We start from the raw sequence: 53012 nt of genomic DNA on the forward strand, positions 1-53012 counted from the left end.
AGGGAAGCTTGCGTTACCGCCGGGTCCCCGAGTACGTCGCTGTCAGAATCAGCCTTCACTGCCGGAGCAGGGTTTAACCCGCTCCGGCATTTGGCGTCTCACCCGGCAGTCAGCGCTCCGGCCGATCCCGGTAGCGGGGTCAGATAGGGACAGCTTTCGTGACAATCTCCGAAATCGAAACCGTTGCACCGGCGCAGGGTTCCGATCCGGCCGCCCATGCGCTGGCTATGGTCGGGCACCACTACCGCGTCGACGACTACTACGAGGTCGGCCGCGAGAAGGTGCGCGAGTACGCGCGCGCCGTGCAGGACTACCACCCGGCGCACTGGGACGAGGATGTCGCGGCCGAATTCGGCTACGACGGGCTGCTGGCCCCGGTGACCTTCATCTCCCTGGTCGGAATTCTGGCCCAGCGCAAGCTGTTCGAGCAGGTCGTCACGGGTTACGACCTGAGTCAGATCATGCAGACCGACCAGATCCTGGAATTCCACCGCCCGATCCGGGTCGGCGATCAGCTGATCTGCGATGTGTACCTGCACTCATTCCGGCAGGCCTTCGGCGGCGACATCATCGTCACCAAGAACATCGTCACCTCGCGCGACGAGCTGGTCCTGACCACCTACACCACCCTGGTCGGGCGCAGCGGCGGAGATATCGACCCGAACATCGACAAGGCCGTGCGCAACGTCCTGATGCACGGCATCGGCGAGGAGGCGCCCGGAACCCATCCGCGCACCACGCCGCCAGGCTCCGAGCCGCCCATGCCGGTCGCCACCGTCCCCAGGATCGCGCCGAGCAGGCGCGCGCTGCGCTTCGAGGACGTCGTGCTGGGCGCCGAGCTGCCGGCCCGTCTCGTGCGCCTCACGCGCGGCGATCTGGTGAACTACGCCGGTGTGTCCGGCGACGCGAACCCGATCCACTGGAGCGACGAGATGGTCAAGCTCGCCGATCTGGACAACGTCGTCGCGCACGGCATGCTCACCATGGGCCTGGGCGGCGGCTTCGTGACCTCGTGGCTGGGCGATCCGGGCGCGATCAAGGAGTACAACGTCCGGTTCACCAGCCCGGTCTACGTGTCCCCGGACAAGCCGGCCGAGGTCGAGTACACCGGCAAGGTCAAGTCGGTCGACCCCGAGACCCGCACCGCCGTCGTCGCGATCACCGCGCGGTTCGAGGGCAAGAAGATCTTCGGGCGGGCCACCGCAACCGTTCAGCTGGCGTAGGTGCTGCCCAGGGGCCGGATTGGCGGTGCGCGGGGGCGTACCGTACACTCGGGACTCTGGGGTCACCAGCCGCTGCGCGCTGCTCTGAAAGGGGCTGGTTCCGGGCGACTTTCGCCGGAGCTGGCAAACCGCAGGGGCGGCGCGCGTGTTGTGTGGTCACCCGGGTACAACTGAATAGCACGGTGCTGGAAAGTACAGATCCAGCCGAAGGGGCGTAGCTCAATTGGCAGAGCAGCGGTCTCCAAAACCGCAGGTTGCAGGTTCAAGTCCTGTCGCCCCTGCACCCGTAGCGACCGCTTGCAGGTCGCTCGAAAGTGCAAGCATGCCAGCGACGAAGCGTAGAGAGGATCGACGTGTCCGATGACGATGACACCGCCGCGGTGAGTCGTCCGAGCGGCAAGCGGTCGTCTCGGCGGGCTCGTACCGCATCGTCGGATCACGAGAACGGCTCGGTCGCCACGATCGAGCGGGATCGTTCCCGTGATGCCGTGGCATCGCGGAAGTCCGGCAAGAAGAACGCCGCGAAGGGTAAGGGCAATCCGCTCAAGCGCCTGGTGAAGTTCCTGAAAGAGGTCATCCAGGAGCTGCGCAAGGTCATTTGGCCCAACCGCAAGCAGATGGTCACCTATACGACTGTGGTCTTGGTGTTCGTGATCTTCACGGTCGCGTTCATCGCAGGGTTGGATCTGGCGTTCATCAAGGGTGTCAGCTGGCTGTTCGGCTAGCTGACGCCTCGGCGCCGGGCGGTAACCGCCGACCACGCAGAGGAAGTTAGTGACGACACAGGAAGCGAGTGCCCCAGTGAGCACCCCGGAGAACGGCACAACCGAGGAATTCCCGGTCGAGGACGTGGCGGAGGAGTTCGCCGCGGCCGACGTCGAGGAGTCCGAGGATGCGGCGCCGATCGCGGAGCCCGCGCCGCAGGAGGCACCCGCCGCGTCCGACGACGAGGAGATCGATCCGGTCGCCGCGATGAAGTCGGCGCTGCGCCGCGCGCCAGGCGACTGGTACGTCATCCACTCGTACGCCGGTTACGAGAACAAGGTGAAGGCCAACCTCGAGACCCGCGTGCAGAACCTCGGACTCGAGGACTACATCTTCCAGGTCGAGGTCCCGACCGAGCAGGTCACCGAGATCAAGAACGGCCAGCGCAAGAACGTGCAGCGCAAGGTGCTGCCGGGCTACATCCTGGTCCGCATGGATCTGAACGACGAGTCGTGGGGCGCGGTGCGCAACACCCCGGGTGTCACCGGATTCGTCGGCGCCACCTCGCGACCCTCGCCGCTGTCCATCGACGACGTGGTGAAGTTCCTGGTCCCCGCCGACCAGCAGCAGAAGAAGCCCGCAGCAGCCGTCGCCGGCGCCGCCGCGGAGACCGCCACCGAAACTCTGATCAAGCCGACCATCGAGGTCGACTTCGAGGTCGGCGAGTCGGTGACCGTGATGGACGGCCCGTTCGCCACGCTGCCGGCCAGCATCTCCGAGGTCAACGCCGAGCAGCAGAAGCTCAAGGTGCTGGTCTCGATCTTCGGCCGTGAGACCCCGGTCGAGCTCGCGTTCACTCAGGTCGCGAAGATTTAGGGCGGTCGGGGGCGATTTACGGCCCCCGACGTCGCTCGACTACACTTGCTGGGTTGCGCCTCGGCCGACCGTATTTCTCGTGCGGTCGATAATGCCGGGGCGCGGTCCGGAAAAGGCTTACGGGAATCCGTAAGAAACCTAACCAAGGAAGAAAGATGCCCCCCAAGAAGAAGAAGGTCGCTGGGCTCATCAAGCTCCAGATCCAGGCCGGTGCCGCCAACCCGGCTCCGCCGGTTGGTCCCGCGCTGGGTCAGCACGGCGTCAACATCATGGAGTTCTGCAAGGCGTATAACGCCGCGACCGAGTCGCAGCGCGGCAACGTCATCCCGGTCGAGATCACGGTCTACGAGGATCGCTCGTTCGACTTCAAGCTGAAGACCCCGCCCGCCGCCCGGCTGCTGCTCAAGGCCGCCGGTGTGCAGAAGGGTTCGGCCGAGCCGCACAAGACCAAGGTCGCCAAGGTCACCATGGATCAGATCCGGGAGATCGCCAAGACCAAGCAGGAAGATCTGAACGCCAAGGACATCGATCAGGCGGCGAAGATCATCGCGGGCACCGCTCGCTCGATGGGTATCACCGTCGCCGACTAAGAGCCTCCCGGCTCGGTGGGAGGGACGGCCAGTCCCGCTACCACTTCTGACTCCAGAACAGGACAGACAATCATGGCAAAACGAAGCAAGGCTTATCTCGAGGCGGCCGCCAAGGTCGACCAGTCGCAGCTGTACTCTCCGCTGGCCGCCGCGCGGCTGGCCAAGGAGACCGCCACCACGAAGACCGACGCCACCGTCGAGGTCGCCGTGCGCCTGGGTGTCGACCCGCGCAAGGCCGACCAGATGGTCCGCGGCACCGTCAACCTGCCCCACGGCACCGGTAAGACCGCCCGCGTCATCGTGTTCGCGGTCGGCGACAAGGCCGCCGAGGCCGAGGCCGCCGGTGCGGACGCCGTGGGCGCCGAGGATCTGATCGAGCGCATCCAGGGCGGCTGGCTGGACTTCGACGCCGCGATCGCCACCCCGGACCAGATGGCCAAGGTCGGCCGCATCGCCCGCGTGCTGGGCCCGCGTGGCCTGATGCCGAACCCGAAGACGGGCACGGTCACCCCCGATGTGACCAAGGCCGTCAACGAGATCAAGGGCGGCAAGATCAACTTCCGCGTCGACAAGCAGGCCAACCTGCACTTCGTGATCGGCAAGGCGTCCTTCGACGACGCCAAGCTGGTGGAGAACTACGGCGCCGCGCTCGAGGAGATCCTGCGCGTGAAGCCCTCCACCGCGAAGGGCCGCTACGTCAAGAAGGTCACGGTTTCGACGAACACCGGCCCGGGCATCCCGGTGGACCCGAACCGCACCCGCAACCTCACCGAAGAGGACGCGTAGCAGTAGGACCTCGCAGGGCCGGTACGAATTTCGTACCGGCCCTTCGTGTTTCACGCCGATCGCGGGGGTGGCCCGCCGGGGCGAGGAGTGCGATGCACCCCGTTTTGGCAGATGAGGGCACCTTCGGCTATCCTGGACGACGGTCGTTGGCTAGTTCAGCGATCACCCCCAATCGTTCTACCGAAGACCGTTGGTCGCTGTTCGCAGCTCGTGAGAGTTGCAGGCAGTCGAAGGTTCGGCGAATTTCGCTGGCGGCCCACGCAGGGAGAGCCGAGGTCGGGAAGCCGCGAGCCGCGAGGCTTGCGATGTTTCTTGTGCGCCCCGGAACGCTCTGCGTCCGGGGCGCTTCGCATTTCGCCCCCGCTCGGAAATCGGTAGCTGGGTCCCGGTCCGCCGGGACGACGACACCACTACAGAACCGACATCCAGAGAGGAGGCGAAGTATGGCAAAAACCTGGAAGATCGAGGCGGTCGAGGAGATCGCCGAGCAGTTCAAGGGCTCTACCGCCACCGTGGTCACGGAGTACCGTGGCCTGTCGGTCGGTAAGATCACCGAGCTGCGGCGGGCGCTGGGCGAGAACGCCACGTACTCCGTCGCCAAGAACACCCTGGTCAAGCGCGCGGCCGCCGAGGCGGGCGTCGAAGGCCTGGATGAGTTGTTCGTCGGGCCGACCGCCATCACCTTCATCCACGGTGAGCCGGTCGACGCCGCGAAGGCCCTGAAGACCTTCGCCAAGGACAACAAGGCGCTGATCATCAAGGGCGGCTACATGGACGGCGCCGCGCTGTCCGTGTCCGAGGTCGAGAAGATCGCCGACCTGGAGTCCCGCGAGGTGCTGCTGTCCAAGCTGGCCGGCGCCATGAAGGGCAACCTGTCCAAGGCCGCGAGCCTGTTCGCCGCGCCCGCCGGGCAGGTCGTGCGCCTGTTCGCCGCGCTCGAGGACAAGCAGCGTGCCGGTGCCCCGGCCGAGGCCGCCCCGGCCGATGCTCCGGCCGACGCCGAATAGCCAAACCCCCCCAACACTTTTCCCGCCTCGGCGGGGATGACCCCACTGAAAGGAAGCCATCATGGCCAACGTTGACGAGCTGCTCGAGACCATCGGCGGCATGACCCTGCTCGAGCTGTCGGACTTCGTCAAGAAGTTCGAGGAGAAGTTCGAGGTCACCGCCGCTGCGCCGGTCGCCGTGGCCGCCGTTGCCGGTGCCGCTGCCCCCGCCGAGGCCGCCGAGGAGCAGGACGAGTTCGACGTCGTCCTCGAGGGCGCCGGTGACAAGAAGATCCAGGTCATCAAGGTCGTGCGCGAGATCGTCTCCGGCCTGGGCCTGAAGGAGGCCAAGGACCTCGTCGAGAGCGCCCCGAAGCCGATCCTGGAGAAGGTCGCCAAGGATGCCGCCGAGGCCGCCAAGGCGAAGCTGGAAGAGGCCGGCGCCAAGGTCTCCGTCAAGTAAGACGGTTCGACACACGCGACACGGCCTGTCGCAAAAGCGGGCGGTTCCCCCTGGGGGAGCCGCCCGCTGTCGTGCTTTTAGAGGAATGCGGTGGCGCCGCGGCATGGGATTTCCCACGTCGGGGGCGAGATTAGAACGTGTTTCTGCTGGTCAACCCGCAGGTGCGACTTAAGAGGATCGCGATACTCCTTACTCGGCGGTAGCTAGGGATGGGATTGCACGTTTCCATGCGATACAGTGACCGCACCCAGTGCGACGCGTCACATCGCGCTGCGTTGTATCAGCCGCGAGCTGTATCGGATGCAGCCAGTTGGTGACACGGCGTTTGGGACGCTCGTTGCAAAGAAATGTGGAGGTTGGCGTGGGCGTCGAAGTCCGGACTGAGGGAGTCACGAAATCCTTCGGCTCTCAGCGAATTTGGCAGGATGTCACCCTGACTCTGCCCACAGGGGAAGTCAGTGCTCTGCTGGGCCCCTCCGGTACCGGTAAATCGGTCTTCCTGAAGTCGCTGATCGGACTGCTCCGTCCCGAGCGCGGGTCCATCTTCATCGACGGTACCGACATCACGACATGCTCCAACAAGGAGTTGTACGAGATTCGCAAGCTGTTCGGCGTGCTGTTCCAGGACGGCGCGCTGTTCGGGTCGATGAATCTGTTCGACAACACCGCGTTCCCGCTGCGCGAGCACACCAAGAAGAGCGAATCCGAGATCAAGAAGATCGTCATGGAGAAGCTCGAGCTGACCGGTCTGCTCGGCGCGGAAAACAAACTCCCCGGCGAGATCTCCGGTGGTATGCGCAAGCGCGCCGGCCTGGCCCGTGCGCTGGTGCTGGACCCGCAGATCATCCTCGTCGACGAGCCCGACTCGGGTCTGGATCCCGTTCGCACGACGTATCTGTCGCAGCTGTTGATCGACATCAACGCCCAGATCGACGCGACGATCCTGATCGTGACGCACAACATCAACCTTGCGCGCAGCGTGCCCGACAACATCGGCATGCTGTTCCGTCGCCAGCTGGTGATGTTCGGCCCGCGCGAGGTGCTGCTGACCTCCGAGGAGCCCGTGGTCAAGCAGTTCCTCAACGGCCGCATGGTCGGTCCGATCGGCATGTCCGAGGAGAAGGACGAGGCCCAGATGGCCCGCGAGCAGGCCCTGGCCGAGGCGGGTCACTACGACAACGGCACCGAGGAGATCGAGGGCATCATCCCGCAGATGAAGGCCACCCCCGGTATGCCGGTTCGCCAGGCGGTGGGGCGGCGGCGCCAGCGGGTCATGGAGATCCTGCACACGCTGCCGCACGCGGCCCAGGTCGCGATCCAGGAATCCATGGAGGAGAACGGCGATACACAAGTGCTGCCTGCCTATTCGGGGAACCCTCCGCAATACCCGGACAACGCGTACGACACCACCGTGCGCCACAACACAACTAACGGGTAACATACGCGCGTGAATCAAACCCTGACGCGGCTGCGCACCCCGGTCGAGTCGGGTTTTGCCCAGGCTGGACACATCTTTGCGCTTCTGATGAGTGTCGCGCGTAAGACCTTTGTCCGTCCGTTCCAGTGGCGCGAGTTCATCGAGCAGTCGTGGTTCATCGCGAGTGTGTCGATCCTGCCCTCCGCCCTGGTGGCAATCCCGTTCGGCGCCGTTGTGGCGTTGCAGACCGGTTCGTTGATCAAGCAGCTCGGCGCCGAGTCGTTCACCGGCGCAACGAGCGTCCTGGCGACCGTCCAGCAGGCCGCACCCGTCGTCACCGCGCTCATCATCGCCGGGGCCGCGGGTTCGGCCGTGGCGGCAGATCTGGGCTCCCGCACCATTCGCGAGGAAATCGACGCAATGGAGGTGCTGGGCATCGATCCCGTTCAGCGCCTGGTGGTTCCGCGAGTGCTCGGCATGATGCTCGTGGCCCTGTTGCTCAACGGGCTGGTGTCCGTTGTCGGAATCTGCGGTGGCTATTTCTTCAACGTGATGCTGCAGGGCGGCACGCCCGGCGCTTATCTGGCATCCTTCTCGGCGCTGGCCCAGCTGCCCGACCTGTGGATCGGTGAGATCAAGGCGTTGCTGTTCGGTCTGCTCGCGGGCGTTATCGCGGCATACAAAGGCTTGAATCCCAAGGGGGGACCGAAAGGAGTAGGTGAAGCGGTGAACCAATCCGTGGTTATCAGCTTCCTGGTGCTCTTCTTCGTCAATCTCGTACTGACGTTGGTGTACCTGCAGATCGTTCCCTCTAAGGGCTCTTGACCATGGTTGTTGCGCACCGATCCTCCAAGAACCTGCGCCGGATCGGCAGAGTAGTGCGGGGGCCTGTCGACGTCGTCGACCGCGCCGGCGATCAGATGTTGTTCTATTCCAAGGCGATCGCGTGGATTCCGCGCACCCTCGTGCACTACCGCAAGGAGGTCATGCGGCTGCTGGCCGAGGTGACCTTCGGCTCGGGCGCACTGGCGGTCATCGGCGGCACCATCGGCGTGGTCGTGATGATGTCGGCCTCGGTTGGCGTCGTGGTGGGCCTGCAGGGCTTCAAGGCCCTGGACTCCCTGGGATCCTCGGTCCTGACCGGATTCCTGACCGGATACATCAACACCCGGGAGCTGGCGCCGCTGGTCGCGGCGCTTGCGTTATCGGCGACCGTCGGATGTGGTTTCACCGCGCAGCTGGGTGCGATGCGAATCTCCGAGGAGATCGACGCACTCGAAGTGATGGCGGTGCCGGGCGTGCCCTTCCTGGTGACCACCCGCGTCATCGCGGGATTCGTGGCGGTGATCCCGCTCTACATCGTCGGCCTGCTCGGCACATTCCTCGCCTCGCGCCAGATCAGCGTGTGGTTCGAGGGGCAATCCACGGGCTCGTACGACCATTACTTCAGCCTGTTCCTGCCACCGCAGGATGTGCTGTATTCATTCCTCAAAGTGCTCGTCTTCGCATTCGTCATCATCCTGATTCACTGCTATTACGGGTTCAACGCCACCGGCGGACCCGCCGGCGTCGGTGTGGCGGTGGGCCGCGCGGTGCGCGCGTCCATCGTGCTGATCAACGTTCTCGATTTCTTTCTCAGCCTTGCTATCTGGGGAACGACTACTACCGTGCGAGTGGCGGGATGAGCGAGCGTAGCGAGCGAACAATGAACACGGCTGCCATTGCACTTATGCCGGAGCCGAGCGCCAGCGAGGCGGAGGCATGAGTGCAGCTGGGATTCAGTTCTGGCGGTCCACCGAAAAGCTGCGTGTGCGCACGCTCGGTGTGCTGTTCTTCGTGGTGATGGCGTTGTTCCTCGGCGGCACGGTCGCCATGTACAACAAGGCCTTCACCCCGGTGGTCAGGGTCGATCTGATTACCGATTCCGTCGGAAATGCGTTGACGCGCAACGCCGATGTGAAGGTGCGCGGCGTGACGGTCGGCGAGGTGCGCTCCAGCGCGTCGTCCGGCGACCAGGTCACCCTGCACCTGGCCATCGACCCGGGCAAGGCGACGGAGATTCCGTCCAACGTCACCGCGCGGCTGCTGCCCAAGACGCTGTTCGGCGAGCGCTACGTCGATCTGGTGTGGCCGCAGCAGCCCAGCGGGCACCTGGAGGCGGGGGCGACCCTGCACCAGGATTCCAGCGGTAACGCCATCGAGGTCAGCCAGCTGCTGGACAGCGTGATGCCGCTGCTGCAGGCCATTCCGCCGCAGTATCTGGCCTCCACGCTGGGTGCGCTGTCCCAGGCGCTCGGCGGGCAGGGCGAGGAGCTGGGCCACACGGTCGATCGCCTGGACACGATCTTCCACGGGCTCAACGGCGTGATGCCGACCCTGCAGGGCGACATCCACAACTTCGCCAAGGTGGCCGACACCTACTCCGACGCGCTGCCGCAGCTGGTCGACGCCTTCAACGACCTGCGCACGCTCAATGCCACGATCGTGCAGAAGCATTCGCAGATCGACACGCTGTACAAGACGCTGACCCCGACCTCGTCGCGCACGGCCGATTTCCTGGTGGCCAACCACGACAACATCATCGACGTCGCCGCGGACTCGCGCGGGGCGCTGGAGGACCTGGCGTACTATTCGCCGTCCTACGCCTGCGCCATCAAGAACTTCGCGACGATGAAGCCGCGCATCGACGCCATCTTCGGCAAGGGCACCGATACGCCCGGCTCGCGCGTGACCGTGCAGCTGGTCAACACCCGCGGCCGGTATCTGCCGAACCAGGACGAGCCGCGGTGGTTCGATACCCGTCCGCCGGTGTGCTTCCCGGAGTACCCGCTCGGTGTCGACACCGGTCAGTACCCGACCGGACCGGGCAACGACGGTTCCTACCAGGTGCCGTCCCGCAATCCGGGCCAGCAGAACATCGGCAAGCTGCCCCCGGCCCAGTTCTCGGTCTACGGTGCCGCCCACCCGGCCTCGCTGGCGGGCTCGCCGTCCGAGGAGCACGCGCTGGGCGCGATCTACGGTGCGGCGAACGGGGTTTCGCCGGATGCGGTGCCCTCCTGGGTGTCCCGGATCGGTGCCCCGGCGCTGCGCGGAAGTGAGGTGAGTGTGAAGTGACTGGTACATTGCGCGGTCTGGGCGGTCCGCTGACCAAACTCGCCATCTTCGTCGTGGTGACCCTGGTGGCAACGGTTTTCCTGGGCATGACCATCGCCAACTACGCCGGCGGCGGCACCACCTTTCACGCCCGCTTCAGCGACGTGACGTCGCTGAACACGGGTGATGAGGTGCGCATCGCCGGCGTCCGCGTCGGCAAGGTCACCAACGTCAAGGTCGTGGACCGCGATCAGGCGCTGGTGGATTTCCAGCTGGCCGACCGCGATTCGCTGCCCGCCTCGGTGACGGCCACCATCCGCTACCGGAACCTGGTCGGCCAGCGGTACATCGCGCTGGAGCAGGGCACCGGCGCGCAGGGTCGAAAGCTCAACAAGGGCGCCACCATTGATCTGGCTCACACCCATCCGGCCCTGAACCTCACGACGCTGTTCGACGGGTTCCGTCCGCTGTTCCAGACGCTGACCGCCGATGACGTGAACAAGCTGTCCTACGAGATCATCCAGGTGTTCCAGGGTGAGAAGGGCACGATTGCCGATCTGGTCGGCACCACCGCCAGCCTGACCAACAAGATCGCAGACAAGGACGCGGTGATCGGCGAGATCGTGAAGAACCTCAATGCGGTTCTGGAGGCGGTCAATCAGAAGGACGGCGCCCTCAACGATCTGATCGTCAACACCGAGGCGCTGGTGCGCGGCCTGAACGCCGAGCGCGGCACGATCGGTTCCGCGGTCAGCTCGCTGGGCAATCTGGCCTCGGCCACCGCCGACCTGCTGGTGCCGACGGTGCCGACGCTGCAGGGTTCGATCGCGGGGCTGAACCAGCTCACCGGCACCCTGAACGATCGCTCGCCCGAGGTGAACGAGGGGCTGAAGAATCTGCCCATCAAGATGGAGAAGCTGGGGCGCGCCGCGAGCTACGGCTCCTGGTTCCAGTTCTATCTGTGCGGCATCGACATCGTCGCGGGCCCGGGCATGAAGGACGCGGGGAACCTGAATATTCCTCCGGCCATCGCGAATATGCCGACGGTGAATCAGCCGATCTACACCAATCCCGCGCCGCGGTGCCACGGGAAGGGCGGTGGCCAGTAATGGACGAACGAACCATGCTGGGCAAGCGCAGCCCCGCGTTCATGGGCGCGCTGGGCCTGTTCCTGGTGCTGCTGGTGGCGGTGTCGGTGTTCTACATCGACCGGCTGCCGATCATCGGCGCCGGCACGAAGTACGTCGCCGAATTCTCCGAGGCCGCCGGGGTGAAGAAGGGCGACGAGGTACGCATCGCCGGGGTCAAGGTCGGTGCCGTCACCGACGTCGGCCTCGACGGCGACCGCGTGCTGATCAGCTTCCGAACCCAGGACGCCTGGGTCGGGAACGAGACCACCGCCTCGATTCAGATCAAGACGCTGCTGGGGCAGAAGTACCTGGCGCTGGACCCGAAGGGGACCAAGCCGGCGGATCCCTCGCAGCGGATTCCGTTGTCGCGCACGGTGTCTCCGTACGATGTGACCGAGGCGTTCCAGCAGGCGGCGCAGAGCATCGAGCAGACCAACACCACGCAGCTCGCGCAGAGCATGCAGGTGCTGTCCGACGCGTTCTCCCAGACGCCGCCGGAGATCCGCAGCTCGATCGACGGCGTCGCGCGGCTGTCCGAGACGCTGGCCAAGCGCGACGACCAGCTCAAGCAGCTGTTCGCCGCGGCCAACAAGACCACCCAGGTGCTCGCCGACCGCAATACCGAATTCGAGCGGCTGCTGGCCAACGGCGGCCAGCTGCTCGCGGAGCTCAATATTCGCCAGGCGGCCATCGCGCAGTTGCTCAGCGGTGCTAAAACCGTTGCGGCCGAACTGATCACGCTGGTGCACGACAACGAGCAGCAGATCGGCCCGGCACTGACCAACCTGCAGAAGTCCATCGACATGCTCAACGACAACCAGCAGAACATCTCCAAGACGCTGACGCTGGCCGCGCCCTTCTACGGCCTGTACGCCAACGTGCTGGGCAACGGCCGCTGGTTCGACGCGGTCATCGTCAACCTGGTCCCGCCTGCTCTGCCGGACATCCCCGGCAACCGGCCCCCGATCCGGACGCTGGGAGGTCGCTGATGGGCGCGATACTTCAAGGAAATTCCCCGGGCTGTAACCATCTGCCGATCCGGACTCTGGGAGGTCGCTGATGGCATCGGAAAAGGGTGATATGCCCACCGAACAGTTCCCGGTGCAGCGCTCCGGGGCCGACGCTGCCGACGCGAAGGCGTCGAAGGAATCCGCGGCGGCGGACGCGAATGAGGCTTCCACGCAGCAGATTCCGGTGCAGAAGCCAGACACGGCCGCTGCGGCGAAGGCAACCGAGCCGGCCGCGGCGGACGGTGATTCGGCCGCCGAGGCGCCGACTCAGCAGTTCGCGGCCCAATCGCCGAAGTCCGGCAAGCCCGAAGCCGCCGCGCCGCAGGGTGATCCGTCCACCGAACAGATTCCTGCGCTGGCAACCACCGGCGCGGCGGCGGGCGGCTGGCCCATCTCCAGCGTCACCGACGACGGTCCCGGCGCCGCCGCGGCGGCAGCGCATCGCGACCCCCTGACCGCGCTGCGCGGATCCGGCCGGGGCGTCAAGGTTCTCATCGCCCTCGGCACGGTCGCCGCGATCGTGCTGGCGGGGGTGCTGTGGTGGGTGTTCAACAGCTTCAACACCACACGGATCACCGCCTACTTCGACAAGTCGATCGGCATCTACCAGGGTTCGGACGTGCGGATCCTGGGCGTGCCGGTGGGCAAGGTCGACTCGATCACCCCGATGGGCGATCAGGTCAAGGTTGTCATGAGTGTCGATCGCAAGTACGACATTCCGGCGGACGCCTCGGCCGCGCAGATCACCCCGTCGGTGGTGTCGGACCGGTACATCCAGCTCACGCCGGTGTACAAGGGCGGGCCGAAGATGGGCCGCGACGCCACCATTCCGAAGGAGCGCACCGCGACCCCGGTCGAGGTGGACCGGCTCTACAAATCCATCGCGCAGCTCTCGGAAGCGCTGGGCCCCAACGGCGCCAACAAGGACGGCGCGGTCAACCAGCTGGTCAAGGTCTCCGCGGCGAACCTGGCCGGTAACGGGGATGCGCTGGCCAACAGCCTGACTCAGCTCTCGCGCGCGGCCAGCTACCTGTCCGATGCGCGCGGCGACATCTTCGGCACCATCAAAAACCTGCAGGTCTTCGTGCACACGCTGGCCGTGAACGATGCGCAGGTGCGCCAATTCAATTCCCAGCTCGCCGATCTGGCCGGATTCCTGGCCGGGGAGCGCTCGGATCTGGGCCAGGCGCTGAACCTGCTGTCGCTGGCGCTGGGCGATGTGGCCCGGTTCATCGACAACAACCGGGATCTGGTGGCGAGCAACGCCCAGGCGCTGACCAAGCTGACCCAGACCCTGGCCGATCAGCGCAACGACGTGGCCAACATCCTGCCGGTGCTGCCGCTGGCGCTGAGCAACCTCATCAACGTGCACAACGGTGAGTCCGGAACCCTGGATATGCGAGCCAATTTCACCGATCTGCAGAATCCGTTCGGCACCATCTGCAAATTGATCGACCTGGGCAAGCTGCGCCCCGGCGACCCGAAGTTCGAGGCGATCGGACGGCAGATGGCCCCGATCCTGAACCAGTGCAAGACACTCACCGAGCAGCTCAAGGCGGGCGTCGAAACCCCGTCGCTGGTGCTGCCCTTCGGCATCCTCTCGGGTGAGAACGAGCAGCGCGCGCCGGTGCCCGGCACCGTGCCGGGCACGCCGTCCAACCAGCAGCCCCCCTCTCAGAAGCCGGGCGGTACGCGATGAGCGCCAACGCATTCAGGAGTAAGGACAGGCGCCAGGCCGCGCGCATCTACGCGGGCACCGCGGTGCTCGGCGTCGCGGCGGTCCTGGTGACCTCCTGCGCCTCGGACGGGATCTACAGCATCCCGCTGCCCGGTGGCGCGAGCGTGGGCAGCAACCCCATGCACCTGGACATCCGTTTCGACGATGTGCTGGATCTGGTGCCGCAGTCCGCGGTCAAGGTCAACGGCGTGTCCGTCGGCCGGGTCGACAAGATCGACGTGGCGCCCGACGGCTGGACCGCGAGTGTGCATGTCGTGGTGAACAATTCGGTGCATCTGCCGCAGAACGCGCACGCCGCGGTCAAACAGACGAACCTGCTGGGCGAGAAGTTCATCGAATTGGACGCGCCCACCAGCGGCGCCTCGGCGGAGCCGCTGACGGACGGCACGGTCATCCCCGTGCAGAACACCCAGCACGCGACCGAGGTGGAGCAGGTGCTCGGCGCGCTGTCGCTGCTGCTCAACGGCGGCGGCGTGGCCCAGCTGCAGCCGATCGTGACCGAGCTGAACAAGACCCTCGCCGGTCGCGAGGGCAAGGTCCGCGACTTGCTGGATCAGGCCAACAAGCTCATCACCGGCCTCAACGACCAGGTCGCCGACATTCAGCACGCGCTGGACGGTCTGGGCACGCTGTCGGTCCGGGTCGGCCAGCAGAACGAACAGATCGCCAAGATCCTGGACGAACTGCCCGCGGGCATCCACATTCTGGACCAGCAGCGTCCCGAGCTGATCGGGCTGCTGCAGCAGCTGAACCGGGTCGGCGACGCCGGGGTGTCCGTGCTGGATCGCTCCAAGGACAACCTGATTCGCGATCTGACCTCGCTGCGCCCGACCCTGCAGGAACTGGGCCGGTCGGCGCCGGATCTGGTGACGGCCTTCCCGCTGATCCCGACCTACCCGTTCCCGGACGAGGCGATCAAGTCCGAATTCGGCGGCTCGGTGAACACCTGGCTGTCGGTGGATCTGCAGATCGGCACCACGCTGAAGAATCTCGGTGTGGGAGAACCGAACCCGGTGTACATCCCGCCGAAATACGGTCCGCCGGTCCCGGTGAATCCGACCAACCCGTACTACCGCGGCAACGGCCCGCGGCCGTTCCTGGGAGTGCTGCCGCTGCCCCCGACCGTGGTGTCCCCGGCCGACAACAAGCCGGGCGATCCGATCGGCTCGATTCTCGATCGGTTGGGAGTGAAGCCGAGATGAGTAAACTGGTTCGTTATCAGCTGATCGCCTTCGTCGTGATCGCCGTGCTCGGCGTCGTGTTCGTCGGCGGCAAGTACGTTCACCTGGACCACATGCTGGGCTTCGGCCAGTACCAGGTCAAGGTGAAGATGGCCCAGACCGGCAACATCTCCAAGGGCTCCGAGGTCACCTATCGCGGCGTCCCGGTGGGAACCGTTGGCGCACAGGACATCACGCCTGATGGCGTCGTGGTCTACCTGCAGATGGACTCCTCGAGGCCGAAGGTGCCCAGTGACGCCAAGGCCGTGGTCGCCGATCGCTCGGCGATCGGTGAGCAGTTCGTGGATCTGGTGCCCACCCGCGCCGGCGGCCCGTACCTGCAGCAGGGCTCGGTCATCGACGGCGCGGAAACGCCGATGCCGGTGCAGGATCTGCTGGCGAGCGTGAACCACTTCGCCTCCACCACGGACCTGAAGGATCTGAGCACCACCGTCACCGAGCTCGGCAAGGCCTTCGACGGGCAGGGCGACAACCTGCGCGTGCTGGTCGACTCGCTGAACAAGTTCTCCACCACCGGCGTTGAGGATCTGCAGCCGACGATTCAGCTGATCCAGGACGCGCAGACGGTGCTGCAGACCCAGGTCGATCAGGGCGGGGACATCCGCCAGTTCAGCGACGGCCTGGACAAGGTGGCCGCGCAGCTGCGCGCGAATGATCCCGATATCCGTCGCCTGATCGGCACCGGCACCGACGCCGGTAACGCGGTCGGGAAGCTGCTCGAGCAGAGCGGCGATCCGCTGACGAAGGATCTGACGAATCTGCGCACGCTGCTGGTGGCGATCTCGCCGAAGTACTTCGCGCTCAAGCCGCTGCTGGGGATGCTGCCGCTGCTGTCGGTCGGCGCCTCGGCCACCGCGCCGGGCGACGGCACCACCCACTTCGGCCTGGTGCTCGAGACCAACAACCCGCCCGCCTGCACCCTCGGCTACGAGGGCACCGAGCGGGAGTTGAAGCAGATGAAGGCGCAGAACCCGAACTTCGACGACACCCGCGACGACTTCCCGTTCAATACCACCGCGCATTGCGCTGCGCCGCAAGGAAATCCGACCGATGTCCGCGGCGGCGCGAGGGCCAACCTGGCCGATCCCAGTGTCCCTCAACCGTGGGACCACACCCCCAAGACCGATCCGGACAGGCTGAACCTGAACCCCGTTGCCACCCAGCTGGCCACTCTCATCGGAGTGACCCCCAAGCACTGATGGTCAGGAACGCGGATGAGCCGGGAAAACCAACGACGTTAGGGTGTACCAACGTGCAGTTGCCGACTGTCCACCGACCGCGGTGGGCGTGGCCTGCACGTCCAGTCGTGGGCCCCGGGGTCGACCTCGCATTCGATCCTCGACGAGGTGACCTGGAAGGCTCACGTGTCCGGAAAACCGACGACGCTAGGGTGTCGCTGTGAGTTCTGATCTGCCCAACCCGCCCGAGGAAGCTGCGGAGACATCACCCGTCGACGCCCATATGGAGGTTGCTGCCACGCCCGAGGCGGACGCTGCGGCGACTGTGAAGGCGGACGCTGGCACCGCTGCAGCGGAGGCCGACGCGACCGTGAAGGCGGACGCTGCCACCCTCGCTGCGGACGCTGACGCGACCGTGAAGGCGGGCGCCGGCACTGCTGCTGTGGACGCTGACGCGACCGTGAAGGCGGGCGCCGCTGTGGCGACTCCGGAGACGGACGCTGGTGCTACTCGCGAATCGAAGGTTGCCGCACCCCCGAAGCCGGAGGCTGCTGCAACCTCGGCGGAGCCTGCTCCCGAGGCGGGACCCTCGACCCTGCGCGCCGTAATTACCTATGCCGCGGCCGCCTGGCTGATCGTCGCCGTGATCGCGGGCGCCTGGTTCGGTGTCGGGTGGGTGCGCGCGGCGTTCTTCACCGATGCCCCCCGCGCGCAGGCCCGCGACAGCGCGCTGGACGCGGCGCGGCAGGCGACGCTGAATCTCACCTCGATGAACCCGAACGACGTCGACGGCTCGATGAAGCTCATGCAGTCGTCGATGACCGGGCAGATGCTCGACGAGTTCAACCAGAACCACGACAAGATCAAGCAGACCGCGGAGCAGTCCGGGACCAAGCTCGAGGCCAAGGTGCTCGGGGCCTCGCTGACCTCGCTGGACAGCGAGCGGAGCAAGGCGTCGGCGATCGTGGTGGTGCAGCAGACCCAGACCGCGCCGAACACGCCGGTGCAGTCGTTCCGGGCGACCTGGACCCTGGACATGTCCAAGGTCGGTGACACCTGGAAGGCCGATCAGGCCAATTCCCTGGGCCAGCTGATTCCGCTCGACAACACCGGCGCGGCGCCCTCGCCCGCGCAGCCCCAGCAGCCCGGACAGCCCCAGTCCGCCCCGACCACCGCCACGCCTACGCCCGCGCCCGCTGGCCCGGGTTCGTAGGAGGACCCCGTCATGACCTCACCTCGCCGCCCCGTCAACAAAGCCTCCTCGCGCCTGCGCCCGGGCGATACCACCACCCGCCGCCGCACCGCCCGCGTCACCGCGGGTCAGAGCGGCACCCGCCCGTCCGACTCGGCGTCCGGCGCTCGCACCGACGAGCCGACCGAGAAGATCACCAGCGATTCGACCGCCCGCCGCCTGCCCCCGCTGCGCCGGTCCGCTGGCCGCTCGGGTCCCTCCTCGTGGGGACTGGCCATCGGCCTGCTGGTCGCGGCGGTCGCGGTGACCGCCGTTGCGGTGGTCGCCGCACTGCGCCCGGGCGTCGAGGACGGCAACAAGGCATTCGTGGACACGAAGGCCACCCAGGAGGTGACCGCGGCCGCCGACAACGCCTTGAAGACGATCTACTCATACGACATCAAGACCATCGGCGGCTACAAGGACGCGGTCCACAAGGTGGTCACCGGCAAGATGCTGGGCGATTTCGACAAGTTTGCCGACACCACCGTCTCGGCCGTGCAGCAGACGCAGTCGACCGCGACGGCGACCCCGGATCCGGTCGGCGTGACCTTGCTCACCAGTGATCGAGCCGAACTGCTGGTCGACCTGACCGTCGCCGCGACCAAGAACGGCGTGCCGCAGGAGAGTGCCTCGGGCCCGATCGTGCTGCGGATGCAGAAGATCAACGGTCACTGGATGGCCAGCGAAATCGCCGATCGCTGATCGTTACCTGCGGCTTCGTGCCTGCTCAGAGCCCTGCTTCTGCGAACCGATCGGTGATCACGTAGCGGCGCAGGCGATCTCGGACGATCCGGGGCGGCCCCGCCACTTGACGAGGCCCGCCCGACACGTCACGCTATTCACAACAGCGGCAGCTGTCACAGGGTCCAGGCCCCGGGATGCAGGCACCGCCGTCGGCCCCTATGCAGCCAGCAAATCCGGGTACGGCGCGGCAGACCCCCGGAACTGGGCCTTGGTGGTACGTTGACACCCTATCTGGTTGGGTGTACGTTTGGACTTTGCGCTGGCTGCCTCCTGTCCATACCTTGATCGCACACGACGAAAGTTCACCGTCCAGGTGTTACTTCCGCTGTCTGCTGTGTTGAGGCTCGTATGGGTTGTGACCAGCGAGAATCTCAACAACGTAGCAGACAAGCGACGGTCGCGGACCTACCACGCGGCGCGCGTGAGGTGCTGGAAGGACGCATCTTGGCAGTCTCCACCCAGACCAAGGCCGGTATTCCCGGAGCCCCGAAGCGGGTGTCTTTTGCGAAGATCCGGGAGCCTCTCGAGGTTCCGGGACTACTTGATCTACAAACCGATTCTTTCGCGTGGCTGATCGGTTCTCCCGTGTGGCGGGAGAAGGCGGTCGCCCGCGGTGACGTCAATCCCTTCGGCGGGCTCGAGGAGGTGCTCGAGGAGCTCTCGCCGATCGAGGACTTCTCCGGATCCATGTCCCTGTCCTTTTCCGATCCGCGCTTCGAAGAGGTCAAGGCCTCCATCGAGGAGTGCAAGGACAAGGACATGACCTACGCGGCGCCGCTGTTCGTCACCGCGGAGTTCATCAACAACAACACCGGTGAGATCAAGTCTCAGACGGTCTTCATGGGCGATTTCCCGATGATGACCGACAAGGGCACGTTCATCATCAACGGCACCGAGCGTGTGGTCGTCTCGCAGCTGGTCCGTTCGCCCGGTGTGTATTTCGACGAATCCATCGACAAGACCACCGAGAAGACGCTGCACAGCGTGCGCGTCATCCCGAGCCGTGGCGCGTGGCTGGAGTTCGACGTCGACAAGCGCGACACCGTCGGCGTTCGTATCGACCGCAAGCGTCGTCAGCCGGTCACCGTGCTGCTCAAGGCGCTGGGCCTGACAACCGAGGAGATCGCCGAGCGTTTCGGTTTCTCCGAGATCATGATGTCCACCCTGGAGAAGGACAACACCGCCGGCCAGGACGAGGCGCTGCTCGACATCTACCGCAAGCTGCGTCCGGGCGAGCCGCCGACCAAGGAGTCGGCGCAGACCCTGCTGGAAAACCTGTTCTTCAAGGACAAGCGCTACGACCTGGCGCGCGTCGGTCGCTACAAGATCAACAAGAAGCTTGGCCTGAACCTCGATGTTCCGGTCACCGGCTCGACGCTGACCCGGGAAGACATCGTCGCGACCATCGAGTACCTGGTGCGCCTGCACCAGGGCGATCGGACCATGACCGCCCCCGCGGGCGCCGAGGTCCCGGTGAACGTGGACGATATCGACCACTTCGGCAACCGTCGTCTGCGCACCGTCGGCGAGCTGATCCAGAACCAGATCCGCGTGGGCCTCTCGCGCATGGAACGTGTTGTGCGCGAGCGCATGACGACCCAGGACGTCGAGGCGATCACCCCGCAGACCCTGATCAACATCCGCCCCGTGGTGGCGGCGATCAAGGAGTTCTTCGGCACCTCGCAGCTCTCGCAGTTCATGGACCAGAACAACCCGCTCTCGGGCCTGACCCACAAGCGCCGCCTGTCGGCGCTGGGCCCGGGTGGTCTGTCCCGTGAGCGCGCCGGCCTGGAGGTGCGCGACGTGCACCCCTCGCACTACGGCCGCATGTGCCCGATCGAGACCCCGGAAGGCCCGAACATCGGCCTGATCGGTTCGCTGTCGGTGTACGCGCGGGTCAACCCGTTCGGTTTCATCGAGACCCCGTACCGCAAGGTCACCGACGGCCGCGTCACCGATGAGGTCAAGTACCTCACCGCCGACGAGGAGGACCGCGAGGTCCGCGCCCAGGCGAACTCGCCGGTCGACCTGCAGGGCAACTTCCTCGAGGACAAGGTGCTCGCGCGCCGCGGCAACGAGGAGATGGAGTACGTCGCCCCGACCGAGGTCACCTACATGGATGTCTCGCCGCGCCAGATGGTGTCGGTCGCGACGGCCATGATTCCGTTCCTCGAGCACGACGACGCCAACCGTGCCCTCATGGGCGCGAACATGCAGCGTCAGGCCGTGCCGCTGATCCGTTCCGAGTCGCCGCTGGTCGGCACCGGCATGGAGCTGCGCGCCGCAGTCGACGCCGGCGACGTCGTGGTGAACGAGAAGCCCGGTGTGGTGGAAGAGGTTTCGGCCGACTACGTCACCGTCATGCACGACGACGGCACCCGCCGCAGCTACCGGATGCGCAAGTTCAACCGGTCCAACCAGGGCACCTGCTCGAACCAGCGTCCGATCGTGGACGAGGGCCAGCGCGTGGAGCACGGCCAGGTCCTGGCCGACGGCCCCTGCACCGAGAACGGTGAGATGGCCCTCGGCAAGAACCTGCTCGTGGCGATCATGCCGTGGGAGGGTCACAACTACGAGGACGCGATCATCCTGTCGCAGCGCCTCGTGGAGGAAGATGTCCTGACCTCGATCCACATCGAGGAGCACGAGATCGATGCTCGCGACACCAAGCTGGGCGCGGAGGAGATCACCCGGGACATCCCGAACGTCTCCGACGAGGTCCTGGCCGATCTCGACGAGCGCGGCATCGTGCGCATCGGTGCGGAGGTCCGCGACGGCGACATCCTGGTCGGCAAGGTCACCCCGAAGGGTGAGACCGAGCTGACCCCCGAGGAGCGGTTGCTGCGTGCGATCTTCGGTGAGAAGGCGCGCGAGGTGCGCGATACCTCGCTGAAGGTGCCGCACGGTGAGTCCGGCAAGGTCATCGGCATCCGCGTGTTCTCGCGCGACGACGACGACGATCTGCCCCCGGGTGTGAACGAGCTGGTGCGCGTGTACGTCGCGCAGAAGCGCAAGATCCAGGACGGCGACAAGCTGGCCGGCCGCCACGGCAACAAGGGCGTCATCGGCAAGATCCTCCCCAAGGAGGACATGCCGTTCCTGCCCGACGGCACCCCGGTCGACATCATCCTGAACACGCACGGCGTGCCGCGTCGTATGAACATCGGTCAGGTGCTCGAGACCCATCTGGGCTGGATCGCCAAGGCCGGCTGGCACGTCGAGGGTTCCGAATCGGGGCAGGGTTCCATGCCCGAGTGGGCGCAGGCGCTGCCGGAGGAGATGTGGGGCCAGGAGTCCGACACCAACATCGCCACCCCGGTGTTCGACGGCGCCCGCGAGGAGGAGCTGACCGGTCTGCTCGGCTCGACCCTGCCGAACCGCGACGGCGAGACCATGGTCAACGCCGACGGTAAGGCGGTCCTGCTGGACGGACGTTCCGGTGAGCCGTTCCCGTACCCGGTGGCGGTGGGCTACATGTACATCCTGAAGCTGCACCACCTGGTGGACGACAAGATCCACGCGCGTTCGACCGGCCCGTACTCGATGATCACCCAGCAGCCGCTGGGTGGTAAGGCGCAGTTCGGTGGTCAGCGCTTCGGTGAGATGGAGTGCTGGGCCATGCAGGCCTACGGCGCGGCCTACACGCTGCAGGAACTGCTGACCATCAAGTCCGACGACGTGGTCGGCCGCGTGAAGGTGTACGAGGCCATCGTCAAGGGTGAGAACATCCCCGAGCCCGGCATTCCGGAATCGTTCAAGGTGTTGCTCAAGGAACTTCAGTCCCTGTGCCTCAACGTGGAGGTGCTGTCCTCGGACGGCGCCGCCATCGAGATGCGCGACGGCGACGACGAGGACCTCGAGCGCGCCGCGGCGAACCTCGGAATCAACCTGTCCCGCAACGAGGCTGCGACGGTCGACGACCTGGCGCAGTAGAGCGACTGGTCCCGCAGCCTCGAAAGAGGCTGCGGGGCACCGGAATTAGCGAACTTTTGCTCAAACTCAACCCGAACAGGGGAAAGGAAGTTACGTGCTAGACGTCAACTTCTTCGATGAACTCCGGATCGGTCTGGCCACCGCCGAGGACATTCGCAACTGGTCCTTCGGTGAGGTCAAGAAGCCGGAGACCATCAACTATCGCACGCTCAAGCCGGAGAAGGACGGCTTGTTCTGCGAGAAGATCTTCGGTCCCACCCGGGACTGGGAGTGCTACTGCGGCAAGTACAAGCGCGTGCGCTTCAAGGGCATCATCTGTGAGCGCTGTGGCGTCGAGGTGACCCGCGCCAAGGTGCGCCGCGAGCGGATGGGCCATATCGAGCTGGCCGCGCCGGTCACCCACATCTGGTACTTCAAGGGCGTCCCGTCGCGCCTGGGCTACCTGCTGGACTTGGCGCCGAAGGATCTCGAGAAGATCATCTACTTCGCCGCCTACGTCATCACCGCCGTCGACAACGATCTGCGCCACAACGAGCTGACCACGCTCGAGGCGGAGATGGAGGTCGAGAAGAAGGCCGTCGCCGATCAGCGCGACGCCGATCTCGAGGCCCGCGCTCAGAAGCTCGAGGGCGATCTGGCCGAGCTCGAGGCCGAGGGCGCCAAGAGCGACGTGCGCCGCAAGGTCAAGGACGGCGGCGAGCGCGAGATGCGTCAGCTGCGCGACCGCGCCCAGCGCGAGCTGGACCGGCTCGACGAGATCTGGACCACGTTCACCAAGCTGGCCCCCAAGCAGCTGATCGTGGACGAGGTGCTGTACCGCGAGCTGCAGGACCGCTACGGCGAGTACTTCGTCGGCGCCATGGGCGCCGAGGCGATCCAGAAGCTCATGCAGGACTTCGACATTCCCGCCGAGGCCGAGAACCTGCGCGAGACCATTCGCACCGGTAAGGGCCAGAAGAAGCTGCGCGCGCTCAAGCGACTGAAGGTCGTCGCGGCGTTCCAGACGAACGGCAACTCGCCCATGGGCATGGTGCTGGACGCGGTGCCGGTGATCCCGCCGGAGCTGCGCCCGATGGTGCAGCTGGATGGTGGCCGCTTCGCGACCTCCGACCTGAACGACCTGTACCGCCGCGTCATCAACCGCAACAACCGGTTGAAGCGACTCATCGATCTGGGCGCGCCCGAGATCATCGTGAACAACGAGAAGCGCATGCTTCAGGAGTCGGTGGACGCGCTGTTCGACAACGGTCGTCGCGGCCGTCCGGTCACCGGTCCGGGTAACCGCCCACTGAAGTCCCTGAGCGATCTGCTCAAGGGCAAGCAGGGTCGTTTCCGCCAGAACCTGCTCGGTAAGCGCGTCGACTACTCGGGCCGTTCGGTCATCGTCGTCGGCCCGCAGCTCAAGCTGCACCAGTGCGGTCTGCCCAAGCTGATGGCGCTCGAGCTGTTCAAGCCGTTCGTGATGAAGCGCCTGGTGGATCTCAACCACGCGCAGAACATCAAGTCCGCCAAGCGGATGGTCGAGCGCCAGCGCCCCCAGGTGTGGGACGTGCTGGAAGAGGTCATCGGCGAGCACCCCGTGCTGCTGAACCGCGCGCCCACCCTGCACCGCCTGGGCATCCAGGCCTTCGAGCCGCTGCTGGTCGAGGGCAAGGCGATCCAGCTGCACCCGCTGGTGTGTGAGGCCTTCAACGCCGACTTCGACGGTGACCAGATGGCCGTGCACCTGCCGCTGTCCGCGGAGGCGCAGGCCGAGGCCCGGATCCTGATGCTGTCCTCGAACAACATCCTGTCCCCGGCCTCGGGTCGCCCGCTGGCCATGCCCCGCCTGGACATGGTGACCGGCCTGTACTACCTGACCCGCCTGGAAGAGGGCGCGAAGGGCGAGTACCGCGCGGCCACCAAGGACGAGGCCGAGTTCGGCGTCTACTCCTCGCCCGCCGAGGCGCAGATGGCCGTCGACCGCGGCGAGCTGACCGTGCGTTCGCTGATCAAGGTCCGCCTGACCGAGCAGCGTCCGCCGAAGGACGTCGAGGCCGAGCTGTTCCCGGACGGGTGGCAGCGGGGCGACGCGTGGATCATCAAGACCACGCTGGGCCGCGTGCTGTTCAACGATCTGCTCCCGGCGAACTACGCGTTCATCGACGAGCCGATGCCGAAGAAGCGCCAGGCCGCGATCATCAACGATCTGGCCGAGCGCTACCCGATGATCGTGGTCGCGCAGACCGTCGACAAGCTCAAGGACGCCGGCTTCTACTGGGCCACGCGTTCGGGTGTCACCGTCTCCATGTCGGACGTGCTCGTTCCGCCGGAGAAGGCCGACATCATGGAGCGGTACGAGGGCCTGGCCGACGGCATCGAGAAGAAGTATCAGCGCGGCGCGCTCGATCACCAGGAGCGCAACAACGCCCTGGTCAAGATCTGGCAGGAGGCCACCGAAGAGGTCGGCCAGGCGCTGCGGCGGCACTACCCGTCCGACAACCCGATCATCACGATCGTCGACTCGGGCGCCACGGGTAACTTCACCCAGACTCGTACCCTCGCGGGCATGAAGGGTCTGGTGACCAACCCGAAGGGTGAGTTCATCCCGCGGCCGATCAAGTCCTCGTTCCGCGAGGGCCTGACGGTTCTGGAGTACTTCATCAACACCCACGGTGCGCGAAAGGGTCTGGCCGACACCGCGCTTCGCACCGCCGACTCGGGTTACCTGACCCGTCGTCTGGTGGACGTGTCGCAGGACGTCATCGTGCGCGAGACCGACTGCGGCACCGAGCGCGGCATCGTGGTGCCGATCGCGGAGAAGCAGGCCGACGGCTCGCTCATCCGGGACGCCCACGTGGAGACCAGCACCTACGCTCGCACGCTGGCCTCGGACGCGGTCGACGCCAAGGGCAACGTCATCGTCGAGAAGGGTCACGATCTCGGCGACCCGGCCCTCGAGGCGCTGCTCGACGCCGGCATCACCGAGGTGAAGGTTCGCTCCGTGCTGACCTGCACCACCGGTACCGGTGTCTGCGCGACCTGCTACGGCCGCTCGATGGCGACCGGCAAGCTGGTCGACATCGGCGAGGCCGTCGGTATCGTCGCCGCGCAGTCCATCGGTGAGCCCGGTACCCAGCTGACCATGCGTACCTTCCACCAGGGTGGTGTCGCGGGTGACGACATCACCGGCGGTCTGCCCCGCGTGCAGGAGCTCTTCGAGGCTCGTGTGCCCAAGGGCAAGGCGCCGATCGCGGAGGTCTCGGGCCGGATTCGGCTCGAGGACGACGACCGGTTCTACAAGATCACGATCATCCCGGACGACGGCTCGGACGAGATTGTCTACGACAAGCTCTCCAAGCGTCAGCGGCTGCGGGTGTTCAAGCACGAGGACGGTTCCGAGCGTCTGCTCACCGACGGCGACCATGTCGAGGTCGGCCAGCAGTTGCTGGAGGGTTCGGCCGATCCGCACGAGGTGCTGCGCGTGATGGGTCCGCGTCAGGTGCAGGTCCACCTGGTCCACGAGGTCCAGGAGGTGTACCGGTCGCAGGGTGTGTCCATCCACGACAAGCACATCGAGGTCATCGTGCGGCAGATGCTGCGGCGCGTCACCATCATCGATTCGGGTGCGACGGAGTTCCTGCCCGGTTCGCTGGTGGAGCGCTCGGAGTTCGAGGGCTCGAACCGCCGCGTGGTGTCCGAGGGCGCCGAGCCGGCCTCGGGTCGCCCGGTGCTGATGGGTATCACGAAGGCGTCGCTGGCGACGGATTCGTGGCTGTCGGCGGCCTCCTTCCAGGAGACCACCCGCGTGCTCACCGATGCCGCGATCAACTGCCGCTCCGACAAGCTGATCGGCTTGAAGGAGAACGTGATCATCGGCAAGCTGATCCCGGCCGGTACCGGTATCAACCGCTACCGCAACATCCAGGTCCAGCCGACCGAGGAGGCCCGCGCGGCCGCCTACGCGGTGCCGTCCTACGACGACACCTACTACACCCCGGACGGCTTCGGCCAGACCACGGGTGCGGCTGTCCCGCTGGACGATTACGGTTTCAGCGACTACCGGTAATTCGGTAGGAGACAACACATTCGGCCCCCGCTCCGGTTTCGGAGCGGGGGCCGAATGAGTTGCTGGTGCCCGATCATTCATTTGGGGCTCTTCATTTGAGCGGCGTCAATTGATGGTGGCCGAGTATTCTGCTGGTATGACCGTCGCGCAGCACCACGACTTCCCGGACGAGCCGATTCGGACCCGTCTGGTGTCGCTGCCCATGCCACCGGCGGACGGTTTCACCGCCAAAGACCTGCCCCGTCTGATAGAAGTGGTCGATGGGCGCTTCGAGCTGCTGGACGGTGAAGTTGTGATGATGGCCCCGGCTGACCCATGGCATGACGAGGTCAGGGACGCCCTCAAGAGCGCACTGCGGCGAGTTTCGCCGCCCGATTTGGTGCCTCTCTCGGAAAAGAGTGTAGACCTGGGGCATTCCGCGCCTGAGCCGGATGTCCTCGTAGTATCTCGATCGGTCTTCGGCCCGCATACATCGGTTTATGCCCCCGAGCATGTTCACCTCGCGGTCGAAATCGTCTCGCCCAGTACGAAGACCAAGGACCGTAAGCTGCGCCCCCTGCAGTACGCCGAGGCGGGTATCAAATGCTTCTGGCGTGTGGAGAACGAGGACGACGAGATGGCTGTGTACACCTTCGAGCTGCTGCCCGAGGGGGGTTCGTACGCGCCTAGCGGCGTCTTCCGGAAGGAACTTCACGTCCGGCGGCCATTTGAGATCGATATCGAGCTGTCGAAAATTACCTGGTGACTGCCGGGTTGTGACGCCGAGTTCGCCACCCATGGACAACATCGCCCGCGCGCTGTATGAAAAATAGAACGTGTTTCAGTGCGAGCGGGAGTGACTATGGACAGCGCCGTGGGCGATCTGGTGTGGGCAGGGTTCCAGAAGTTGGGGTTTCTGCAGTACACGGGCATGGAGAGCGTCGAGTACCGGGAGGGGCGCAATGTCGTGCAGATGGCGCCCAAGCCCGAGCATCTGAACCACAACGGTGACCTGCACGCGGCGATCCTGTTCGGGCTCGCCGAGACCGCGGCGATGGGCGCCTCGATCTCCGGGATCGTGGATCTGATGGGCGAGACGTTCATCGTCGCTCGCGACGGGCGCATCGAATACCTGGCGCGCGCCAAGGGTGAGGCGGGGCCTATCCGCGCCACTTCAGAGCTGACCGCGGAACTGCTCGAGCAGGTGCGCGCGGATATTCAGGCGCGCAAGCCCGTTGAGCTCGCGGTGCCGGTGGATATCACCGACAACACCGGAAAGGCCGTTGCCGCAGCGAGTTTCACCGCGGTGATCCGGCCCCGCCGGGTGTAATCCGGCGCGGCGGCGCATGATCAGGCTCGGCATGATCCGGCCCGTCGCGCAATCCGTCGTCCGACGCGCGTAATTCGGGTCAGTAACCCTGGTAGCCGTGGCCCTCCGCCACAGCCACAACGCCGGGGACATTATCCAGCGAGCCATATCTCGCGATCGCATAGCGCACCCCGGCGACGATATTGTCGACGGGATTCCACACATCGCCGTGGCCGGGCGCCATGTACGCGTTGAATGTGCTGTCGATGGTTTGCATCAATCCCTTCGACGGATGGCCCGCGGCGGCATTGCTGTCGGTCAGGTTGATCGCCTGGGGATTGCCGCCCGATTCGTGCGCAATGATGGTGGCGATGGCGTTGTCGTCGAGCTGACTGGGTGAGTAACCCATCTGCAGGAGTATCTGCCGGGCCTGGTCCATCCACCCACGGACATCGCCGCTGGGCATCGGCCCGGTCGGTAGCGCGGCCTGGTTCTGCGCCGCGTAATTCGCATCCTGGGCGCCTCCGCCTCCGCCGCCCCCTCCACCTCCGGCGCTGGTCGGCGTTGCGCTGGCGCGGACGGGGCTGCTGGCGGGCGGTGGTGGCTCCGCACCCATATCCGATGCGGCGCTGGTGATTCCGGGCGTGTACGTGGTGTTGTAGACATCCCGGTACTGGTTGAGCATGCCGAGCAGATCGCCCCCGGAGGTCCCGCTCGCAAGATAGCCCAGTGCGGTGTTCGTGGGCATGGCGTTGTGCGTGGAGAGCAGCCAGTTCGCGCAACCCTGCAAATTCGTGCCCAGCGAACGCATCTCGTCGGCGAAATTCGCGGAGTTGTCGCGAATGGACGCCACGGCGCTCACCGCGGCCTCCTTGCCGGTGCCCGTCCAGCCGTCGTCGGACAGCAATACCAGATCGTCGTGCAGGGTCGACATGTCGTTGCGAACCTGAGCGGCCATCCAGGAATATTGGGTGCCCGCGGTCCGCGCGACCACATCCGAACCCTGCAGCGAGCGGCCGAATTCGGTGAAATCATCGAACATCATGCTCGCGGCGGGCCGGATGGAACTGTAGAGATCGCCGCCGGAATTGCTCGGCGGTGGCAGGCCCAGGGCCTTGTCGATGATTTGCAGGGCGGATGCCGCGGGCGTAATGGCCTGCGGCGGAGGGCTCGGCGGCGCCACCGGTGCGACGTTGGACATCGATCCGATGCGATCCAGATCCGAACGCGACATGTGCTCGTGATCCAGATAGGTCCGCAGCGCCGTGGTGAAGGCGTCGCCCATTTTCTCCATGGTTTTCTGCATGGATGCCATGGCGGCGATGATGTCTTGGCCACGGGCGCTGAACATTTCGGTGAGTGCGGTACCGCCGGGCTCGTTGGAGAACGGGCGGAGATTGTCCAGGCTGTTGTCGCGAATGTATTTCTGATACCACTCGAGCCGGGCGATCGCGGTCTTGCAGTCCACAATGCATTTGGTGAAGAGTTGGGTGTCGATATTTATCGGATTGAGCCCCAGGCTGCCGTTATGGGCGTCGGCGTCCACGGTGTCCCATGGAGTCGACTTCGCCTGCTTGGCCGCGTCGGTACCGCTCATCGCTGCTCCCGGATCGCCATGTGCCATCCTCCCAAAACCGCGGGATAGTCCGCCTTTTGAAAGATACCCGGGCCCGCGAGGCCCGGCCACCCTTCTGCCCATTCAGATGAACGCAGGGTGGCCGGATGGAGTTCACCGCTCGCTGTCGAGCATCGCCATCTGCGCGGTGGCGTACCGATCGCCGGCGACGCGATCGGCCGGCACGGCGGCCTCGATGCTTGCCAGTTCGTCGGCGGTCAGCGTGATATCCAGCGCGCCAAGGGATTCCGAGAAGCGCTCGGTGGTCCGCGCGCCGATGACGGGCACGATGTCCGCGCCCTGCGCCAGCACCCAGGCGATGGCCAGCTGCGCCACGCTCACCCCGCGCCTGTCGCCGATCTGCGCCAGCGCGTCGACCAGCCGCAGGTTGGCCTCGAGGTTCTCGCCCTGGAAACGCGGGCTGAACGCCCGGAAGTCGTCGGGCGCGAATGTCCTTCGGCCGCGCAGTGAATCGCTGAGCAGGCCGCGCGAGAGCACGGCATACGCGGTGATCGCGGTGCCCAATTCGCGTGCGGTGGGCAGGATCCGGTCCTCGATGCCGCGGGAGATCAGCGAGTACTCGATCTGCAGGTCCGCGATCGGGTGCACGGCGGCCGCGCGGCGCAGGGTGTCCGCGCCGACCTCGGACAGACCGATGTGCCGCACGTATCCGGCCTGCACCATCTCCGCGATCGCCCCGACGGTGTCCTCGATGGGCACGTTCGGGTCCTGCCGCGCGGGCCGGTAGATGTCGATGTGATCGACGCCGAGACGTTGCAGGGAGTACGCGAGGAAGTTGCGCACCGCCTCGGGACGGCTGTCGACGCCGCCCCACTGGTTGCCCGGTCCGCGCAGGGCCCCGAACTTCACGCTGAGCAGATAGTCCTCGCGCTTGCGGTCGGCCAGGGCGCGCCCGATCAGCATCTCGTTGTGGCCCATGCCGTAGAAGTCGCCGGTGTCGATGAGGTTGACACCCGCGTCGAGCGCGGAGTGGATGGTGGCGATCGATTCCTTCTCGTCGGCCGCGCCGTAGGAGCCCGACATGCTCATACCGCCGAGTCCGATGCGTCCGACCTGGGGGCCGGTGGATCCGAGCTGAACTTTCTCGATGCTTGTCATACCGAGAATCCTGCTCCCGGTCCCGGGCGCTCGGCAGAGATGGTTTATCGGGGGATTGCGGATCCCTGGCTGCGCCGACCGCCGGCGAGGAAGATCGAGGGATGGACCGCGACCAACTAGCCGATTTCCTGCGCCGCCGCCGCGAGCAGCTGCAACCCGCGGATGTGGGCCTGCTGCCCGGGTTACGGCGGCGCACCCCCGGCCTGCGCCGCGACGAGGTATCCCTGCTGGCGGGAATATCCACGGATTACTACACGCGGCTCGAGCAGTCGCGGGGCCCGCGGCCCTCGGTGCAGGTGCTCGCGGCGCTGGCCCGCGCGCTGCGGCTGTCCGACGACGAGCGCGATCATCTCTACCACCTGTGCGGGCACGGCGCGCCACAGCGCGGCGGTGGTGGCTCGCATGTGGGTCCCGGCCTGCTGTATCTGCTGTCCAAGCTCGAGGACGTCCCCGCCTGCGTGGTGTCCGATCTCGGAGAGATCCTGGCGCAGAACCGGATGCACATCTTTCTCAACGGTGAGCAAACCGGCTACACCGGCATGCGGCGATACCTGTTGTGGCGGTGGCTGGTCGAGTCGGACCAGCCGAGGAAATTTCCGCCGGAGGAATGGGATGGCCTGCTGCGCAGGCACGTTGCGGATCTACGTGCCACCGCCGCGCGCCGCGCCGGGGATCCGGACGTGACCGAGCTGATCACGCAATTACGAGCCGCCAGTAGCGAATTCGAGCGACTGTGGTCCGAACACGAAGTGGCGGTGCGGATCGCGGATTCCAAGCGGGTGCTCCACGACCAGGTCGGCATCGTCGACCTGGTCTGTGAAACCCTCGTCACGCCCAACGCCACCCAGAATCTGCTGGTCTACTATCCGCGGCCGGGCAGCGACGCGCAGGAGAAGCTGGATCTGCTGCGGGTCATCGGGGTTCAGTCGATGACGAGCGAATCCGCTTCCGGTCAGCGCTGAATCCCCTTGCCCACCACGTGGTCGTCGTACTGCGGGTGCTTGTCCAGCCAGCCCTTGATGAACGGGCAGCGCGGCACGACGGTGCGCTCGCGGGCGATCGTGTCCTCGACGGCCCCCTGCGCCAGGGTGTTTCCCAGTCCCATGCCCGCGTACTCGGTGTCGACCTCGGTATGGATGAAGACCGTATCCTCCTCGCGCTCGCGGTATTCCGCGAATCCGGCGAGCTTGTCGTCGTACCAGATCTCGTAGCGCAACTGCGCGTCGTTCCGGATGACGGAGGCGTGTTTCGCCTGCTCACCGCTGTTGGTCGTGCGCTCGCCCATTCAACTCTCCTTCCGCGCGCGCACCGGGTGCCTGCTCATGATCGACACGCGATTGAATGCACCGATGGTCGTCGCGGCCCAGATGACGACGGAAACCTGGTCGTCCGACATTTGTTGCCGCGCAATAGCATACCCACGCTCGAGCGTTTGTTCATCCGGTAGCTCGGTGGTGAGCTCGGCCAGCCCCAGTGCGGCCCGTTCCATCGGCGTGAACAGATCGGTGCGCCGCCAGGCCGGCAGCACGTCGAGTTGCTGCTGGGTGACACCGGCGGTGACCGCGGCCCGGGTGTGCAGGTTCAGGCAGAACGGGCACCCGTTGAGCTGCGAGACCCGCACGTTGACGAGCTCGATCAGGGAGCGATCCAGACCCGCCGCCTCGGCGGCATGGCTTATCGCGGGAGTGAGGGCGCTCAGGGCGTGGAATGCCTCGGGGGTCTGCTTATCGATCCAGACACGGGCATCTGCGGGAGAATCCATGGCCGTCGCATCGTAACCGCGCGCCGGGGCCGGCGTCGGGTGCGGGAGACATTCAACACTGGCCGCGCAGCCTGCGGTTCACGTTGTCCAGGCCGTCGGCGATCGCGGTGAGTTGCTCGGGGGTGAGCACGTCGATGAACAGGTCCCGCACGGCGGCGACGTGGCCCGGAGCTGCGCGCTCGAGCATGTCGCGCCCGGCCTCGGTCAGCACGGCGAAGACCGCGCGCATATCGGTGGAGCAGGAGCGGCGGCGGACGAGTCCGGCGTGCTCGAGCCGGTCGATCTGGTAGGTGAGCTTGCTCTTGGAATTGAGCAGGGCCGCGGCGAGCTCGCTCATCCGCAGTTCGCCCTCGGGTTCGGCGGCGAGCCGGACCAGGATCTCGTACTGCAGGTGGGACAGGCCCGCATCGCGTTCGAGCTGCTGGTCCAGGCGGCGGTTGAGCAGGCCGGCGGCGGTGAGGAAGGCCAGCCACGCGCGCGTCTCTTGCTCGTTCAGCCAGCGTGGACCACCCATCGTCCCAGGTTACCGCCGTCGCGCACCCGGGAATATCGATACGGGCATCACTGTTCAAATTTGAACGGAAGTAGTTCCCCGGACCCCGGAGCAACCATGACATCCACTCTCGGCACCGCCGCCGCATCCGTGCGCAGCCGCGTGCGCATCCCGCTGACCTTCGGCGACGGGTACTCGACCACCGCCGAGGCGGTCACCTTCGACGGACTTGCCGACGGCCGCGAGCATCTGGCCCTGGTGCTGGGCGAACCCGGCGCGGTGCCGCTGGTGCGGCTGCATTCGGAATGCCTGACCGGCGATGTGTTCGGCTCGGCCCGCTGCGATTGCGGGCCGCAGCTGCGCGAGGCCGTGGAGCGGATCGCGGAGACCGGCGGGGTGCTGCTGTATCTGCGGCAGGAGGGGCGCGATATCGGGCTGTACAACAAGCTCGACGCGTATGCACTGCAGGACCTGGGCATGGACACCTATCAGGCGAACACCGCGCTGGGCCTGCCCGAGGACGGGCGTGACTACACCGCCGCCGCGCAGATGCTCGCCGCGCTGGGCCTGCCCGAGATCGACCTGCTGACCAACAATCCCGACAAGCCGCGCCAGCTGCGCGCGCTGGGTGTGCGGGTGCGCTCCACGGTGCCGACCGGAGTGCACGCCACCCCGAACAACCTGCGTTACCTGCGTGCCAAGGCCGAGCACACGGGGCATACGATTCGTTTGATCGGCTAGGAGGCGCGTATGTCCACCGCTGAGAATCCCGCCGCCGCCCGCATGCCGGTGCTGTATCTGAGTCACGGGGCGCCGCCCCTGGCCGATGATCCGTTGTGGCCCGGCCAACTTGCCACGTGGTCGGCCGAATTGCCCAGGCCGAAGGCAATTCTCGTGGTGTCCGCGCACTGGGAGGACGCACCGGTGACGCTCGGCGCCACCACGACCGTGCCACTGGTCTACGACTTCTGGGGCTTCCCGGACCACTATTACACCGTGCGATATCCCGCCCCGGGCGCTCCTGAGCTGGCGGCGAAAATACGTGCCCTGCTGGGTGATTCGGTGCACGAGGCGCCGGAGCGCGGGCTGGATCACGGCGCCTACGTGCCGCTGGTCGAGATGTTCCCGGACGCCGACATCCCGGTGCTGCAGCTGTCGATGCCGACCCTGGATCCGGTGGGCCTGTTCGAGCTGGGCCGTCGCCTCGCGCCGCTGCGCGAGGAGGGCGTATTGCTCATCGGGAGCGGGTTTTTCACGCACAACCTGCGCGAGATGACGCCCGGCGCCGCCGCGGACGAGGCGCCGTCGTGGTCCAGGGAATTCGACGACTGGGGCCGGGAAACCTTGGCCGCCGGGGATATCGACGCCCTGCTGAACTTCCGGCACGCCGCACCCGCCGCGCAGCGCGCCCACCCCCGCATCGAACACTTCGCGCCCTTGTTCGTGACCCTGGGTGCCGGTGAGTCCGACCTGAATTCGCGCCGCACCCCCATCGAGGGTTTCTGGTACGGCCTGGCGAAGCGCTCCATCCAACTCGGCTGAGCGCGGGCTCGATTCGCGTTGTACCGCCTGCTGTAACAAAGTCTCAATTCTCGGCGAATCCTGGTTGTGGTCGTCGCGCACCGCGTCGACCTGGACAGATCATCACGAACGGGACATTCCTCTCTGTTGGGGGTGGGGATCGGTTCTGCTTTGGCATGCCGACTTGGGCGAAGAAGAAAGGGAGCTTTATGAGCAAGCAGCAGACGGCGATTCGACGCGGAATTCCGGGCGGGCGGCTGTCCCGGATCGGGGCCGCGATCGCCGGGACGATCCTGGCCACCGGTGCGATCGCGATTGCCGGTACCGGCGTTGCGAATGCGACCGCGGTGCCGGTGGATCCGTCCGGATACCTGGTCGGCAACACGGTGTATTTCACGGCCCCCAACCTGGGGAATTGCGCCATGCAGTCGAATGGCTGGGTCGGTTGCGACCTTGCCCAGACCGAGAATTGGGCCGGTTTCCAGGTCTCCAATATCGGGATTGATCTGGGGTTCCTGCCCGCGCATCCGGCCATCGGCCCGATCGGCACGCACGGCCAGGCCGGTAGTCGCCATCTCGTACCGCCGGCCCCCGCGCCGGGGCAGGCCTACGGTCCGGATGCGAGCATCAGCTACGGCGGGGCGACGTGCACGGTCAGCGGGTTCCGTGCGGAGGTTTCGTGCAACTCGCAGGGGCACAGCTTCAGCTTCGGGTTTACCGAGGGCTACAACTGAGGCTTCGACGGCACAGGTAAAAGGCTGGTGTGCTTGTGCCGCCGCAATCGGTGAGTTGAGCGGGATCAGTTGTCGCCGAGGACTTTCAGGGCGCGGTCGACGTCCTCGGCGGTGTTGTAGATGTGGAAGGCGAAGCGGAGGAGTCCGTTTCGGGAGGTCGCGACGACTCCCGCGGGCGCGAGGCGGTTCGCTCGGTCGTCCTCGTCGAGGATGGTCACTATGGGGGAATCGCCGGGGAATGCGGGAATTCCCAGATCGGCCAGGCCGGCGCGGAAGCGCTGGGTCAGGGCCAGGTCATGGGCGCCGACGGCCTCGACGGTCAGCTCGTCGATCAGGTCGAGGCCGATCAGGGTCGCGACGACGCCCAGGCCGTCGGGGGTGCTGTCGTGGCGGCGGGCGGTGTCGGCAAGGCGTTGGGGGGCATACATTTCCGCCCAGCGATCGGCGGCGGCGTACCAGCCGGGGGCGGTGGGGCGGGCGGCGTGCGCGGCCTCGGGGTTGATCGCCAGCAGGCTGGTGCTGCGCGCGCCGAGCAACCATTTGTAGGTGGCGCCCACCCAGAAATCCGCGTCGGCGAAACGCAGCGGCAGCCATCCGGCCGCCTGGGAGACGTCGAGCAGGAGCAGGGCGTCGTGGGCCTTCGTGGCTGCGCGCAGCTCGGCAGCGTCGACGGTCCGGCCGTCGACGGACTGGGCGAGAGCGACCGCGACCAGGGCTGTTTCGGGCCGCACCTCCTGTGCCAGGCGCTCCAGCGGGACGACGCGGACGGCGAGATCGCCGCGATAGCGGAACGGATTGGTCACCGAGGCGAAATCGCCCTCGGCCAAGAGCACTTCCGCGCCCGCCGGTAGTCCCGCGGCGACCGGGCCGATCAGGTTGCCCACCGTATTGCTCACCGCGACATCATCTTTCGACGCTCCCGGGAGAAGCCGGGCGTAGGCCGCGCGGAGTTGATCCATGGCGTCGTGATTGTCCGGCGCTCGCCGCCCCGACCTCCAGTCGTGGAGGATCTGCTCGAACGCCGCCACCGTGCGGGCCGGTGGCAAGCCGTACGCCGCGGTGTTGAGGTAGGTGGTATCGGGATCGAATTCGCCAGGCGCCAGGGAGTTCATGCATCCACGATCGCGCCGGGCATTGTTTTCGGTCTATAGCCAGCGGCCGGATCGTGGACCGCGCGAGCGGGCTGCGTGTGGACGAAATGAGGACTACCACGGCGCAGCACCGGTGGTCGAAGTGCCCGCAGAGTGAACGTTGGGTAAGCGGTCGGCCGTTGGGGCGGTGCGATCACGACCGCCCTGAAGACCACCCCGCCGTCCCCGGAGCAGGCCGATAAGCAGGCCCAAACCGCTGCCGCCACACTGCAGTCCGCCGGTCCCGCCCGGTTCTACTGGGGACGGGCGATGATCTCGGCCGGCCTGTTCGCCGTGCTCGCGGGCATGGGGTTCTGGTCGGACACCGCCCACGACGCAACCTCCGCGACCGCGTTCTTCGGCTTTGCCGGGGCGGTATTCGGGGTGGTCACGACGTTGCCGTCGACGGAGAAGGCGCGGGCCTGAGGGTAGCCGGCCGGGGTTGGTCTCAGGTTCCCGGTCGGGCACGGTCGACGTGCACGCAACCGCAGAGTGTGATGACGCCGAGGCCGAGCCGGCGGGGAGCTGGTCGTGGATGGCGAGCCGCTCGCGACGCCCGCGCGCCATCGATCAGGCCAGAAATGCGCTGTCGGGGCGAAAAGTGCAGGTGGGGGCCGGGTCTGGCCGGGGGTGGGCACCACGCCTGAGCATACGGTACCGTCGGATGCGCACGAGGAGGAGGGGATTCGGCGCGATGACAGCTGCCCAAGAACTGGCTTTGCCTACTGTGGGAGAGTTTTTGAGTGCCGTCGGGGTGGCGGCGCAGGTGGTGTATCCCGAGCATCCGGGGGCACCCGTTGTGTCACTTGACATTCCGTACGACTGGCACGAGGTGATCCGGGAGGTCCTGCCGGCGGCGTTCGGCGCGTGGGCGTTGCCCCCGGAGGAGGACGCACCGCCGGAGGAGGCCGGGTGGGTCGACAATGCGGTGGTGATGGTCTGGCGGATGTCGCGGCCGGTCGATCCCGCGGCCGTCATGCGGTGCGCGTTCACCGATTCGCGGCGCCTGCCCGACTGGCAGGAGCGCCGCACGAAGACCGAGGACTGCGACGGTTTCCCCTCGGCCGCCATCTCGGGCACGTACACCTTTGGCGAACTGAGCCTTTGGGTATCCACCCGCTACCTGATGGCAGGCACCCCCACCGGCCAGTACCTGCTGCAACTGTCCGTCACCACCCGCGCCTACGACGACCGGGACGGCCGCTTCATCGCCGGATCCCTGGGCGTGCAAAGCCCGATCATGCAGCCGCCACCCGCGGCCCACGCCCTACGCTCCGAACCATCCGGCCCGCACACCCGGCCCGAGCCCGCCGTCCCGCCTCTCCAGTCCGAGCCGCCCGCACCGCTCGCGTGGTCGGAGGCGGAACCGGTCGCGCGACCCGAATCGGCCCCACACTCAGGGCCTTTGGCATCGGTTGCGCGATCGGATTCCTCGCCCGCCGAAATGCGGTCGGAGCCACTGGATTCGGTCCGGCGCGCCGAAGATTCTGTCGCGTGGTCCGAGTCGCCGGATTCGGTTGTGCGGTCGGATTCGTTGGCGTCCGAGTTACGGTCGGACTCGCTGGATTCGCCTCGGCGTGCCGAAACGGCTGCCGGGTGGTCCGAGTCGTCGGATTCCTTCCCGCGCAACGAATCTCCTGTTGCGTGGTCCGAGTCGCCGGATCCAGCTGGTAGATCCGAGCCGAATGCTGGGGTCTGGTCCGAGTCGTCAAGTGCGCGATCGGATTCGTCGGACGTGGATGAGTGGAATCGGGCGGCTTCTGAAGCGTGGTCGGAGTCGCGCGATCTCGGTCTGCGGTCGGAGTCTGCTGGTGCCTGGCCCGAATCGACGCGTGTGGACGAGTGGGCGGATGAGGACGAGTGGCCCGAGTCGCCGGATTCGAATCGGTATGCCAAGTCTGCTGCCGCGTGGTCGGAGTCGGCAGATTCGCGTCGGGGTACTGAATCCGCTGCTGCGTGGTCGGATTCGGCGGATTCGGCCATGCGCGACGAATCCGATGCAGTGTGGGCCGGGCCGCCGGAGGCGGTGGGCGGGTTCGAATCTGCTGCCGGGGTTCGGTCCGACGCGGTGCGGTCGAAGTTGGCTGGCGAGGAGTGGTCTCGGGAGCGGGAGCCGTTGGCTTGGTCGGAGGCGCCGGATGTGGATGGGCGGTCGGAGTCGGCGCCGTTGGCTTGGTCGGAGGCGCCTGATCTCGAGGGGCGGTCCGAGTCGATGCCGCGGGCTTGGTCCGAGTCGCCGGAGCTGGATGAGGTGGAATCGGCTGGTGGCGCGGAATCCGTATCTGCCGGAATGCAATCCGAGCCGCTGCCCGTGGTGCATGATGCGTTGCTGCCCGTGCTGGGGGCCGAGAGTGGGCCGGAGCCCGAGGCCGACGCACATCGATCTGGGAACGTGGACTTTCATATCTGAGGTCGGTGAGTGGATGGCCGAGGCCCGTAATGGACCCGGCTGACCAGCGACGTTGCCATGTCGTTACGATGTGGGGACTATCGAGGGTGGAGTTCGATCAAGGGTGCTCGGGCGGGTGAGTGATGCGAGCGGCCGGAAGGATCGAAACCAATGCCAGGGACCCTGGGGGACATTCCAGCCAACTATCTGCGGCGTGCCCAGCCGGATCCGGGCTCGCTCTCGCCCAGGGTTCCCGCCCATCCGGATGCGTCGAATATCTGGCAGCGTGCGAAAACGGTGGTGGTCACCCGCATTACCGGGCCACAGGAGCTGGTCACGGCGCCGCGTCTGGTGGTTCCGGTCGGGCGGAATCAGCTCGCGTTCCGGGTGTCGTCGTACGGCACCGAGGCCGATCAGCTGGCCCGCGACGGCCGCGTGCTCGTCCAGCCCGGTGATTGGCGCGGCAATCCGGCCCTCGGCTCGCAGCAACGGCAGGGCCGTGCCCAGGTGGTTACCGGCGGCACCCTGCTGCCGCCCGTCCATGCGGCGTTCGAGGCGAAATACCGCTGGCAGACCTCCCTGGCCAAGATGGCGCACCGCCTGTCGAGCGGGGCCGCACCCTACGGGGACCTGATCGTGCTGGTCACCGTGTTCGAACCTATGCAAGCGTTGACGCCCGGGCCGCGCTGACGGCTGGACTGCGTTGACGCCTGGGCTGCGTTGGCGGCCCAGCCGCGCTGATGGCCGCGCCGCGCTCACGCTCGCGTCGCGCCGAGATAGCTCAGTCGACCAGGGCACCGGCGGACAGATTGACGACGGTGCCCGTGATGGCCCCGGCCCGGTCCGAGGCCAGGAATGCGGCCGTCTCCGCCACTTCGGACAGCGTGGGCAGCCTTTTCAGCAGCGTCCCCTGCACCATCCCGCCGTCCGCGAGGAATTCGGGGACCGACTGCCCGGCCGCCGCCGCGAACTGTCCGAAGAGCTCCCCGGTGTAGGAGCCGGCGGCGGGTGCATCGATCACGGCGTGCGGACGGATGCCGACGACCCGGATGCTCCGGGGCGCCAGCTCCGCGGCCAGCAACCGCGAGAACGCCTCCTTGCCGGCCGCACTCACGCCGTGCCCCAGGATGCCGCCCGCCGCGAATTTCGCGCCCGGCTCGGAGAGCGTCAGAATGACGCCCGGTCCCATGTGCCGCGCCACGGCCTTGCTGGTGATGAACTGCGCCCGCAGGAATCGGTCGATCGGCCGCATGAACTCCTCCAGCGCGAGATCCGCCAGCATCGTCCCCTGGTCGTGCATGAAGCTCACGGCATTGAGGGCGATATCGATGCGGCCCGCGCTCGCCGCCACCGCGTCGGCATGCTCGTCGACCGCCCGTTGATCGAGCACATCGACCTCCGCGGTCTCGGCCGTTCCCCCCGCGCTCGCGATATCACGCGCCACCGCAACAAGTTTCGTCCGCGTCCGCCCGGCGAGAAAGACCCGCGCGCCTTCCCGAGCGAATACCCGCGCAACGGCGCCGCCGATAGCGCCACCGCCGCCGTAGATTACGGCGTTCTTACCCTCGAGCATCAATCCGCTCATGTCGGACTCCGTTTCATTGATGGGCGAGATCAGTGGAGCCTGATCCGCGATGTGTTGGATGGGTTCAGGTACGAGTACCGATGCACCGTAAGTTCATTCATTGGTCGAGGCCGGTCGCGATTTGCGCAAGTCTTGTTGCACCGCACTCTTATTCATTGATGCTTCGGTCGATCGCGCTGCTGACGCTGGATTTCCTCCGCGATGCGCTTGATGCGGTTCAGGCGCGAATCCCACGCTGCCCCAACATCGTTCAGCTGCCGGATCGCGCGCGACAGCTGGGCCTGGTCGACCTCGTAGCGCCGTTCGCGGCCCGTGGGCGTCGCATGCACGAGCCCGGCACGATCCAGGACGCCGAGGTGCTTGCTGACGGCCTGGCGGGTGATCGGGAGACGTTCGCTCAGGCTGGTGGGTGTGCCGGAACCCTGCGTGAGCAGCTGGTCGAGCAGGCGGCGCCGGATCGGGTCGCCGATCGCGGACCAGAGCTGGTCCTCGTCGATCATCGCGCCACCACGGTGGGGGCGTAGCTCCGCAGCCGGGGCAGGAACAGGTCCCAGCCGCGTTCGTGATCGTGGAAGGCTTCCTCCAATACCGCGGCCTCCCAACCCTTCTCCCGCCAGCCGGTCTCGGTCAGTCGCAGAATCGTGCCCTCGCCCGAGGCCTCGAGCTCGAAGGCGACCAGCAGGGAGTTGCCGGCCGCGGGCCGCTGGCCATCGGGCGCGACCCACCTGAACGAGAACCTTCGGGGCGGATCCACGTCGACGACCGCAATGGAGGCGACCTCCGCGCGATCACCCCACACCAGCTCACCGACCCCACCGGGCACCGGTTCGAACGACGCGTCGTCCGGCCACCACATCTTGATGTGCTCGGGACTACTCACCACATCGAACACGATCTCCGGCGCCGCCTCGATGCGAATCTCGCGTTCCAGCTTTCCGAACTCCATCTCAGACCTCCAATAAGCAACCATTTGTTGCGTATTACTCTGCCATGGGTCGCGAGGATGTGCAACGTTTTGTTGCGCAATCATCCAGGCGGGCTCGGTACTGCGAATTGTGTGCCGGTCGGCTCCCCGTGCCCAGCGAGCCGTCAGCGATCGCCGGTGAGTTTGCTTGCCTCGATGAGTTTTTCGAGCTTTCGACGGGATTCGGATCCCGGCTCGGTGGTATATGTGACGAGAGCGCGGACGCCGGGATCGGCGCTGAGGCGGATGAATTCGTAGTCCACGATGAGTGCGCCCGCCTCGGGGTGGTGGAGATGGTAGCGGCCGTGGGTGAGATCGATGACGTCGTGGTCGTCCCACAGCTCGGCGAAATACGAACTGCTGGAGCGCATCTCGGCTACCAGTCGGCTCAGTGCGGTGTCATCGGGGCGGTGGCTTGCGCGCAGGCGCAGGTAGGCCACCACCTGGCGGGCCATGTCCGGCTGGTCTGCCGCCAATGTGCCGGACGTCCTATCGACAAAGAGCACGTGTGCCCAGGTGCGCCGCTCGTCGGGGATCGCGGCGAAGTCGGTCGCGAAAAGGGCCGTCGCGGCGTTGTTCCACGCGAGGAGATTGGTGTGGTGGCCGACGATGTAGGCGGGCACGTGGTCCATCGCGTCGAGTAGGGCGCGCAGTCCCGGTCGCAGCTCAGATCCGAGACGATCGCTCGCCGACCGCGGTGGGCGGGCGAGCTCTGATTCCAGCTGACTTACGTTGGCTCCGAAGGGCTATCGCACGCACGTACGGTCTTGATGAAGAGTCGATCGTCTTCCCGAAGGCACGCGTGCATGGCTACACCGATGAGTCGATCGTCGTGGATACCGCCATCGCCTCCGGGGTTCAGCCGGATGTCGCGGAGGGTGGCGTCGAGCGGTTTCACGAGGTGCTGGCCAGCGTCATGTTCGACGGAGAACGGGAGCTTGCGCGCGATCAGCCTGCGTATCCCGGTGCGGTCGATTCCATTGCGGTGCTGCATGAGCGCGGTTTCATCCAAACTGTTTTGACCGGAAATCTGCGTGTAGCAGCGGAGGTCAAGCTTCGCGTGTCCGGTCTGGACCGATATCTGGATTTGGGTATCGGTGCATTCGGTGATGACGCACGTGACCGATTCGAGCTTCCTGCCGTGGTCATCAAGCGGTTTACCGCTCAGTACGGCACGGCGCTTGATACGAGTCGCACGGTCGTTATCGGGGATGCACCGAACGATATAGCCTGTGCCCGTCACGCAGGCTTTCACGTTATCGCTGTCGCGCACCGGATGCCCCGCAATGGCTGCCGCTCGCTGCGCCGACGATACGCGGATCGAGAGGCAGAGACACGACTCGGCCATCAACAATAACCGGCAACATGACAGTGGCGCCGTTCGCCGTGTTCTGCGGTGCGGTCGAACTCGTGCGTGCGCGGGCGGTTCGTTGCTCGTCGCGGGCCTGCGCACGCAGCGCGATCAGCGCCCCGTCCGCACCCAGCGCGGCGTCCAAAGCGGATACGAGATCGCGTGACGGGAGGACTGAGTCCTCTGCTTCGGCCGAGCCGACGTACTGACGCGTGTAGCGGACCTTGGCGGCAAGCTGACGTTGGCTCAGGCCCGCAGCGTCTCTGCGTCGCTTGATGTCGCGCGCCAATTGGTCGGCAACTGTCGCTGGTCGCCGCTCGGGTTCGCTGGTTGGAACGTTCATCGGTACCCCCTGATCATGGGCTTCATTCTGACCCACTACAGGGGGAAGGCAAGTCGGCTTTCGGGCGACTTGCCATCTTTTTTGCCTCATGGGTGGGGCGTTTTGCTCGATGTGGACACCGCGAACCGGTGGCCCGGAATCGAGTGGGAGGCGCAAGGCATGACAACGACGACCCGCCACGGCGTTCCACTGCTGGACATCGCGCAACGAGCGAAGATGCGGCCGGAACTGCTGGATGTGATCGAGTACCGCAAGTCGGGGCTCAGTGTGAATTGGATCGTGGGATGCCCGCTGGACTGCGGCTACTGCGTGCGGCACCTGTTCGACAACTTCGAGATGAAGGTCCCCAGGGCGTTGATGGACGACGAGGAGGCCGCCGATCTGCTGTGCGGGCATCGGTATTTCCGGCCGCACGTCACGCCGATTCAGCTGTTGAACCGGGCTACCGATCCGATGTTGCCGAGGGTGAAGCAGCACACGTTGAACATGCTGAAGCTGTTGGATGCGCGTGGGCTCACCAACCATGTTCTCGTGATCACCCGGTGGCGGATCGAACCCGAGGACTGCGCGGTCCTGAACTCGATCGAGAATCTGAAAGTGACTGTGCTGGTGACGCATTCGGGTATCGATGACCCGCGTATCGAGCCGGTGGATTCGGGGATCGCGGCGCGGTCGCTGGTGACGGCGTTCGAGCACGCGGATCGGTATCGGGTGGTGTTGTATTGGCGGCCGATCGTGCCGGGCCTCAACGATTCCGATGAGCATGTTCACCGTGCGCTCGAGCTGAGCCAGTCCGCGCACGCGACGGTGTTCACCGGGTTGTTCTTCAAGGACCAGATTCGCGACTACTACCTTGCGCACGGTCTGCCCGAACCGTATCCGGACAGCGCGCGGCGCAAGGTGTTTCCTGAGACGTTGGAACGGCGGATTCTCGATGCCGCCGAGGTCGGCCAGCCGGGTTCGCCGTTGTTCCGCAAGACCAGTTGCGCGGTCGCATATGCGCATGGTGTCGCGGACTACAACGGGCATTACGGCATCCGGGAACTGTGTGATATCTGCCCCGCCGCCCAGTTGAAGCGGTGCGCGCGGGCGTGGCGACGCCCCGATGAGCGGCATGTCGCGAACCTGGCCGCCGATCTGGGCGGCAAGCTCATCGAGGTCGACGACCGTGCCATGGTCGTGGCCGGGCTCGATGAGCAGCGCCGCTACTTCATGCAGCACGGTCACGGCTATCAGGTGCACGACATCACCAAGCCCCATCATCACCGCCGACACGGCCGCGCCGATCTCGGCTGGCCCACCACGAGGGAGAACATGCCGTCATGACGAACCCGATTCCGTTCCCGAACACCCTGCACCAGCGGGGGCTGGTCGTGGTCGATGTGGAGGGCAACGGGCAAAACCCACCCGAAATCATCGAAATAGCGCTGTTGCTGGTCGACGGGCCGACGACCCCGGATGCACTGCGCTCGTGGCTGATTCAGCCACAGCAACCGGTCACCCCGATTGTCACCCGCAAGGTCCACCGCATCAGCAACGCCGATCTCGCCGACTGCCCGCCCTGGCACGAAGTCGCCGAGGAAATCGACGAGGCACTATGCGGGCGAGTGCTGGTCGCCCACAACGCCAGCGTCGAACGGAAAGTCCTGGCCGCGCATCTGCCGGATTGGAATCCGCCGCTGATTCTGGACACGTTGCGGTTGGCGAAAAAGGTGTGGCGGGGCCTGGATTCGTACGCACTGGACAAGCTCATCGAACGCGGACAACTCGACACCAGCGCCGTATCTGGGCAGGGCTACCACCGCGCCGGGTACGACACCTGGGCGGCCTGGCAACTGCTGTGCGCGTTGATCACCGATGGCGAACTGGACTGGCCGGGCCTGGTCACCATGGCCGGTCTGGGCGAGTTCCTGCCAACACCCGAACCTGAGGGAGGCTTGTGGTGAACACCGTCGACCAGCCAGTCACCATCGCAGTAGTCGGTACCCATTCCACGGGCAAGAGCACCTTCCTGGCCCGCCTGGCGCACGAGCTGCGCCGGACGGGCCTGGCGGTCTCCACGGTCGCGGACCTCGGGGAACAAGCACAGCGGATGGGTATGCCGATCCTGTGGAATCACACGTGGACCTCCACCCTGTGGATCATGACCAGGGGTATCAGCAACGAACTCGAGGCGTGGCTACACGGCGATGTCGTGCTGGTGGACCGCGCCGTGCCCGATGCGCTGGGCTACTACCGAGCCGCGCTCGAGTATCGCGGCGAGACCCCCGAACCTGAGGGGTGGGCGTATCTGGAAACCCTGGCCCGTACTCACAGCGATCGTTACAACCTGATTTTCCGTACCCAGATGGACTCGGATATTCCTTTGGGCACCAACAAGTTCCGTGATGGCAACCAGCAATTCCGAACCCTGGCCGACCGCCATGTCGGTGCCGTACTGGGTGAGCTGGCGCTGCCATGGCTGCCGCTTGCTTCCGACGGGCACGACACAGCCCTGGCCCTGGCCGTCGGCTTTGTTGCCGAACACCTCGGCGACGACGCGACACCCGGCCCGGCCAGCGCCACCGCGTAAGCGGCTCGACCCGTTCACGATCGGCAGGCGATATTCCATCCAAGGGGTAGCGATGTCCGCAATTGCACGAATTTCTGATGAATCACGCTGTTCGACAACAGGTCTCACTGTGCCCTGGTTCGGCGATACGGTCGCCCCGCGCCGAACCGTGCCGATATCCCTTGGCCAGACGCTCGCGGAACGGTGCGCGTATTACCGGAGGGTGTGCGGGCTTCCGGCGGTGGTGGACTCGGCAGTCGGGCGGATTGTCGTCACCACCGGTCCGGTTGGCGCGGTCGTCATGCCGAGCGATCTCGGCAAACGGGTTCGGGCGGCAGTATTGCAGCGTCACAACGTACTTGGGCCGATCATCTACCACCCTCGTTCGCAGCGATGGACTTATATCGTCCGCCCCGACATCGACCCCGACGTGACGATGCTTGCTGAACTGTTCCGCATCTACGTATCGGTGTCTCAGCACGGTGGACAGATCGCGCTGCCGTCTCCGGCGGATCTGCACATGAGTTTCCGGATGTGGGAAGAGTGCCCCACCGATTCGTTCCGGCCGTCCGGTGCGGAGATGATCGCGCTCATCCGCGAGCACAGCGACTCCGGCAGAGGTAAGCGATGAACCCGGCGTACCGCTCCGGTGTCGAGGTGTCGCCGCGACCGTTGGAAGCGGATGTCGTGGTGTGTGTCCACCTGCACTCGCACACGTTGCACCTGTGGTACGTGGCGTGCGAGTCGGCCGCCAGGCGGTTCGCCCGGAACTGGACCGCCGCACACTTGCCGGACTACGTCACTGTGGAGAACGGTTCCCTATCGAATCTGGGCCGCCTTCCCGACGAACGATTGTGGATCGTGCCATGACCAGCAGTGGGACCATGAATAGACCAATAAGCGGTACCGCGACGCGAGCCGGGGACGCGCCCGGGTTCTAAAAATTTCGGAGTCTCGGGGTTATTGATGTCGCGTGTGCTGATACGCACGGTTCGCGCGTTGGCGTTGATTGGGAAACCGATTACGGCCCGCAATCTTGCCGGTAGTTATCGTATCGGTCCAACTCTCGCCGCGCTGCGCTGGTTGAGAAATTTCGGTTATGTGGATTCCGGAACCTCGCGCCTCGACGGCTTGCCGGTACCGGTCTACTGGCTCACCGATGTCGGCAAGCAATTACACCAGCGAATCTACGCATCGGTAGAAACCTGAAAATTTCACATGGCCATGAAGGCTGCGCTATCCGATTCCGACGAGAAACAAAGGAAATCTATGGTATTGATAGGAAAGTTGTTGCAGACTGTGATGCGATTCGCTCTCAAATTTGTCGGCAACGTCGCACTGATCGTTGTCGCCGCAACGATACTGCTTCTGCTCGATCATGCGTATCGGCACATCACCCACTGCGCGCCGCAGCGAATTTGGTGCTTCATCACCGACACGCCTGCCGCTTCTGAGCACTCGGCCGATTTTTCGCTACTCTTGCCATTCGACAGCTACGTAGGGTTGTAACTGAGTGGGGCTGTTCATGTGATTTCGCGCTGATGTGGATCCGCTTCGAAAGAGCAGGTATGCGACCTCCATTCGCCATTATGGCGGCCGGCACGATCGCCGCCATCCTGGCCACCGTGACCCTGTGGTCCGGCGACACCGAGCCGAGCCGGGCCCAACCGCCGCCGCCACCACCACGGCGGGGCGGGGACGCCACCGGTGCGGGAATTCATTTGACGACAATGGTAGAAAATGTCAGAGCCGATCCTCCTGGTGACCGGACGCCGAACTACCTCATGACGTTCTCGCATGCCGCGCAGATGTCCGGTAACTTCTCGGTGAACGTGGGGGGTAGGGGGGTGTCCGCCGGACAGGCCGTCGCGGGGTTCATCCTCGGCTGCGGGATCAGCGTGGCCGGCGGCGTCTTTGTCGGCCTCGATCCCAGTCAAGGACTGTCGGCCAGTATCTCGCCGTCGCTCACCCCACCCACCGTGTCGGTCAGCCCACCGAGCGACAACGCCAGCCCGCCGAGTGCGGCTCTCACGCCGAGTGCGGCTGTTGCGCCGAGTACGGCTGTCGCGCCGAGTACGGTCGCTGCGCCGAGTACGACTGTTGCGCCGAGTACGACTGTCGCGCCGAGTACGACTGTTGCGCCGAGTACGACTGTTGCGCCGAGTACGGCTCTCACACCGAGTATTACTCTCATACCAGGAACGACCCTCAAATCGGGGACGACTGTCGCATCAGGAACGACCCTCCCACTGGGGACGGCTCTCGCGCCGGGCACAGTGATGCCGCAGAGTTCTGCCGCTAGCGCCCCCAGCGCGTCGATCACCCCGCCCAGCCTGAGCCTCGGGCCGAGCATCGGTGGGGCCTTGGGCCTGTCAGAAGTGTTGGCGGGCACCTTGTCACCGGGCCAGGTCACCACCGTTCAGACGACGACGAGCGGTCTGGACAGCAATACCACGTTTCCGTACCAAATCTCTTTCAACAACGCCCCATTGAACATCGCCCAGTGTGCGTCGCCGGTATCGGCTGTCCCCTTCGTCAGCGCCACGATGAGCACCGCATCGGGAACAGTGCAGACCACCGGCTACGGCCAACAGTTCACCTTCTGAACCGAATCGGAGCAACTCGTACCGAGTATGCAAGCAGTGCCTTCGGACCGGAATCGTTCACTCTCCGGGGATCTGGCCACCGGCTCACGGCCTGACGGGACCCCGCGGATCGGTCCAGGTGGTGTGGCCCCCTCTGTCGGTAGTCCACCGTTACGAGAGTTGAGGGCTGGTTTGGATATCGTGCCAGAGCATCTCATACTCGGCGGGGCTGAGGTGGCCGAGGTAGCTGTGTCGGCGCCGGACGTTGTAGAAGTTGTCGATGTAGTCAGCCACGAGCGTGAGCCTCGAAACCCAGCTGACAGCATTCGATCTGGGTTTCATGCGACTCATACCCGGCATCGACAGCGCGCCGCCATTGGATGCACAACCGAGCGTGCACGTGTCACGAATGGCGAAGGAGTGGATCTCGGTAGACCTGACTATGCGGTCCCTCAAGGCGAAGGCCGATCACGAGGAACTCCCCGACCCCGTCGAAGTGCCTGCGAAGGCGCGTCTGGAGAACTGTTGCGCCGACTACACCAGAATGATCGAGGACATTCGCACCGGCACGCGTCGCCTCCGTAGACCGGACGACGACCCACCACCTGACACGGAGCCGCCTCACGAACGGCCGTAGGTCACCAGGACCGCCCTTCGGGGGCGGTCCTTCTTGTGTTGCCCCTCACTTAACCGCGCGGGCCAGCGCTACCCACGCCCTCTCAGCGGGACGGCTCGCCTCGCGCCCGTCGGCGTCGGAGCCTGCGGGCGGGCCAACTGCGTACGCCACACGCCGCATTCACCGCAGGTCGCAGGCCATTTCACGGGTGAGGTCAGGCGTGTCGGGCGCAGCTGGTTCAGGATTAATCATCCTGGCGCGGGCGGCGTTGTCGACTCCCGACCGGCGGCAGCTTTCTAGGCGGGGGTGTCCCATTCGAGGAGGACGTTGTCCTCGGCGGTGTCGTGCCAGGCCGGGTATCCGGTGGTGGGCCGAGTCTGGTTGGGGTAGAGGAGGTTCTGGATCTGGGGGTCGTCGTGGTCGAAGGCTGCCTCGTTGTAGGGCAGTTGCTCGGCACCGGTGTGATGGGCGATGCGCGGGCCGCGTTCGGGGAGATCGGCCAGTCGTACTCGTCGGGCGGCCGCGTCGTCGCGCTCAACTGCCCACAGTGCCCACACCGGTCCTGCCGGGCCGTCGGGGTGAGTCAGATCGCGACTGGTCGTCGCGATCACCAGGTCGGGGGCGTAGCTGCCGAACGCGCGACTCAACGCGGTCCGCAACCCATTCTCGCGGCGCGCGGAATGCACACTGAACAGCAGGATCCCGAACTTGTCGGTCGGGAACCCTTGATAGTCAGCGAGTTTGGACACAACGGTCTTCAACGACTCGGTACCGGTGTCGTACTCGAGGAAGAACCGCACCGCGCGACCGTCGTGTTCCCAGCAGCCGTAGCCGTCGGGATGGAGTTGGTCCTCACCGGAGGCGTGGGTCCAGAACACCTCGGCGCATTGGCGCTCCGACCACCACTGGGTCAACCCCTGCACCGAGCCCGGCGCGGCCAGGCCGAGGCGAGCGGGGTTGCGGCGGGCGGCCAGCGCGGCGAAGAAACCGTTCACGCCCAGGCGATGGCCGAGCATCGGCGAGCACGCCAGCCGCTCCAACCCCAGGGCGTACTTGGCCGGGGCCGGTGGAGTTTGCGCGCGCTGGGCCGCGATCAGGCGTGCGCCGGAATAGCCGAGCGCGTGGCGTGTTTGGGTGGTGCCGCCGCCGTAGAGGGACTCGCGGAAGGCGAACAGCATGCCCATCTCGCGCAGTTTCCGCAGCCGATCCTGCGCGCGCCGGACCGAGGCGAACTCCAGCGACGCGATCTGGTCGGTGGTGAACGCCTTGTGCTCGGACAGCAAGGCCATCAGGCGACGGTCACGATCGAGCAGACGAAACCACGCACCCGCGTCCGGATGCCCGCCACGACGCCCGCCACGCCGCCGCCCCACGAGTGAATCATGTCTCTGACTATTGGTATTCATTATCACTGCGGCACCGTGGGTGGCGACGGCGCAGCCGCCGATCAATCAGCAGGCGCAGATCGTGGCGCGTGTCAACGACAACCACGGTCGGCTGGTGCTGTTGCGCCGCGGGTACTACAACGCGGTCGCCGATCAGGGATTCGGCTTCGACAAGGCGATGAACAAGCACAACCTGACCGACCCGTCGATCATCACCGCCGTGGTGCACAACCCGGCGCCAGCGGAGTCGAGAACGCGGCGACCGATCGCTGGTACTACCGCGGGCCGTGGCAACACCGCCAGTGCACCTCGGGCGGGGAATGCCGAGTCATCGCCGAAGTTGTCGTCAGAGTGATCGTGGAATTCCGTGCCTGGGATGCCGATCCACGGCAAGGAGAGGTCGGGGTGATCACCGCGTACTGTGAGAACATGCCTCGATGCCCTGACTGGCTCAACAACCTTCAGGCGCGATGAACGCCCCAGGCCCTACCGGGCACAAGCACTATGCCGGCGGACCGGGATGGGCGCAATCCTCTTCCCCGGCCGTCGATAGCGGTGCGCGCCCCTCCGACCCGCTCTACGCCGACCTGTTGCCCAGCGACCGGCAGCGCTGGGCGCTCGCGGTCGCCGAAAACGTGGTGTGGTACTCGCGCCAGCCCCACGCGCTACACACGATTGACGACTGCTGGATCGACACGGATCTGGCAATGTGCCTGTGCTACAGCAACACCGGGGGCCGCTTCGCCGCCCGCTTCACGCGCCTCGAGGTGTCCCCGCTGTTCGGCCCCGAACATCCGCCGTACTCCGCCTCCGAACAGGCATCGAACCTCTACTCCGTCCAACTCGGCGGCGGCCCCCCAGCCCGGTCCGAGTGGACCGACCCCGACGGCCGCAGCTGGTGGGGCGATGCTCCGGCCCGAGGCTGGCCACACGTGTTGGATCCCGGTACCCGCCTGGTCACCATCCCCCGATAAAGCCACGCCCGTAGCGTGCAGGCCGCAGCCGGAGTCAGTAGCTGTCGAGGTAGCGCCACCGAATCCGGGTGATGGTGGACTCCGCGGCGCAGCCGGTGTGGCTGGCGCAGAAGAACTCAACGAACTCGGCCGGGCTCATCTCCGGAAACCCTTCGGCGGCGACCTCTTCCGCGGTGATGAGGTCCAGGCGTTCGCGGCGCACGTCCTCCACTTCGACGTCGACGATCCGCACCAGCGGCTCGCCCTTGCGACGACCCATCACCTTGCGGCACAGGGATGCTCCTACGGATGTCAAGGAGCGGGTTCGGGGTTGTTGGTGGTGATGAGCTGGTAGAGCTCGCGGGCGATGTAGCGTTTGAGGCAGCGGCTGAGGAGCTGGCAGCGTCGATCGCCAGGGGGTGACCCGATGCAGCGCACGGTGTCCGGCGGCGTTGTTCGGTGCTGTCGGTGGGCACGGATACCGTGGACGAGTCCGGCGGTGCTGGGTCAAGTACGTGCCGGAGTGAAACGCGAAGGGCGGACCGTGCCGAACGGTCCGCACTTTTTCATGCCCGCACTTGCGTCAGTCGTTGCAGGTCAGCAGCTACTCCGACCAAAATTTCTTCAGTACTACTGGAACCCCGACCGGTTTTCCTCCAGTCCCGCCGTGTCCTTGAGGCGACGCTGACATACATGCGGTGACTCTGGCATCCATCGCACGAAGGCAACGGCATTGGTCATTCGCACGGTCCTCCCCATCGCTGCGGCGATAGCCGCTGTTCTGGCGAGTACTACGGGGTGCAGCAGCTCGACGCCCCCGAACCCGAATATCGCGGCGTGCGACACGTTCGCCCGCAACGCCAACGCGTTAGTACGTGACCTCAACGACGGGCAGCACCGCCTGTCGGATACAACCGGCGTACTTCAGACGGCGGTTAATCAGATCGACGCCGCCTCGATGCAGGCGACGGGCGACGTCAAAACCCGGTTGAGCGAGTTCGTCCAGACGATCAACATTGCCCCGATCGATTTCGACATGCGCGCAAAAGGCGCAGCGACCGAACAAGTATCGCAATCGGTACAGCGCGCCTGCACCACGGAGGGCCAGTCGGAACAGGTCTCGACCTTCCCGACGTCGCTGTTCGGACCCAACTGACGATCAGGCAGGACGCGTGGGCGCGGTCTCCGGCCACTGCGAGGTAGAAGGTTCGCTCGCCCGGCTGGCCCTGGCCTCGGATTCGGTGACCGGCGGCTGGTCGTGAGCCGACTCAATTCAAGATCACAGAATGGCCCGGGGCGTGCGTCAGTCGTTTCGGTAGATGTGTCCCAATTGCCCGGCGGCCCGGTCAATCTCGGCGGCCGCCGTGGTGTGCGCCGCCGCAGCGATGGCCAGACTTGCTGTCGCTTCGCGCATTCCGGCCGGGTATCTGGTCGGCGGTGCCGTCCGGGGTGTCGTGTCCGTAGCGGTCGGCCTGGTCGCCGATGTCGGCCGCGTAGCGCGCGAGCCTTTCCAGCACTCCAACCGACGTGTGGTCGGCGGCCGAGAGTGTCACGAACACCGCGTGTGCGTCGGCCGGATCGCGCAACAGATCACCGTGAATCGTCGCGTGCCCGAGATACCGCCACAGTTCGGCGATCGCACCCGCGGCCGCCGCGACACTCTCGGCCGTGTACTGGTCTGCGGTACTCCAGGTACGCCGCACGGCGTCGATTCCGTCTTGCACGGACATTGTGGTTGCTCCTGGTCTTCGATATATGTGGAAAGGCTCGCGCGCTACGCGGCCGAGTGAATCCCCGCCCCTCGCGGGGCGGGGAGTGTGGTCACGCTGCGGACAGGATCCGGTAGGCCGTCGCCCGCGAGATACCGAAGGTCTTCGCGATGGTGGTGGGCGACTCGCCAGCGGCCCGCATACGCCGTGCCCCGGCGATCTGTTCGGCGTTCAAGGCGGTAGGGCGGCCGGTCTGACGGCCACGGACACGGGCCGCTTCGCGGGCCACAGCGGCACGCTCGGCGATCAACTCGCGCTCCAGCTCGGCGAGCGACGCGAACACGCCCGCGACCATGCGCCCGGCGGCGGTGCTGGTGTCGATACCTTGGATTCGAGACAGCTGCGGCCGGGGTCGCCTCGCGCGACGACCCGCAGGTCGCTCAGTCTCGAAATCTGCACTCATGGGGCGATCCTGCCGACCCCCTTGGTGCCCGCGGGATCCGGTGACGTGAAAAGTCACGCTT

Annotated in this window: 57 protein-coding genes, 1 tRNA gene and 1 pseudogene; 43 read left to right on the forward strand and 16 right to left on the reverse strand. The window is 66.0% G+C overall.

The genetic code is table 11. From position 1 onward, the window contains the following. The first annotated feature begins 227 nt into the window (after nucleotides 1-227). The 23 genes from ABH933_RS42190 to ABH933_RS42300 all read left to right on the forward strand — a co-directional run bounded on the left by ABH933_RS42190 (nucleotide 228) and on the right by ABH933_RS42300 (nucleotide 27704). On the forward strand, nucleotides 228-1223 hold the full coding sequence (locus tag ABH933_RS42190) for a fused (3R)-hydroxyacyl-ACP dehydratase subunits HadA/HadB (protein ID WP_429428310.1): 996 nt from the start codon (nucleotides 228-230) through the stop codon (nucleotides 1221-1223). A 208-nt stretch (nucleotides 1224-1431) separates the two neighbouring features. Next, nucleotides 1432-1504 (forward strand) — tRNA-Trp (locus ABH933_RS42195). A 72-nt stretch (nucleotides 1505-1576) separates the two neighbouring features. Further along, the gene (gene secE / locus ABH933_RS42200) at nucleotides 1577-1948 is read left to right on the forward strand and encodes a preprotein translocase subunit SecE (protein ID WP_429428222.1); all 372 of its coding nucleotides are present in this window, start codon (nucleotides 1577-1579) and stop codon (nucleotides 1946-1948) included. Between the two features lie 76 nt (nucleotides 1949-2024). Next, the gene (gene nusG / locus ABH933_RS42205) at nucleotides 2025-2804 is read left to right on the forward strand and encodes a transcription termination/antitermination protein NusG (RefSeq protein ID WP_429428313.1); all 780 of its coding nucleotides are present in this window, start codon (nucleotides 2025-2027) and stop codon (nucleotides 2802-2804) included. Nucleotides 2805-2959: 155 nt separating this feature from the next. Next, the gene (gene rplK / locus ABH933_RS42210) at nucleotides 2960-3394 is read left to right on the forward strand and encodes a 50S ribosomal protein L11 (RefSeq protein WP_429428224.1); all 435 of its coding nucleotides are present in this window, start codon (nucleotides 2960-2962) and stop codon (nucleotides 3392-3394) included. 72 nt (nucleotides 3395-3466) lie between these two features. Then, nucleotides 3467-4180 carry a 50S ribosomal protein L1 gene (rplA, locus tag ABH933_RS42215; protein ID WP_429428226.1) on the forward strand — a complete coding sequence of 238 codons (714 nt, stop codon included), beginning with the start codon at nucleotides 3467-3469 and terminating at the stop codon, nucleotides 4178-4180. Nucleotides 4181-4623: 443 nt separating this feature from the next. Further along, a complete protein-coding gene (gene rplJ, locus ABH933_RS42220; protein ID WP_429428228.1) occupies nucleotides 4624-5187 on the forward strand; it encodes a 50S ribosomal protein L10 in 564 nt (187 codons plus the stop codon). Nucleotides 5188-5248: 61 nt separating this feature from the next. Continuing rightward, entirely contained in the window at nucleotides 5249-5629 is a 381-nt protein-coding gene (gene rplL / locus ABH933_RS42225; protein ID WP_215915676.1) for a 50S ribosomal protein L7/L12, read from the forward strand. A 361-nt stretch (nucleotides 5630-5990) separates the two neighbouring features. Further along, nucleotides 5991-7067: an ABC transporter ATP-binding protein gene (locus tag ABH933_RS42230; RefSeq protein ID WP_429428230.1), complete on the forward strand. Its 1077-nt coding sequence runs from the start codon at nucleotides 5991-5993 to the stop codon at nucleotides 7065-7067. A gap of 87 nt (nucleotides 7068-7154) precedes the next feature. Continuing rightward, a complete protein-coding gene (locus ABH933_RS42235; protein WP_245400498.1) occupies nucleotides 7155-7871 on the forward strand; it encodes an MlaE family ABC transporter permease in 717 nt (238 codons plus the stop codon). Nucleotides 7872-7873: 2 nt separating this feature from the next. Then, complete coding sequence (locus tag ABH933_RS42240) at nucleotides 7874-8731, forward strand: MlaE family ABC transporter permease (protein ID WP_429428232.1); 858 nt, start codon at nucleotides 7874-7876, stop codon at nucleotides 8729-8731. Between the two features lie 76 nt (nucleotides 8732-8807). Then, entirely contained in the window at nucleotides 8808-10160 is a 1353-nt protein-coding gene (locus tag ABH933_RS42245) for an MCE family protein (protein WP_429428234.1), read from the forward strand. 8 nt (nucleotides 10161-10168) lie between these two features. Continuing rightward, the gene (locus ABH933_RS42250; RefSeq protein ID WP_429428316.1) at nucleotides 10169-11248 is read left to right on the forward strand and encodes an MCE family protein; all 1080 of its coding nucleotides are present in this window, start codon (nucleotides 10169-10171) and stop codon (nucleotides 11246-11248) included. A 14-nt stretch (nucleotides 11249-11262) separates the two neighbouring features. Beyond that, nucleotides 11263-12258, forward strand: coding sequence for an MCE family protein (locus ABH933_RS42255; protein WP_429428318.1), 996 nt, complete (start codon nucleotides 11263-11265; stop codon nucleotides 12256-12258). 481 nt (nucleotides 12259-12739) lie between these two features. Further along, complete coding sequence (locus ABH933_RS42260) at nucleotides 12740-13978, forward strand: MCE family protein (protein ID WP_429428320.1); 1239 nt, start codon at nucleotides 12740-12742, stop codon at nucleotides 13976-13978. After that, a complete protein-coding gene (locus ABH933_RS42265; RefSeq protein ID WP_429428236.1) occupies nucleotides 13975-15219 on the forward strand; it encodes an MCE family protein in 1245 nt (414 codons plus the stop codon). The genes ABH933_RS42260 and ABH933_RS42265 overlap by 4 nt, the downstream gene beginning before the upstream one ends. Beyond that, nucleotides 15216-16457 (forward strand): MCE family protein, encoded by a 1242-nt coding sequence (locus ABH933_RS42270; RefSeq protein ID WP_429428238.1) that lies wholly within the window; start codon nucleotides 15216-15218, stop codon nucleotides 16455-16457. The genes ABH933_RS42265 and ABH933_RS42270 overlap by 4 nt, the downstream gene beginning before the upstream one ends. A gap of 199 nt (nucleotides 16458-16656) precedes the next feature. Further along, a complete protein-coding gene (locus tag ABH933_RS42275) occupies nucleotides 16657-17649 on the forward strand; it encodes a hypothetical protein (RefSeq protein WP_429428240.1) in 993 nt (330 codons plus the stop codon). 12 nt (nucleotides 17650-17661) lie between these two features. Then, the gene (locus tag ABH933_RS42280) at nucleotides 17662-18372 is read left to right on the forward strand and encodes a hypothetical protein (RefSeq protein ID WP_429428242.1); all 711 of its coding nucleotides are present in this window, start codon (nucleotides 17662-17664) and stop codon (nucleotides 18370-18372) included. A gap of 468 nt (nucleotides 18373-18840) precedes the next feature. Then, nucleotides 18841-22347, forward strand: coding sequence for a DNA-directed RNA polymerase subunit beta (locus ABH933_RS42285; RefSeq protein ID WP_429428244.1), 3507 nt, complete (start codon nucleotides 18841-18843; stop codon nucleotides 22345-22347). Nucleotides 22348-22441: 94 nt separating this feature from the next. Continuing rightward, a complete protein-coding gene (locus ABH933_RS42290; protein ID WP_429428246.1) occupies nucleotides 22442-26395 on the forward strand; it encodes a DNA-directed RNA polymerase subunit beta' in 3954 nt (1317 codons plus the stop codon). A gap of 136 nt (nucleotides 26396-26531) precedes the next feature. Further along, the gene (locus ABH933_RS42295) at nucleotides 26532-27140 is read left to right on the forward strand and encodes a Uma2 family endonuclease (protein ID WP_429428248.1); all 609 of its coding nucleotides are present in this window, start codon (nucleotides 26532-26534) and stop codon (nucleotides 27138-27140) included. A gap of 96 nt (nucleotides 27141-27236) precedes the next feature. Further along, complete coding sequence (locus ABH933_RS42300; RefSeq protein ID WP_429428250.1) at nucleotides 27237-27704, forward strand: PaaI family thioesterase; 468 nt, start codon at nucleotides 27237-27239, stop codon at nucleotides 27702-27704. A gap of 79 nt (nucleotides 27705-27783) precedes the next feature. Here the strand turns inward: ABH933_RS42300 and ABH933_RS42305 are convergent, their stop codons facing one another. Together ABH933_RS42305 and ABH933_RS42310 are read right to left on the reverse strand one after the other, a co-directional pair. Further along, nucleotides 27784-29280, reverse strand: a complete 1497-nt coding sequence (locus ABH933_RS42305) for a transglycosylase SLT domain-containing protein (protein WP_429428252.1) — start codon at nucleotides 29278-29280, stop codon at nucleotides 27784-27786. Nucleotides 29281-29412: 132 nt separating this feature from the next. Beyond that, nucleotides 29413-30417 (reverse strand): aldo/keto reductase, encoded by a 1005-nt coding sequence (locus ABH933_RS42310; RefSeq protein WP_429428254.1) that lies wholly within the window; start codon nucleotides 30415-30417, stop codon nucleotides 29413-29415. Between the two features lie 101 nt (nucleotides 30418-30518). On the opposite strand from ABH933_RS42310, the gene ABH933_RS42315 reads away from it, so the two are divergent. Next, entirely contained in the window at nucleotides 30519-31379 is an 861-nt protein-coding gene (locus ABH933_RS42315) for a helix-turn-helix transcriptional regulator (protein ID WP_429428255.1), read from the forward strand. Here ABH933_RS42315 and ABH933_RS42320 read toward each other — a convergent pair. From ABH933_RS42320 to ABH933_RS42330, 3 genes are read right to left on the reverse strand one after another with little or no spacing between them, the layout of a single operon-like run. Beyond that, the gene (locus ABH933_RS42320; protein ID WP_429428257.1) at nucleotides 31370-31702 is read right to left on the reverse strand and encodes a GNAT family N-acetyltransferase; all 333 of its coding nucleotides are present in this window, start codon (nucleotides 31700-31702) and stop codon (nucleotides 31370-31372) included. The genes ABH933_RS42315 and ABH933_RS42320 overlap by 10 nt on opposite strands. Beyond that, nucleotides 31703-32179, reverse strand: a complete 477-nt coding sequence (locus ABH933_RS42325) for a carboxymuconolactone decarboxylase family protein (RefSeq protein ID WP_429428259.1) — start codon at nucleotides 32177-32179, stop codon at nucleotides 31703-31705. It abuts the gene before it with no gap. A 52-nt stretch (nucleotides 32180-32231) separates the two neighbouring features. Further along, nucleotides 32232-32693, reverse strand: coding sequence for a MarR family winged helix-turn-helix transcriptional regulator (locus ABH933_RS42330; protein WP_215915690.1), 462 nt, complete (start codon nucleotides 32691-32693; stop codon nucleotides 32232-32234). A gap of 96 nt (nucleotides 32694-32789) precedes the next feature. Between ABH933_RS42330 and ABH933_RS42335 the strand changes: the two genes are divergently transcribed. From ABH933_RS42335 to ABH933_RS42345, 3 genes are all read left to right on the forward strand, one after another. Beyond that, on the forward strand, nucleotides 32790-33413 hold the full coding sequence (locus ABH933_RS42335) for a GTP cyclohydrolase II (protein WP_281066000.1): 624 nt from the start codon (nucleotides 32790-32792) through the stop codon (nucleotides 33411-33413). Nucleotides 33414-33422: 9 nt separating this feature from the next. Continuing rightward, nucleotides 33423-34214: a dioxygenase family protein gene (locus tag ABH933_RS42340; protein WP_429428261.1), complete on the forward strand. Its 792-nt coding sequence runs from the start codon at nucleotides 33423-33425 to the stop codon at nucleotides 34212-34214. Nucleotides 34215-34402: 188 nt separating this feature from the next. Beyond that, entirely contained in the window at nucleotides 34403-34927 is a 525-nt protein-coding gene (locus ABH933_RS42345) for a hypothetical protein (protein WP_429428263.1), read from the forward strand. 65 nt (nucleotides 34928-34992) lie between these two features. On the opposite strand, the gene ABH933_RS42350 is transcribed toward ABH933_RS42345, so the two are convergent. Further along, nucleotides 34993-36039, reverse strand: coding sequence for an aminotransferase class V-fold PLP-dependent enzyme (locus ABH933_RS42350; RefSeq protein ID WP_429428265.1), 1047 nt, complete (start codon nucleotides 36037-36039; stop codon nucleotides 34993-34995). A 288-nt stretch (nucleotides 36040-36327) separates the two neighbouring features. Between ABH933_RS42350 and ABH933_RS42355 the strand changes: the two genes are divergently transcribed. From ABH933_RS42355 to ABH933_RS42365, 3 genes are all read left to right on the forward strand, one after another. Continuing rightward, nucleotides 36328-36483: a hypothetical protein gene (locus tag ABH933_RS42355; protein WP_429428266.1), complete on the forward strand. Its 156-nt coding sequence runs from the start codon at nucleotides 36328-36330 to the stop codon at nucleotides 36481-36483. 268 nt (nucleotides 36484-36751) lie between these two features. Then, nucleotides 36752-38467: an LpqN/LpqT family lipoprotein gene (locus ABH933_RS42360; RefSeq protein WP_429428268.1), complete on the forward strand. Its 1716-nt coding sequence runs from the start codon at nucleotides 36752-36754 to the stop codon at nucleotides 38465-38467. A 150-nt stretch (nucleotides 38468-38617) separates the two neighbouring features. Further along, nucleotides 38618-39136, forward strand: a complete 519-nt coding sequence (locus ABH933_RS42365) for a hypothetical protein (RefSeq protein WP_429428270.1) — start codon at nucleotides 38618-38620, stop codon at nucleotides 39134-39136. Nucleotides 39137-39227: 91 nt separating this feature from the next. Here ABH933_RS42365 and ABH933_RS42370 read toward each other — a convergent pair whose 3' ends face one another. The 4 genes from ABH933_RS42370 to ABH933_RS42385 form a co-directional block, all read right to left on the reverse strand. After that, a complete protein-coding gene (locus ABH933_RS42370) occupies nucleotides 39228-40031 on the reverse strand; it encodes an SDR family NAD(P)-dependent oxidoreductase (RefSeq protein ID WP_429428272.1) in 804 nt (267 codons plus the stop codon). Between the two features lie 152 nt (nucleotides 40032-40183). After that, on the reverse strand, nucleotides 40184-40531 hold the full coding sequence (locus tag ABH933_RS42375; RefSeq protein WP_429428274.1) for an ArsR/SmtB family transcription factor: 348 nt from the start codon (nucleotides 40529-40531) through the stop codon (nucleotides 40184-40186). Then, entirely contained in the window at nucleotides 40528-40977 is a 450-nt protein-coding gene (locus tag ABH933_RS42380; protein WP_215915698.1) for an SRPBCC domain-containing protein, read from the reverse strand. The genes ABH933_RS42375 and ABH933_RS42380 overlap by 4 nt, the downstream gene beginning before the upstream one ends. A 143-nt stretch (nucleotides 40978-41120) precedes the next feature. Further along, nucleotides 41121-41717 (reverse strand): transcriptional regulator, encoded by a 597-nt coding sequence (locus ABH933_RS42385; protein ID WP_429428322.1) that lies wholly within the window; start codon nucleotides 41715-41717, stop codon nucleotides 41121-41123. Between the two features lie 194 nt (nucleotides 41718-41911). On the opposite strand from ABH933_RS42385, the gene ABH933_RS42390 reads away from it, so the two are divergent. Further along, nucleotides 41912-42352, forward strand: coding sequence for a haloacid dehalogenase-like hydrolase (locus ABH933_RS42390; protein ID WP_429428324.1), 441 nt, complete (start codon nucleotides 41912-41914; stop codon nucleotides 42350-42352). Here ABH933_RS42390 and ABH933_RS42395 read toward each other — a convergent pair. Then, entirely contained in the window at nucleotides 42252-42689 is a 438-nt protein-coding gene (locus ABH933_RS42395) for a helix-turn-helix domain-containing protein (protein ID WP_429428276.1), read from the reverse strand. The genes ABH933_RS42390 and ABH933_RS42395 overlap by 101 nt on opposite strands. 159 nt (nucleotides 42690-42848) lie before the next feature. On the opposite strand from ABH933_RS42395, the gene ABH933_RS42400 reads away from it, so the two are divergent. The 8 genes from ABH933_RS42400 to ABH933_RS42435 all read left to right on the forward strand — a co-directional run bounded on the left by ABH933_RS42400 (nucleotide 42849) and on the right by ABH933_RS42435 (nucleotide 47846). Then, complete coding sequence (locus ABH933_RS42400; protein WP_429428277.1) at nucleotides 42849-44015, forward strand: radical SAM protein; 1167 nt, start codon at nucleotides 42849-42851, stop codon at nucleotides 44013-44015. Beyond that, nucleotides 44012-44635, forward strand: coding sequence for a 3'-5' exonuclease (locus ABH933_RS42405; protein WP_429428279.1), 624 nt, complete (start codon nucleotides 44012-44014; stop codon nucleotides 44633-44635). Before ABH933_RS42400 ends, ABH933_RS42405 begins: the two co-directional genes overlap by 4 nt. Next, nucleotides 44632-45261, forward strand: a complete 630-nt coding sequence (locus tag ABH933_RS42410) for an AAA family ATPase (protein WP_429428281.1) — start codon at nucleotides 44632-44634, stop codon at nucleotides 45259-45261. Before ABH933_RS42405 ends, ABH933_RS42410 begins: the two co-directional genes overlap by 4 nt. A 280-nt stretch (nucleotides 45262-45541) precedes the next feature. Then, the gene (locus tag ABH933_RS42415; RefSeq protein ID WP_429428283.1) at nucleotides 45542-45871 is read left to right on the forward strand and encodes a hypothetical protein; all 330 of its coding nucleotides are present in this window, start codon (nucleotides 45542-45544) and stop codon (nucleotides 45869-45871) included. After that, entirely contained in the window at nucleotides 45868-46110 is a 243-nt protein-coding gene (locus tag ABH933_RS42420) for a hypothetical protein (RefSeq protein WP_429428284.1), read from the forward strand. The genes ABH933_RS42415 and ABH933_RS42420 overlap by 4 nt, the downstream gene beginning before the upstream one ends. Nucleotides 46111-46215: 105 nt before the next feature. Next, entirely contained in the window at nucleotides 46216-46449 is a 234-nt protein-coding gene (locus ABH933_RS42425; protein ID WP_429455288.1) for a hypothetical protein, read from the forward strand. A gap of 9 nt (nucleotides 46450-46458) precedes the next feature. Beyond that, complete coding sequence (locus tag ABH933_RS42430; protein ID WP_429428288.1) at nucleotides 46459-46749, forward strand: hypothetical protein; 291 nt, start codon at nucleotides 46459-46461, stop codon at nucleotides 46747-46749. A gap of 221 nt (nucleotides 46750-46970) precedes the next feature. Next, nucleotides 46971-47846 (forward strand): MspA family porin, encoded by an 876-nt coding sequence (locus tag ABH933_RS42435; RefSeq protein ID WP_429428290.1) that lies wholly within the window; start codon nucleotides 46971-46973, stop codon nucleotides 47844-47846. A 150-nt stretch (nucleotides 47847-47996) separates the two neighbouring features. Here ABH933_RS42435 and ABH933_RS42440 read toward each other — a convergent pair whose 3' ends face one another. After that, nucleotides 47997-48119, reverse strand: coding sequence for an IS3 family transposase (locus tag ABH933_RS42440; protein WP_429428292.1), 123 nt, complete (start codon nucleotides 48117-48119; stop codon nucleotides 47997-47999). Between the two features lie 4 nt (nucleotides 48120-48123). On the opposite strand from ABH933_RS42440, the gene ABH933_RS42445 reads away from it, so the two are divergent. Next, nucleotides 48124-48462, forward strand: coding sequence for a hypothetical protein (locus tag ABH933_RS42445; RefSeq protein WP_429455289.1), 339 nt, complete (start codon nucleotides 48124-48126; stop codon nucleotides 48460-48462). Nucleotides 48463-48737: 275 nt separating this feature from the next. On the opposite strand, the gene ABH933_RS42450 is transcribed toward ABH933_RS42445, so the two are convergent. Then, nucleotides 48738-49730: a replication-relaxation family protein gene (locus tag ABH933_RS42450; protein WP_429428294.1), complete on the reverse strand. Its 993-nt coding sequence runs from the start codon at nucleotides 49728-49730 to the stop codon at nucleotides 48738-48740. Nucleotides 49731-49866: 136 nt separating this feature from the next. Here ABH933_RS42450 and ABH933_RS42455 point away from each other — a divergent pair, with 136 nt between their 5' ends. Then, on the forward strand, nucleotides 49867-50181 hold the full coding sequence (locus ABH933_RS42455; protein ID WP_429428296.1) for a hypothetical protein: 315 nt from the start codon (nucleotides 49867-49869) through the stop codon (nucleotides 50179-50181). Between the two features lie 115 nt (nucleotides 50182-50296). Then, nucleotides 50297-50800: a hypothetical protein gene (locus ABH933_RS42460; protein WP_429428297.1), complete on the forward strand. Its 504-nt coding sequence runs from the start codon at nucleotides 50297-50299 to the stop codon at nucleotides 50798-50800. Between the two features lie 34 nt (nucleotides 50801-50834). Here ABH933_RS42460 and ABH933_RS42465 read toward each other — a convergent pair whose 3' ends face one another. Further along, the gene (locus ABH933_RS42465; RefSeq protein ID WP_429428299.1) at nucleotides 50835-51059 is read right to left on the reverse strand and encodes a hypothetical protein; all 225 of its coding nucleotides are present in this window, start codon (nucleotides 51057-51059) and stop codon (nucleotides 50835-50837) included. 453 nt (nucleotides 51060-51512) lie between these two features. On the opposite strand from ABH933_RS42465, the gene ABH933_RS42470 reads away from it, so the two are divergent. Further along, nucleotides 51513-51935 carry a hypothetical protein gene (locus tag ABH933_RS42470; protein ID WP_429428301.1) on the forward strand — a complete coding sequence of 141 codons (423 nt, stop codon included), beginning with the start codon at nucleotides 51513-51515 and terminating at the stop codon, nucleotides 51933-51935. Nucleotides 51936-52125: 190 nt separating this feature from the next. On the opposite strand, the gene ABH933_RS42475 is transcribed toward ABH933_RS42470, so the two are convergent. After that, nucleotides 52126-52509 (reverse strand): hypothetical protein, encoded by a 384-nt coding sequence (locus ABH933_RS42475; protein WP_429428303.1) that lies wholly within the window; start codon nucleotides 52507-52509, stop codon nucleotides 52126-52128. Nucleotides 52510-52600: 91 nt separating this feature from the next. Beyond that, a pseudogene (locus tag ABH933_RS42480) lies at nucleotides 52601-52876 on the reverse strand (helix-turn-helix domain-containing protein); the annotation flags it as partial. Between the last annotated feature and the right edge of the window lie 136 nt (nucleotides 52877-53012).

Source organism: Nocardia sp. GP40, assembly GCF_050434125.1.
In the GTDB taxonomy this organism is placed as follows: Bacteria; Actinomycetota; Actinomycetes; order Mycobacteriales; family Mycobacteriaceae; genus Nocardia; species Nocardia albiluteola.

Excerpts from the sequence above, each read along its gene's own strand:
- ABH933_RS42190 (WP_429428310.1), top strand. The coding sequence starts at position 228 with ATGGTCGGGCACCACTACCGCGTCGACGACTACTACGAGGTCGGCCGC.
- rplK (WP_429428224.1), top strand. The coding sequence starts at position 2,960 with ATGCCCCCCAAGAAGAAGAAGGTCGCTGGGCTCATCAAGCTCCAGATC.
- rplA (WP_429428226.1), top strand. The coding sequence starts at position 3,467 with ATGGCAAAACGAAGCAAGGCTTATCTCGAGGCGGCCGCCAAGGTCGAC.
- rplJ (WP_429428228.1), top strand. The coding sequence starts at position 4,624 with ATGGCAAAAACCTGGAAGATCGAGGCGGTCGAGGAGATCGCCGAGCAG.
- rplL (WP_215915676.1), top strand. The coding sequence starts at position 5,249 with ATGGCCAACGTTGACGAGCTGCTCGAGACCATCGGCGGCATGACCCTG.
- ABH933_RS42235 (WP_245400498.1), top strand. The coding sequence starts at position 7,155 with ATGAGTGTCGCGCGTAAGACCTTTGTCCGTCCGTTCCAGTGGCGCGAG.
- ABH933_RS42240 (WP_429428232.1), top strand. The coding sequence starts at position 7,874 with ATGGTTGTTGCGCACCGATCCTCCAAGAACCTGCGCCGGATCGGCAGA.
- ABH933_RS42245 (WP_429428234.1), top strand. The coding sequence starts at position 8,808 with ATGAGTGCAGCTGGGATTCAGTTCTGGCGGTCCACCGAAAAGCTGCGT.
- ABH933_RS42255 (WP_429428318.1), top strand. The coding sequence starts at position 11,263 with ATGCTGGGCAAGCGCAGCCCCGCGTTCATGGGCGCGCTGGGCCTGTTC.
- ABH933_RS42265 (WP_429428236.1), top strand. The coding sequence starts at position 13,975 with ATGAGCGCCAACGCATTCAGGAGTAAGGACAGGCGCCAGGCCGCGCGC.
- ABH933_RS42270 (WP_429428238.1), top strand. The coding sequence starts at position 15,216 with ATGAGTAAACTGGTTCGTTATCAGCTGATCGCCTTCGTCGTGATCGCC.
- ABH933_RS42280 (WP_429428242.1), top strand. The coding sequence starts at position 17,662 with ATGACCTCACCTCGCCGCCCCGTCAACAAAGCCTCCTCGCGCCTGCGC.
- ABH933_RS42295 (WP_429428248.1), top strand. The coding sequence starts at position 26,532 with ATGACCGTCGCGCAGCACCACGACTTCCCGGACGAGCCGATTCGGACC.
- ABH933_RS42300 (WP_429428250.1), top strand. The coding sequence starts at position 27,237 with ATGGACAGCGCCGTGGGCGATCTGGTGTGGGCAGGGTTCCAGAAGTTG.
- ABH933_RS42305 (WP_429428252.1), bottom strand. The coding sequence starts at position 29,280 with ATGAGCGGTACCGACGCGGCCAAGCAGGCGAAGTCGACTCCATGGGAC.
- ABH933_RS42310 (WP_429428254.1), bottom strand. The coding sequence starts at position 30,417 with ATGACAAGCATCGAGAAAGTTCAGCTCGGATCCACCGGCCCCCAGGTC.
- ABH933_RS42315 (WP_429428255.1), top strand. The coding sequence starts at position 30,519 with ATGGACCGCGACCAACTAGCCGATTTCCTGCGCCGCCGCCGCGAGCAG.
- ABH933_RS42320 (WP_429428257.1), bottom strand. The coding sequence starts at position 31,702 with ATGGGCGAGCGCACGACCAACAGCGGTGAGCAGGCGAAACACGCCTCC.
- ABH933_RS42325 (WP_429428259.1), bottom strand. The coding sequence starts at position 32,179 with ATGGATTCTCCCGCAGATGCCCGTGTCTGGATCGATAAGCAGACCCCC.
- ABH933_RS42330 (WP_215915690.1), bottom strand. The coding sequence starts at position 32,693 with ATGGGTGGTCCACGCTGGCTGAACGAGCAAGAGACGCGCGCGTGGCTG.
- ABH933_RS42335 (WP_281066000.1), top strand. The coding sequence starts at position 32,790 with ATGACATCCACTCTCGGCACCGCCGCCGCATCCGTGCGCAGCCGCGTG.
- ABH933_RS42340 (WP_429428261.1), top strand. The coding sequence starts at position 33,423 with ATGTCCACCGCTGAGAATCCCGCCGCCGCCCGCATGCCGGTGCTGTAT.
- ABH933_RS42345 (WP_429428263.1), top strand. The coding sequence starts at position 34,403 with ATGAGCAAGCAGCAGACGGCGATTCGACGCGGAATTCCGGGCGGGCGG.
- ABH933_RS42350 (WP_429428265.1), bottom strand. The coding sequence starts at position 36,039 with ATGAACTCCCTGGCGCCTGGCGAATTCGATCCCGATACCACCTACCTC.
- ABH933_RS42355 (WP_429428266.1), top strand. The coding sequence starts at position 36,328 with ATGATCTCGGCCGGCCTGTTCGCCGTGCTCGCGGGCATGGGGTTCTGG.
- ABH933_RS42360 (WP_429428268.1), top strand. The coding sequence starts at position 36,752 with ATGACAGCTGCCCAAGAACTGGCTTTGCCTACTGTGGGAGAGTTTTTG.
- ABH933_RS42365 (WP_429428270.1), top strand. The coding sequence starts at position 38,618 with ATGCCAGGGACCCTGGGGGACATTCCAGCCAACTATCTGCGGCGTGCC.
- ABH933_RS42370 (WP_429428272.1), bottom strand. The coding sequence starts at position 40,031 with ATGAGCGGATTGATGCTCGAGGGTAAGAACGCCGTAATCTACGGCGGC.
- ABH933_RS42375 (WP_429428274.1), bottom strand. The coding sequence starts at position 40,531 with ATGATCGACGAGGACCAGCTCTGGTCCGCGATCGGCGACCCGATCCGG.
- ABH933_RS42380 (WP_215915698.1), bottom strand. The coding sequence starts at position 40,977 with ATGGAGTTCGGAAAGCTGGAACGCGAGATTCGCATCGAGGCGGCGCCG.
- ABH933_RS42390 (WP_429428324.1), top strand. The coding sequence starts at position 41,912 with ATGTTCGACGGAGAACGGGAGCTTGCGCGCGATCAGCCTGCGTATCCC.
- ABH933_RS42395 (WP_429428276.1), bottom strand. The coding sequence starts at position 42,689 with ATGAACGTTCCAACCAGCGAACCCGAGCGGCGACCAGCGACAGTTGCC.
- ABH933_RS42400 (WP_429428277.1), top strand. The coding sequence starts at position 42,849 with ATGACAACGACGACCCGCCACGGCGTTCCACTGCTGGACATCGCGCAA.
- ABH933_RS42405 (WP_429428279.1), top strand. The coding sequence starts at position 44,012 with ATGACGAACCCGATTCCGTTCCCGAACACCCTGCACCAGCGGGGGCTG.
- ABH933_RS42415 (WP_429428283.1), top strand. The coding sequence starts at position 45,542 with ATGCCGAGCGATCTCGGCAAACGGGTTCGGGCGGCAGTATTGCAGCGT.
- ABH933_RS42420 (WP_429428284.1), top strand. The coding sequence starts at position 45,868 with ATGAACCCGGCGTACCGCTCCGGTGTCGAGGTGTCGCCGCGACCGTTG.
- ABH933_RS42430 (WP_429428288.1), top strand. The coding sequence starts at position 46,459 with ATGGCCATGAAGGCTGCGCTATCCGATTCCGACGAGAAACAAAGGAAA.
- ABH933_RS42435 (WP_429428290.1), top strand. The coding sequence starts at position 46,971 with ATGGTAGAAAATGTCAGAGCCGATCCTCCTGGTGACCGGACGCCGAAC.
- ABH933_RS42450 (WP_429428294.1), bottom strand. The coding sequence starts at position 49,730 with ATGGCCTTGCTGTCCGAGCACAAGGCGTTCACCACCGACCAGATCGCG.
- ABH933_RS42460 (WP_429428297.1), top strand. The coding sequence starts at position 50,297 with ATGAACGCCCCAGGCCCTACCGGGCACAAGCACTATGCCGGCGGACCG.
- ABH933_RS42465 (WP_429428299.1), bottom strand. The coding sequence starts at position 51,059 with ATGGGTCGTCGCAAGGGCGAGCCGCTGGTGCGGATCGTCGACGTCGAA.
- ABH933_RS42475 (WP_429428303.1), bottom strand. The coding sequence starts at position 52,509 with ATGTCCGTGCAAGACGGAATCGACGCCGTGCGGCGTACCTGGAGTACC.